At 68.3% G+C, this 53567-nt stretch carries 69 protein-coding genes and 2 pseudogenes (2 of these 71 running past the window's edge); 48 read left to right on the top strand and 23 right to left on the bottom strand.

Annotated elements, in window-relative coordinates:
* The 8 genes from QGN32_RS08905 to QGN32_RS08870 form a co-directional block, all read left to right on the top strand.
* Positions 1-71, top strand: partial view of an Rv0497 family membrane protein gene (locus QGN32_RS08905; RefSeq protein WP_326548209.1) — the 3' end only. It extends 1033 nt beyond the left edge of the window; 71 of the gene's 1104 nt are visible here — the last part of the coding sequence; its start codon lies beyond the left edge, outside the window; it ends in the stop codon at positions 69-71.
* 15 nt (positions 72-86) lie between these two features.
* Complete coding sequence (locus QGN32_RS08900; RefSeq protein WP_326548208.1) at positions 87-932, top strand: sugar phosphate isomerase/epimerase family protein; 846 nt, start codon at positions 87-89, stop codon at positions 930-932.
* Positions 933-956: 24 nt separating this feature from the next.
* The gene (locus QGN32_RS08895) at positions 957-1829 is read left to right on the top strand and encodes a thioesterase family protein (protein ID WP_326548207.1); all 873 of its coding nucleotides are present in this window, start codon (positions 957-959) and stop codon (positions 1827-1829) included.
* A 99-nt stretch (positions 1830-1928) separates the two neighbouring features.
* The gene (proC, locus tag QGN32_RS08890; protein ID WP_326548206.1) at positions 1929-2810 is read left to right on the top strand and encodes a pyrroline-5-carboxylate reductase; all 882 of its coding nucleotides are present in this window, start codon (positions 1929-1931) and stop codon (positions 2808-2810) included.
* Between the two features lie 127 nt (positions 2811-2937).
* Complete coding sequence (locus tag QGN32_RS08885) at positions 2938-3198, top strand: helix-turn-helix domain-containing protein (protein ID WP_326548205.1); 261 nt, start codon at positions 2938-2940, stop codon at positions 3196-3198.
* Positions 3199-3318: 120 nt separating this feature from the next.
* On the top strand, positions 3319-3420 hold the full coding sequence (locus QGN32_RS08880) for a 30S ribosomal protein bS22 (protein WP_003402602.1): 102 nt from the start codon (positions 3319-3321) through the stop codon (positions 3418-3420).
* 31 nt (positions 3421-3451) lie between these two features.
* The gene (locus QGN32_RS08875) at positions 3452-4552 is read left to right on the top strand and encodes an SDR family oxidoreductase (RefSeq protein ID WP_326548204.1); all 1101 of its coding nucleotides are present in this window, start codon (positions 3452-3454) and stop codon (positions 4550-4552) included.
* A 38-nt stretch (positions 4553-4590) separates the two neighbouring features.
* Positions 4591-5661 carry a lysophospholipid acyltransferase family protein gene (locus QGN32_RS08870; protein WP_326548203.1) on the top strand — a complete coding sequence of 357 codons (1071 nt, stop codon included), beginning with the start codon at positions 4591-4593 and terminating at the stop codon, positions 5659-5661.
* Between the two features lie 10 nt (positions 5662-5671).
* Here QGN32_RS08870 and QGN32_RS08865 read toward each other — a convergent pair whose 3' ends face one another.
* Positions 5672-6211: an FAS1-like dehydratase domain-containing protein gene (locus QGN32_RS08865; RefSeq protein WP_326548202.1), complete on the bottom strand. Its 540-nt coding sequence runs from the start codon at positions 6209-6211 to the stop codon at positions 5672-5674.
* Positions 6212-6319: 108 nt separating this feature from the next.
* Entirely contained in the window at positions 6320-7201 is an 882-nt protein-coding gene (locus QGN32_RS08860) for an HAD family hydrolase (RefSeq protein ID WP_326548201.1), read from the bottom strand.
* A gap of 39 nt (positions 7202-7240) precedes the next feature.
* Between QGN32_RS08860 and QGN32_RS08855 the strand changes: the two genes are divergently transcribed.
* The 16 genes and pseudogenes from QGN32_RS08855 (at position 7241) to QGN32_RS08780 (ending at position 18134) form a co-directional block, all read left to right on the top strand.
* Complete coding sequence (locus QGN32_RS08855; protein ID WP_326548200.1) at positions 7241-7495, top strand: glutaredoxin family protein; 255 nt, start codon at positions 7241-7243, stop codon at positions 7493-7495.
* Positions 7496-7632: 137 nt separating this feature from the next.
* Entirely contained in the window at positions 7633-8982 is a 1350-nt protein-coding gene (locus QGN32_RS08850) for a glutamyl-tRNA reductase (RefSeq protein ID WP_326548199.1), read from the top strand.
* A complete protein-coding gene (hemC, locus tag QGN32_RS08845) occupies positions 8979-9911 on the top strand; it encodes a hydroxymethylbilane synthase (RefSeq protein WP_326548198.1) in 933 nt (310 codons plus the stop codon). Before QGN32_RS08850 ends, hemC begins: the two co-directional genes overlap by 4 nt.
* 25 nt (positions 9912-9936) lie before the next feature.
* Positions 9937-11622 (top strand): bifunctional uroporphyrinogen-III C-methyltransferase/uroporphyrinogen-III synthase, encoded by a 1686-nt coding sequence (locus QGN32_RS08840; protein ID WP_326548998.1) that lies wholly within the window; start codon positions 9937-9939, stop codon positions 11620-11622.
* A gap of 24 nt (positions 11623-11646) precedes the next feature.
* Complete coding sequence (gene hemB, locus QGN32_RS08835) at positions 11647-12627, top strand: porphobilinogen synthase (RefSeq protein ID WP_326548197.1); 981 nt, start codon at positions 11647-11649, stop codon at positions 12625-12627.
* A complete protein-coding gene (locus QGN32_RS08830; protein WP_326548196.1) occupies positions 12624-13061 on the top strand; it encodes a hypothetical protein in 438 nt (145 codons plus the stop codon). The genes hemB and QGN32_RS08830 overlap by 4 nt, the downstream gene beginning before the upstream one ends.
* Before the next feature lie 20 nt (positions 13062-13081).
* Complete coding sequence (locus tag QGN32_RS08825; protein ID WP_326548195.1) at positions 13082-13456, top strand: hypothetical protein; 375 nt, start codon at positions 13082-13084, stop codon at positions 13454-13456.
* On the top strand, positions 13453-13935 hold the full coding sequence (gene mce1N / locus QGN32_RS08820) for a transport-regulating membrane protein Mce1N (RefSeq protein ID WP_326548194.1): 483 nt from the start codon (positions 13453-13455) through the stop codon (positions 13933-13935). Before QGN32_RS08825 ends, mce1N begins: the two co-directional genes overlap by 4 nt.
* Positions 13932-14171: a hypothetical protein gene (locus QGN32_RS08815; RefSeq protein WP_326548193.1), complete on the top strand. Its 240-nt coding sequence runs from the start codon at positions 13932-13934 to the stop codon at positions 14169-14171. Before mce1N ends, QGN32_RS08815 begins: the two co-directional genes overlap by 4 nt.
* A gap of 44 nt (positions 14172-14215) precedes the next feature.
* The gene (locus tag QGN32_RS08810; RefSeq protein ID WP_326548192.1) at positions 14216-14353 is read left to right on the top strand and encodes a hypothetical protein; all 138 of its coding nucleotides are present in this window, start codon (positions 14216-14218) and stop codon (positions 14351-14353) included.
* Positions 14350-14799 carry a hypothetical protein gene (locus tag QGN32_RS08805; RefSeq protein WP_326548191.1) on the top strand — a complete coding sequence of 150 codons (450 nt, stop codon included), beginning with the start codon at positions 14350-14352 and terminating at the stop codon, positions 14797-14799. The genes QGN32_RS08810 and QGN32_RS08805 overlap by 4 nt, the downstream gene beginning before the upstream one ends.
* A gap of 52 nt (positions 14800-14851) precedes the next feature.
* Positions 14852-15721, top strand: a complete 870-nt coding sequence (locus QGN32_RS08800) for an oxygenase MpaB family protein (protein WP_326548190.1) — start codon at positions 14852-14854, stop codon at positions 15719-15721.
* Positions 15708-16334: a TetR/AcrR family transcriptional regulator gene (locus QGN32_RS08795; RefSeq protein ID WP_326548189.1), complete on the top strand. Its 627-nt coding sequence runs from the start codon at positions 15708-15710 to the stop codon at positions 16332-16334. Before QGN32_RS08800 ends, QGN32_RS08795 begins: the two co-directional genes overlap by 14 nt.
* Positions 16335-16378: 44 nt before the next feature.
* Positions 16379-16699 (top strand): hypothetical protein, encoded by a 321-nt coding sequence (locus QGN32_RS08790; RefSeq protein WP_326548188.1) that lies wholly within the window; start codon positions 16379-16381, stop codon positions 16697-16699.
* Positions 16700-16802: 103 nt separating this feature from the next.
* On the top strand, positions 16803-17285 hold the full coding sequence (locus QGN32_RS08785) for a pyridoxamine 5'-phosphate oxidase family protein (RefSeq protein ID WP_326548187.1): 483 nt from the start codon (positions 16803-16805) through the stop codon (positions 17283-17285).
* 65 nt (positions 17286-17350) lie between these two features.
* A pseudogene (locus QGN32_RS08780) lies at positions 17351-18134 on the top strand (cytochrome P450).
* A 15-nt stretch (positions 18135-18149) separates the two neighbouring features.
* Here QGN32_RS08780 and QGN32_RS08775 read toward each other — a convergent pair.
* From QGN32_RS08775 to QGN32_RS08765, 3 genes are all read right to left on the bottom strand, one after another.
* Entirely contained in the window at positions 18150-18752 is a 603-nt protein-coding gene (locus QGN32_RS08775; RefSeq protein ID WP_326548186.1) for a hypothetical protein, read from the bottom strand.
* 52 nt (positions 18753-18804) lie between these two features.
* Positions 18805-19203 carry a hypothetical protein gene (locus tag QGN32_RS08770; protein WP_326548185.1) on the bottom strand — a complete coding sequence of 133 codons (399 nt, stop codon included), beginning with the start codon at positions 19201-19203 and terminating at the stop codon, positions 18805-18807.
* A gap of 540 nt (positions 19204-19743) precedes the next feature.
* Positions 19744-20124, bottom strand: a complete 381-nt coding sequence (locus QGN32_RS08765) for a nitroreductase family deazaflavin-dependent oxidoreductase (protein WP_326548184.1) — start codon at positions 20122-20124, stop codon at positions 19744-19746.
* A 78-nt stretch (positions 20125-20202) separates the two neighbouring features.
* Between QGN32_RS08765 and hemL the strand changes: the two genes are divergently transcribed.
* From hemL to QGN32_RS08730, 7 genes are all read left to right on the top strand, one after another.
* Positions 20203-21516 (top strand): glutamate-1-semialdehyde 2,1-aminomutase, encoded by a 1314-nt coding sequence (hemL, locus tag QGN32_RS08760; RefSeq protein ID WP_326548183.1) that lies wholly within the window; start codon positions 20203-20205, stop codon positions 21514-21516.
* Positions 21516-22124 carry a histidine phosphatase family protein gene (locus tag QGN32_RS08755; protein WP_326548182.1) on the top strand — a complete coding sequence of 203 codons (609 nt, stop codon included), beginning with the start codon at positions 21516-21518 and terminating at the stop codon, positions 22122-22124. Before hemL ends, QGN32_RS08755 begins: the two co-directional genes overlap by 1 nt.
* 32 nt (positions 22125-22156) lie before the next feature.
* The gene (locus QGN32_RS08750) at positions 22157-22741 is read left to right on the top strand and encodes a TlpA disulfide reductase family protein (protein ID WP_442791832.1); all 585 of its coding nucleotides are present in this window, start codon (positions 22157-22159) and stop codon (positions 22739-22741) included.
* Positions 22738-23589: a cytochrome c biogenesis CcdA family protein gene (locus QGN32_RS08745; RefSeq protein ID WP_326548180.1), complete on the top strand. Its 852-nt coding sequence runs from the start codon at positions 22738-22740 to the stop codon at positions 23587-23589. The genes QGN32_RS08750 and QGN32_RS08745 overlap by 4 nt, the downstream gene beginning before the upstream one ends.
* On the top strand, positions 23586-25157 hold the full coding sequence (gene resB, locus QGN32_RS08740; RefSeq protein ID WP_326548179.1) for a cytochrome c biogenesis protein ResB: 1572 nt from the start codon (positions 23586-23588) through the stop codon (positions 25155-25157). Before QGN32_RS08745 ends, resB begins: the two co-directional genes overlap by 4 nt.
* Positions 25154-26143 carry a c-type cytochrome biogenesis protein CcsB gene (ccsB, locus tag QGN32_RS08735; RefSeq protein ID WP_326548178.1) on the top strand — a complete coding sequence of 330 codons (990 nt, stop codon included), beginning with the start codon at positions 25154-25156 and terminating at the stop codon, positions 26141-26143. Before resB ends, ccsB begins: the two co-directional genes overlap by 4 nt.
* Before the next feature lie 65 nt (positions 26144-26208).
* Entirely contained in the window at positions 26209-27354 is a 1146-nt protein-coding gene (locus QGN32_RS08730) for a MinD/ParA family ATP-binding protein (RefSeq protein WP_442791799.1), read from the top strand.
* A gap of 9 nt (positions 27355-27363) precedes the next feature.
* Here QGN32_RS08730 and QGN32_RS08725 read toward each other — a convergent pair whose 3' ends face one another.
* Positions 27364-27525: a hypothetical protein gene (locus QGN32_RS08725; protein WP_326548177.1), complete on the bottom strand. Its 162-nt coding sequence runs from the start codon at positions 27523-27525 to the stop codon at positions 27364-27366.
* 52 nt (positions 27526-27577) lie between these two features.
* On the opposite strand from QGN32_RS08725, the gene QGN32_RS08720 reads away from it, so the two are divergent.
* The gene (locus QGN32_RS08720) at positions 27578-27889 is read left to right on the top strand and encodes a DUF4229 domain-containing protein (RefSeq protein WP_326548176.1); all 312 of its coding nucleotides are present in this window, start codon (positions 27578-27580) and stop codon (positions 27887-27889) included.
* A gap of 17 nt (positions 27890-27906) precedes the next feature.
* Positions 27907-28251: an ester cyclase gene (locus QGN32_RS08715; protein WP_326548175.1), complete on the top strand. Its 345-nt coding sequence runs from the start codon at positions 27907-27909 to the stop codon at positions 28249-28251.
* Here QGN32_RS08715 and QGN32_RS08710 read toward each other — a convergent pair.
* From QGN32_RS08710 to QGN32_RS08680, 7 genes are all read right to left on the bottom strand, one after another.
* Positions 28248-28964, bottom strand: a complete 717-nt coding sequence (locus QGN32_RS08710; protein ID WP_326548174.1) for a hypothetical protein — start codon at positions 28962-28964, stop codon at positions 28248-28250. The genes QGN32_RS08715 and QGN32_RS08710 overlap by 4 nt on opposite strands.
* Positions 28964-29896: a vWA domain-containing protein gene (locus tag QGN32_RS08705; RefSeq protein ID WP_326548173.1), complete on the bottom strand. Its 933-nt coding sequence runs from the start codon at positions 29894-29896 to the stop codon at positions 28964-28966. Before QGN32_RS08705 ends, QGN32_RS08710 begins: the two co-directional genes overlap by 1 nt.
* Positions 29893-30897 (bottom strand): hypothetical protein, encoded by a 1005-nt coding sequence (locus QGN32_RS08700; RefSeq protein ID WP_326548172.1) that lies wholly within the window; start codon positions 30895-30897, stop codon positions 29893-29895. Before QGN32_RS08700 ends, QGN32_RS08705 begins: the two co-directional genes overlap by 4 nt.
* Positions 30888-31361, bottom strand: coding sequence for a hypothetical protein (locus tag QGN32_RS08695; protein WP_326548171.1), 474 nt, complete (start codon positions 31359-31361; stop codon positions 30888-30890). Before QGN32_RS08695 ends, QGN32_RS08700 begins: the two co-directional genes overlap by 10 nt.
* Entirely contained in the window at positions 31351-32223 is an 873-nt protein-coding gene (locus QGN32_RS08690; RefSeq protein ID WP_326548170.1) for a DUF58 domain-containing protein, read from the bottom strand. The genes QGN32_RS08695 and QGN32_RS08690 overlap by 11 nt, the downstream gene beginning before the upstream one ends.
* A 7-nt stretch (positions 32224-32230) precedes the next feature.
* On the bottom strand, positions 32231-33232 hold the full coding sequence (locus tag QGN32_RS08685; protein WP_326548169.1) for an AAA family ATPase: 1002 nt from the start codon (positions 33230-33232) through the stop codon (positions 32231-32233).
* Between the two features lie 96 nt (positions 33233-33328).
* Positions 33329-34492, bottom strand: a complete 1164-nt coding sequence (locus tag QGN32_RS08680) for a sulfotransferase family protein (RefSeq protein WP_442791831.1) — start codon at positions 34490-34492, stop codon at positions 33329-33331.
* 112 nt (positions 34493-34604) lie between these two features.
* Between QGN32_RS08680 and QGN32_RS08675 the strand changes: the two genes are divergently transcribed.
* Entirely contained in the window at positions 34605-35180 is a 576-nt protein-coding gene (locus tag QGN32_RS08675; RefSeq protein ID WP_326548167.1) for a TetR/AcrR family transcriptional regulator, read from the top strand.
* A 185-nt stretch (positions 35181-35365) separates the two neighbouring features.
* On the top strand, positions 35366-36418 hold the full coding sequence (locus tag QGN32_RS08670; protein ID WP_326548166.1) for a DUF1214 domain-containing protein: 1053 nt from the start codon (positions 35366-35368) through the stop codon (positions 36416-36418).
* A 37-nt stretch (positions 36419-36455) separates the two neighbouring features.
* Here QGN32_RS08670 and QGN32_RS08665 read toward each other — a convergent pair whose 3' ends face one another.
* Positions 36456-37331 (bottom strand): 1,4-dihydroxy-2-naphthoate polyprenyltransferase, encoded by an 876-nt coding sequence (locus tag QGN32_RS08665; protein ID WP_326548165.1) that lies wholly within the window; start codon positions 37329-37331, stop codon positions 36456-36458.
* 44 nt (positions 37332-37375) lie between these two features.
* On the opposite strand from QGN32_RS08665, the gene QGN32_RS08660 reads away from it, so the two are divergent.
* The 5 genes from QGN32_RS08660 to QGN32_RS08640 are packed head-to-tail and all read left to right on the top strand — an operon-like array spanning position 37376 to position 41365.
* Positions 37376-37600 (top strand): hypothetical protein, encoded by a 225-nt coding sequence (locus QGN32_RS08660; protein WP_326548164.1) that lies wholly within the window; start codon positions 37376-37378, stop codon positions 37598-37600.
* Between the two features lie 3 nt (positions 37601-37603).
* Positions 37604-38380: an S-methyl-5'-thioadenosine phosphorylase gene (locus tag QGN32_RS08655; protein WP_326548163.1), complete on the top strand. Its 777-nt coding sequence runs from the start codon at positions 37604-37606 to the stop codon at positions 38378-38380.
* Positions 38377-39408: an NAD-dependent epimerase/dehydratase family protein gene (locus QGN32_RS08650; protein WP_326548162.1), complete on the top strand. Its 1032-nt coding sequence runs from the start codon at positions 38377-38379 to the stop codon at positions 39406-39408. The genes QGN32_RS08655 and QGN32_RS08650 overlap by 4 nt, the downstream gene beginning before the upstream one ends.
* Entirely contained in the window at positions 39408-40214 is an 807-nt protein-coding gene (locus QGN32_RS08645) for an alpha/beta hydrolase (protein ID WP_326548161.1), read from the top strand. The genes QGN32_RS08650 and QGN32_RS08645 overlap by 1 nt, the downstream gene beginning before the upstream one ends.
* Before the next feature lie 23 nt (positions 40215-40237).
* Positions 40238-41365, top strand: a complete 1128-nt coding sequence (locus QGN32_RS08640) for an NAD(P)H-dependent flavin oxidoreductase (RefSeq protein ID WP_326548160.1) — start codon at positions 40238-40240, stop codon at positions 41363-41365.
* Positions 41366-41416: 51 nt separating this feature from the next.
* Here QGN32_RS08640 and QGN32_RS08635 read toward each other — a convergent pair whose 3' ends face one another.
* Positions 41417-42448, bottom strand: coding sequence for a sensor histidine kinase (locus tag QGN32_RS08635; protein ID WP_326548159.1), 1032 nt, complete (start codon positions 42446-42448; stop codon positions 41417-41419).
* Positions 42448-43149, bottom strand: a complete 702-nt coding sequence (locus QGN32_RS08630) for a response regulator transcription factor (protein ID WP_326548158.1) — start codon at positions 43147-43149, stop codon at positions 42448-42450. Before QGN32_RS08630 ends, QGN32_RS08635 begins: the two co-directional genes overlap by 1 nt.
* Positions 43150-43240: 91 nt before the next feature.
* Here QGN32_RS08630 and QGN32_RS08625 point away from each other — a divergent pair, with 91 nt between their 5' ends.
* From QGN32_RS08625 to QGN32_RS08615, 3 genes are read left to right on the top strand one after another with little or no spacing between them, the layout of a single operon-like run.
* Complete coding sequence (locus QGN32_RS08625; protein ID WP_326548157.1) at positions 43241-43897, top strand: glycosyltransferase family 2 protein; 657 nt, start codon at positions 43241-43243, stop codon at positions 43895-43897.
* A complete protein-coding gene (locus QGN32_RS08620) occupies positions 43894-44547 on the top strand; it encodes a TIGR04282 family arsenosugar biosynthesis glycosyltransferase (protein WP_326548156.1) in 654 nt (217 codons plus the stop codon). The genes QGN32_RS08625 and QGN32_RS08620 overlap by 4 nt, the downstream gene beginning before the upstream one ends.
* On the top strand, positions 44547-45176 hold the full coding sequence (locus QGN32_RS08615) for a methyltransferase domain-containing protein (RefSeq protein ID WP_326548996.1): 630 nt from the start codon (positions 44547-44549) through the stop codon (positions 45174-45176). The genes QGN32_RS08620 and QGN32_RS08615 overlap by 1 nt, the downstream gene beginning before the upstream one ends.
* On the opposite strand, the gene QGN32_RS08610 is transcribed toward QGN32_RS08615, so the two are convergent.
* The 6 genes and pseudogenes from QGN32_RS08610 to QGN32_RS08585 all read right to left on the bottom strand — a co-directional run bounded on the left by QGN32_RS08610 (position 45173) and on the right by QGN32_RS08585 (position 50080).
* Positions 45173-45640: a hypothetical protein gene (locus tag QGN32_RS08610; protein ID WP_326548155.1), complete on the bottom strand. Its 468-nt coding sequence runs from the start codon at positions 45638-45640 to the stop codon at positions 45173-45175. The two genes, QGN32_RS08615 and QGN32_RS08610, sit on opposite strands and share 4 nt — an antisense overlap.
* A 1-nt stretch (position 45641) precedes the next feature.
* Positions 45642-46910 carry a molybdopterin-dependent oxidoreductase gene (locus QGN32_RS08605; protein WP_326548154.1) on the bottom strand — a complete coding sequence of 423 codons (1269 nt, stop codon included), beginning with the start codon at positions 46908-46910 and terminating at the stop codon, positions 45642-45644.
* 52 nt (positions 46911-46962) lie between these two features.
* Positions 46963-48318: a hypothetical protein gene (locus tag QGN32_RS08600; protein ID WP_326548153.1), complete on the bottom strand. Its 1356-nt coding sequence runs from the start codon at positions 48316-48318 to the stop codon at positions 46963-46965.
* A 93-nt stretch (positions 48319-48411) separates the two neighbouring features.
* Positions 48412-48576 (bottom strand): annotated as a pseudogene (locus QGN32_RS08595) (pyridoxamine 5'-phosphate oxidase family protein); the annotation flags it as partial.
* A 20-nt stretch (positions 48577-48596) separates the two neighbouring features.
* The gene (menE, locus tag QGN32_RS08590) at positions 48597-49781 is read right to left on the bottom strand and encodes an o-succinylbenzoate--CoA ligase (protein WP_442791830.1); all 1185 of its coding nucleotides are present in this window, start codon (positions 49779-49781) and stop codon (positions 48597-48599) included.
* A complete protein-coding gene (locus QGN32_RS08585; RefSeq protein WP_326548152.1) occupies positions 49778-50080 on the bottom strand; it encodes a DUF3349 domain-containing protein in 303 nt (100 codons plus the stop codon). The genes menE and QGN32_RS08585 overlap by 4 nt, the downstream gene beginning before the upstream one ends.
* 221 nt (positions 50081-50301) lie before the next feature.
* On the opposite strand from QGN32_RS08585, the gene QGN32_RS08580 reads away from it, so the two are divergent.
* A complete protein-coding gene (locus QGN32_RS08580; protein ID WP_326548151.1) occupies positions 50302-51543 on the top strand; it encodes an inorganic phosphate transporter in 1242 nt (413 codons plus the stop codon).
* A gap of 13 nt (positions 51544-51556) precedes the next feature.
* Positions 51557-51841 (top strand): hypothetical protein, encoded by a 285-nt coding sequence (locus tag QGN32_RS08575; RefSeq protein ID WP_326548150.1) that lies wholly within the window; start codon positions 51557-51559, stop codon positions 51839-51841.
* A gap of 53 nt (positions 51842-51894) precedes the next feature.
* Here QGN32_RS08575 and QGN32_RS08570 read toward each other — a convergent pair whose 3' ends face one another.
* Positions 51895-52485 carry a TetR/AcrR family transcriptional regulator gene (locus QGN32_RS08570; RefSeq protein ID WP_326548149.1) on the bottom strand — a complete coding sequence of 197 codons (591 nt, stop codon included), beginning with the start codon at positions 52483-52485 and terminating at the stop codon, positions 51895-51897.
* A gap of 100 nt (positions 52486-52585) precedes the next feature.
* On the opposite strand from QGN32_RS08570, the gene QGN32_RS08565 reads away from it, so the two are divergent.
* The 3 genes in view from QGN32_RS08565 to QGN32_RS08555 are tightly spaced (at most 56 nt apart) and all read left to right on the top strand, a layout consistent with a single transcriptional unit that may run on beyond the window.
* Positions 52586-53056: a DUF1772 domain-containing protein gene (locus QGN32_RS08565; protein WP_326548148.1), complete on the top strand. Its 471-nt coding sequence runs from the start codon at positions 52586-52588 to the stop codon at positions 53054-53056.
* A 56-nt stretch (positions 53057-53112) separates the two neighbouring features.
* A complete protein-coding gene (locus QGN32_RS08560; RefSeq protein WP_326548147.1) occupies positions 53113-53454 on the top strand; it encodes an NIPSNAP family protein in 342 nt (113 codons plus the stop codon).
* Positions 53451-53567, top strand: the 5' portion of a protein-coding gene (locus QGN32_RS08555) for a DUF4267 domain-containing protein (RefSeq protein WP_326548146.1). 264 nt of this gene lie beyond the right edge of the window; only the first 117 of its 381 coding nucleotides appear in the window; its start codon is at positions 53451-53453; its stop codon lies beyond the right edge, outside the window. Before QGN32_RS08560 ends, QGN32_RS08555 begins: the two co-directional genes overlap by 4 nt.

Here is a 53567-nt window from a genome sequence, read left to right as displayed (position 1 = left end):
GCACACTGATCGCCGTCGCGGTCGGGGCGATGGTCACGTTCGGACCGCTGGCACTGATGCAGGCGGGTTGAGGCGCCCAATAACCCGTGCGTCCAGCCATCAAGGTCGGTCTGTCGACGGCCTCCGTCTACCCGCTGAGAACTGAGGCGGCCTTCGAGTACGCGGCCAAGCTCGGCTATGACGGCGTCGAGCTCATGGTCTGGGCAGAGACCGTCAGCCAGGACGTCGACGCCGTCGCGCGGCTGTCCGAGAAGTACAAGATGCCGGTGCTGTCGGTCCACGCGCCGTGTTTGCTGATCACGCAGCGGGTGTGGGGCGCCAACCCGATCCCCAAACTGGCACGCAGCGTGCGCGCGGCCGAGCAGTTGGGCGCCCAGACCGTCGTCGTGCATCCGCCGTTTCGGTGGCAGCGCCGCTACGCCGAGGGTTTCTCCGAGCAGGTCGCCGAGCTTGAGGCGAGCAGCGAGGTGCTGGTCGCGGTCGAGAACATGTTCCCGTTTCGCGCCGACCGGTTCTTCGGGGCCGGGCAGACATCGATCGAGCGGATGCGCAAACGCGGCGGCAGGCCCGGGCCGGGTGTCTCGGCGTTCGCCCCGTCCTACGATCCGCTCGACGGCAATCATGCCCACTACACGCTCGACCTGTCGCACACCGCGACCGCGGGCACCGATGCGATCGAGATGGCGCGCCGGATGGGTGATGGGCTGGTGCACCTACATCTGTGCGACGGCAGCGGCGCCTCCACCGACGAACACCTGGTGCCGGGCCGCGGCACGCAACCGACGGCGGAGGTCTGCGAGACGCTGGCCGCAAGCAACTTCAACGGCCATGTGATCCTCGAGGTGAGCACGTCGGGCGCACGCACCGCCGCCGAACGCGAGGCGTTACTGGTCGAGTCGTTGCAGTTCGCTCGCGCGCACCTACTGCGCTGACCCCACCTCAGAAGGATTCTCCCCATGGCCGGCTCCACCCTGTTCACCGACGCGATGGCACTCACCCCCGCCGGTGATGGCGTGTATCACGGTGAGCTGAACGAACATTGGACCATCGGGCCGAAGGTGCACGGCGGCGCGATGCTGGCTCTGTGCGCGAACGCCGCCCGCATCGAGCATGCGGGCGACGTCCAGCCGATCGCGGTATCGGGGAGCTTCCTGTGGGCGCCCGATCCCGGCCCGCTGCAGGTGGTCACCACCGTGCGCAAGCGCGGGCGCCGCGTCAGCCTGATCGACGTCGAGTTGAGGCAAGGAGCCCGGACGCGCGATGTGGGGGCACCTCCCGCCCGAAGGGCAGGGGGACGCTCGCGCGAAGAGCAGAAGGTAGCCGTGCGGGCCGCGATCACACTCGGCGACCCGGAGCATCACGTGGCGCCGCTGCTGTCCGTCAACCCCGTGATCCCACTGATGCAACCGGATCCGCCGCCCGGCCTGGAGCCGATCGGCGAGGGCCATCCGATGGCCGGCATCGTCCACCTCGCCCGCGGCTGCGACATCCGGCCCTCGCTGACCACCATGGCGCCGCGCTCGGACGGCGGGCCGCCGGTGATCGAGTACTGGGTGCGACCGAAAGGCGTTGCGCCCGATGTGCTGTTCGCGCTGCTGTGCGGTGACGTGTCGGCGCCCGTGACGTTCGGCGTCAACCGGTTCGGCTGGGCGCCGACAGTCCAGCTGACCGCGTATCTGCGCACCCTGCCCGCGGACGGTTGGCTGCGGGTTCTGTGCACCACTGTGCAGATCGGCCAGGACTGGTTCGACGAGGACCACATCGTCGTCGACTGCGAGGGCCACATCGTCGTGCAGAGCCGCCAACTGGCGATGGTCCCGCAGGCTTAGCGGTAAGGCCGTCGCCCAACGCTCGGCGTGAAGGCCGGGGGAGAAACGGTCTAGCAGGTGGTCGAACGCGTCGCGGTCGACTCTGCAATGCTTTCCGGCATGGCCAGAATCGCGATCGTCGGCGGTGGAAGTATCGGTGAGGCGCTCCTGTCCGGGTTGCTGCGCGCTGGGCGACAGGTCAAGGACCTGGCGGTGGCGGAGAAGGACCCGGACCGGGCGAAATACCTTGCCGACACGTACTCGGTGCTGGTGACGACGGTGGCGAATGCGGTGGACCACGCGACCTACGTGATCGTGGCGGTCAAGCCCGCCGACGTGGCGGGGCTCGTCGACGAGATCGTCGATGCCGCCACCAAAGCCGAAAGCGACACGGCCGAACAGGTTTTCGTGACGGTCGCCGCTGGCGTCACCACCGCCTACTACGAGAACAAGCTGCCCGCCGGATCGCCGGTCATCCGCGTGATGCCCAACGCGCCCATGGTCGTCGGCGGGGGTGTCACCGCGCTGTCGCCCGGCCGGTTCGCCACCCAGGATCAGATGAAGGAGGTCTCCGCGATCTTCGACGCGGTCGGTGGGGTGCTGACCGTGCCGGAGTCCCAACTCGACGCCGTGACGGCGATTTCGGGCTCTGGCCCGGCATATTTCTTCCTGATGGTCGAGGCGCTCGTCGACGCGGGCGTCGACGCCGGGCTGTCGCGCTCGCAGGCTACCGATCTGGCCGCTCAGACGATGGCGGGCTCGGCCGCGATGTTGCTGGAAGGGCTCGACAAGGCCGCCTCGGCCGAGAGCGCGGCCGGGGCTACGTCGGGCATCCCGATGGGCACCACCCCCGCTCAACTGCGTGCAACCGTCACCTCGCCCGGGGGGACCACCGCGGCTGGGCTGCGCGAACTCGAGCGGGGTGGGGTGCGGGCAGCGGTTGCCAACGCTGTGGAGGCCGCGAAAAAGCGCTCTGAGCAGCTCGGAATTACGTTTGAGTAATTCGATTAATTACCCACACCCGTCGCAGTAACACCATCTGCCACGCTATTCTCCTGGTGTAAGCACGGGTCGGTGCCAGCGGTGGGGAAGCCGCTGGGACTGCCCGTGCCTGAATGATTGGGTTGCGATGACGTCTATGAACGGGCCATCCGCGCGGGATTCGGCCAGTGGGAAGTCGGCTCGGGACTCCGGAGCCGACGGTCAACAGCCACGAGCTCAATTTCTCACTGTCGCCGAGGTGGCGAGCTTGATGCGGGTCAGCAAGATGACGGTGTACCGGCTGGTGCACAACGGAGAACTGCCCGCCGTCCGCGTCGGCCGCTCGTTCCGCGTGCATGCCAAGGCTGTGCACGACATGTTGGAGAGTTCGTACTTCGACGCCGGCTGATCTGTTCGCCGAGCGCTCGGCCCTCGGGCGCGTTTCGCAGTTGCCTGCGCAGCCCGGTAAAGTGGCCGGGTCAGTCAACGATGCTCGGGCAGATCCGAGTAGCCACAGGTAGCGGAGTTCATGGGTTCAGTCATCAAGAAGCGGCGTAAGCGCATGTCGAAGAAGAAGCACCGCAAGCTGCTTCGTCGCACCCGGGTCCAACGCAGAAAACTCGGCAAGTAATCTCCGCACACGGTCGTTAGGCTGACCGGTCATGGATTCCGAGGGCCGCTCCGGTGGCCAGGTGAATGGGTCTGATGCGCGCGACGCCGTGCACTACCCGAAGATCGTGCTGGTCACCGGGGCGTGCCGGTTCCTCGGTGGGTATCTGACCGCCAGGCTGGCGCAGAACCCGTTGATCAACCACGTGATCGCCGTCGACGCGATCACGCCGAGCAAGGATCTACTACGACGGATGGGCCGCGCGGAGTTCGTCCGCGCCGATATCCGGAACCCGTTCATCGCGAAAGTCATTCGCAATGGCGACGTCGACACCGTGGTGCACGCGGCTGCGGCGTCCTACACGCCCCGCTCCGGTGGCCGAGCCACGCTCAAAGAACTCAACGTGATGGGCGCGATCCAACTGTTCGCAGCCTGTCAGAAGGCGCCGTCGGTGCAGCGCGTCGTGCTCAAGTCCACCTCGGAGGTGTACGGCTCCAGTGCACGCGACCCGGTGCTGTTCACCGAGGACAGCAGCGCGCGCCGGCCGCCGGGGGAAGGCTTCGCCCGCGACAGCATCGACATCGAGGGCTACGCCCGTGGGCTGGGGCGGCGCAGGCCGGACATCGCGGTCACCATATTGCGGCTGGCCAACATGATCGGCCCCGCGATGGACACGGCGCTGTCGCGCTACCTCGCAGGACCCGTGGTGCCGACGGTCATCGGACGCGACGCGCGCCTCCAGCTACTCCACGAGCAGGACGCGCTCGGGGCGCTCGAGCGCGCGACGATGGCGGGCAAGTCGGGCACCTACAACGTCGGGGCGTCCGGGATCCTCATGATGAGCCAGGCGATCCGGCGAGCCGGACGGATCGCCCTGCCCGTGCCGCGCTCCGCATTGTGGGCTGTGGATTCGCTGATGCGTGCGACTCGCTACACTGAACTCGATCGCGAGCAGCTGGACTACTTGAGTTACGGCAGGGTCATGGACACATCGCGGATGCGAAACGACCTCGGCTATAACCCGAAGTGGACCACCGTGGAAGCCTTCGACGATTACGTCCGAGGTCGCGGATTGACTCCGATCGTCGACCCGCGGTGGGTACGCTCGATGGAGAGTCGGGCCGTTGCTGCGGCGCAACGGTGGGGACGCTAGGCGCATCAACTATTCAGGTGGGGGAGAAGGTAACGACTGTGGCGGGTGAGTCCAAGGCGAAAGTGATTCCGCTGCACGCCAATTCGGGCCGTGCAGCGGCTCAGCGGCGCAACGCCGCACGCGCCCAGGGCACCCGCCGACATCCCTCGCAGCTCTCGGACCCGGTGGGGGGTGCCTCCGCCGAGGAGATCGCCGCCGTCATTCGCGAGATCGACGACCGCAGGGGCGGCGCCGGCGGCGGCGCTTCGGCCGCCGAGCAGCCGCCCACCGAACTCGCCAAGCGCATCGCGGCGGTCGCCGAATTCGTCCGCAAGCGGATGACGGGCGATTATCCGGTCGACGAGTTCGGCTTCGATGCCCACGTCAACAACGCAATCTTCTTGCCTTTGCTGCGCGTGCTCTTCAAATCGTGGTTCCGCGCCGAGGTCAGCGGTATCGAACACCTGCCGGAAACGGGTGCGGCACTCGTGGTCGCCAACCACGCCGGAGTGCTGCCGTTCGACGGGTTGATGACGTCGGTGGCGGTCCATGACCACCACCCGACCCACCGCGACCTGCGCCTGCTGGCGGCCGACATGGTCTTCGACATGCCGGTGCTCGGCCAGGCCGCTCGCAAGGCCGGCCACACGATGGCCTGCACCGCCGATGCGCATCGGTTGCTGGCCGCCGGCGAGCTGACCGCGGTGTTCCCGGAGGGCTACAAGGGCCTGGGCAAGAACTTCAAGGACCGCTACAAGCTGCAGCGTTTCGGCCGGGGCGGCTTCGTCTCGGCCGCGCTTCGGGTCAAGGCGCCCATCGTGCCGTGCTCGATCGTCGGGTCCGAGGAGATCTATCCGATGGTCGCCGACGTCAAGTTGCTGGCCCGGCTACTGGGGCTGCCGTACTTCCCGATCACGCCGTTCTTCCCGTTGGCGGGTCCGGTGGGCATGATCCCGCTGCCGTCGAAGTGGCACATTCAGTTCGGCGAGCCGATCGAGACGGTGGACTACGACGAGTCGGCCGCCGACGATCCGATGATCACCTTCGAGCTCACCGACCAGGTGCGCGAGACAATTCAGCAGACGCTGTACCAGCTGCTCACCCAGCGCCGGAACATGTTCCTCGGCTGAGGGAATCCCGCTAGCTCTCCGAACTAGTTTGCTTAGCAATCATTTTCGCGATCGCCTCGTCGCGTGCGGCGGCGATGCGCTGGCTCACCTCGTCGGCCTCTGTGTCGGACTGGGCCTCACCCATCACGGTGACGATGCTGGTCAGCACGGGGTTGCCGTCGGCGTCGGTCACCTCGCCGCGGACCTCGGTGACGATGGCGCCGTGCGACTCGGTCACCGAGTCGAGGTAGGAATCGAAGAACAGCTTGTCGCCCGCCACGATCGGGCGGTGGAAGGTGATCTTCTGGTCGCGGTGCAGTACCCGCTCCATGTTGATCGGCACATCGAACTGGTTGAAGATCTCCAACTGGACCCGGCGACCGGCGACCGCCAGGAACGTCAGCGGGGCGATCAACGCGTCGTAGCCGCATTCCCGGGCGGCGTCCTCGGTGAAATGCGCCGGGTGATCGTCCTTGACGGCCCGCGCGAACTCCCGGATCTTCTCGCGGTCGACCTCGAAGTGATCGGGGTAGCGGTAGTGCGTTCCGATGATGTTCTCAGCGATGGCCATGTTGGCGGGAGCCTATCAGCGCTGCACCGCCGGCCCCGACACCGCTAACCGGTGGATCGCACGCACCCAAGTGCGGGTGATCCACCTGCTAAGCACCTCGGCGCATTCTCAGCGACGTTCCTGGCGGTGGGAAACCACCGCCGCCAACGCCCCACCTGCCGCTCCGAGGGCCAGCGCCGACGGCACTCCGATGCGAGCGGCCTTTCGCGCGGTGCGGAAGTCGCGGATCTCCCACCCCCGCTCGCGGGCGAGGTCGCGCAGGTCGGCGTCGGGGTTGATCGCCACCGCGGTGCCGACCAGTGACAGCATCGGCACGTCGTTGAAGCTGTCCGAATAGGCCGTGCAGCGGCGCAGGTTGAGCCCCTCGCGGATGGCCAGCGACCGCACCGCATGCGCCTTGCCGGTGCCGTGCAGGATGTCGCCGACCAGGCGTCCGGTGAACACCCCGTCCACGGACTCGGCAACCGTGCCCAGTGCGCCGGTCAGGCCCAGCCGCTTGGCGATCGTCGCGGCGAGTTCGTAGGGCGTCGCGGTGACGAGCCACACCTGTTGGCCGGCGTCGAGGTGCATCTGCGCGAGCGTGCGGGTCCCGGGCCAGATCTTGTCGGCGATGATCTCGTCGTAGATCTCCTCGCCGACCGCCATCAGCTCGGCCGTCGAGCGGCCTTCGATGAACGCCAACGCCTTGCGCCGTCCGGCGGCCACGTCGTCGCTGTTCTCGCGGCCGGTCAGCTGGAACTTCGCCTGAGCGTAGAGGAACCGTGCGATGTCGCCGTAGGTGAAGTACTTGCGGGCGGCCAGGCCGCGGGCGAAGTGCAGCAGCGAGGAACCGTGCACCAGCGTGTTGTCGACGTCGAAGAACGCCGCCGCGGTCAGATCCGGTGGTGGCGCAGGGGGAGCCTCGGCCGCAAGATGGGTGACGGCCGCCTCCGCGCTTGCCTCACCCGCAAGTTGCTGTTCAGCAGCTTCCAGGTCGCCGGTCCGAGACACGAATCAACCCTAAGTCACGCGCGGGGCGATACTGGCGAGGTGGAGCACCGGGTGGAGTTGTTGACGCGTGACGGTTGCACCATCTGCACGGCGGCGGCGGCCCGGCTCGCTGCCCTGGCAGGCGAACTCGGCTTCACGCTGGCCGTCACCGACGTCGACGCCGCCGCGACCGCCGGCGACGCGGCGCTGCGGGCGGAGTTCGGCGACCGGTTGCCGGTGGTCCTGCTCGACGGCCACGAGCACAGCTACTGGGAGATCGACGAGCCGCGGCTGCGGGCCGACCTGGCGAGGTGACCGCGTCCGTCGCGTAACGGTTTTCCGGCCGGTCGTCACCCGCGATTTCGCTGCTGAGATACAGTTTCGGCGGAAATCGCCGGGAATTTGGTGGCCTAACTGTTCACCGACTACCTTGGATACGTGGTGATGAAGCCATGAGCGTGTTGCTTTTCGGGGTTTCGCACCGCAGCGCGCCGGTATCCGTGCTCGAGCAACTGAGCACCGACGAGTCCGATCAGGCCAAGATCGTCGACCGGGTGCTGCAGTCTTCACTCGTCACCGAGGCCATGGTGCTGTCCACCTGTAACCGCGTGGAGGTCTACGCCGTCGTCGAGGCGTTCCACGGCGGATTGTCCGTGATCGGCCAGGTGCTCTCCGAGCACTCCGGGATGAGCCTGGGCGACCTGACCAAGTACGCGTACGTGCGCTATGCCGAGGCGGCCGTCGAGCACCTGTTCGCGGTGGCGTCGGGCCTTGACTCCGCGGTCATCGGTGAACAACAGGTGCTCGGCCAGGTTCGCCGCGCGTACGCCGCCGCCGAGGCCAATCACACCGTCGGACGCACGCTGCACGAGCTGTCGCAGCGCGCGCTGGCGGTCGGCAAGCGCGTGCACTCCGAGACCGGCATCGACGCTGCGGGCGCCTCGGTGGTGTCGGTCGCGCTGAGCACGGCCGAAACCAAGCTCGGTTCGCTGGCGGGCCGCACCGCGGTGGTGATCGGTGCGGGCTCGATGGGCTCGTTGGCCACCGCGCACCTGGCACGCGCCGGAGTCGATCGCATCCACGTGGTGAACCGCGGTCAACCCCGGGCCAAGCGACTGGTGGCCAAGGTCCGTGAGCTGGGCATCGAGGCGCACGCCTTCCCGTTCGACCACCTACCGCCGCTGCTCACCGACGCCGACGTGGTCGTCAGCTGCACGGGCGCGGTACGTCCGGTCGTCTCACTGGCCGACGTGCACCGCGGTCTGGCGCACGGTCAAGAGCCCAAACAGCTGGTGATCTGCGACCTCGGGATGCCCCGGGACGTCGATCCGGCCGTCGCGGGGCTGCCCGGGGTTTACGTCGTCGACATGGAGCGCATCCAGCGTGAGCCCTCGGCCCGCGCCGCCGCATCCGACGCCGAAGCCGCGCGCGCGATCGTCGCCGCCGAGATCGCCAACTACCTGGCCGGCCAGCGGATGGCCGAGGTCACCCCGACCGTCACCGCTTTGCGGCAGCGCGCCGCCGACGTGGTCGAAGCGGAGTTGCTGAGGTTGGACAACCGGCTGCCGGGCCTGGACGTGGCCCACCGCGACGAGGTCGCCAAGACCGTACGGCGGGTGGTCGACAAGCTGCTGCACGCGCCGACGGTGCGTGTCAAGCAGCTGGCCAGCGCGCCGGGCGGCGACAGCTACGCCGAGGCACTGCGCGAGCTGTTCGAGCTCGACCAACAGGCCGTCGACGCCGTCGCCGGACCCGAATTGCCGTTGGTCACACCGGATCTCGACAAGCCGAGTAACGCTTGACTGCAATCCGGATAGGCACCCGCGCCAGCCTTCTGGCGACCACCCAGGCCGGTACGGTCAGAGACGCGCTCATCGCCAACGGGCACGCCGCTGAGCTCGTTCCCGTATCCACCGAGGGCGACCGCAACCAGGGCCCGATCGCCGACATCGGCGTCGGGGTGTTCACCGCCGCCCTGCGCGAGGCCATCCACGACGGCCGGGTCGGCGCCGCTGTGCACTCCTTCAAAGATTTGCCCACCGCGGTCGACCCGCGCTTCGTCATCGCCGCAAGTCCCCCGCGCGAAGACCCGCGGGACGCTCTGGTGGCCCGTGACGGCATGGTGCTGGGCGAGTTGCCCGCGGGCTCGGTCATCGGCACCTCGAGCCCGCGACGGGCCGCGCAGCTTAGAGCACTGGGTCTCGGTTTGGAAATCCGCCCCCTAAGAGGCAACCTGGATACCAGGTTGAACAGGGTTAGCAACGGTGATCTCGACGGCATCGTAGTCGCACGGGCGGGACTGGCCCGTATCGGGCGACTGGCCGATGTCACCGAGACTCTCGAGCCGGTGCAGATGTTGCCAGCGCCGGCTCAAGGTGCGCTCGCGGTCGAGTGCCGCGCAGACGACACCGGGCTTGCCGCGCTGCTGGCGGAGTTGGACGACGCCGACACGCGCGCCGCAGTCACCGCTGAACGTGCCCTGCTCGCCCGACTGGAGGCGGGTTGTTCCGCACCGGTGGGCGCGATCGCTGAGGTGGTCGAGTCCATCGATGAGGACGGCAACGTCTTCGAAGAGGTGTCGCTACGCGGGTGCGTGGCGGCGCTGAACGGATCCGACGTGATCCGCGCGTCCGGTGTCGGCACTCCCGACCGGGCCCGGGAGCTGGGGCTCTCGGTGGCCGAGGAGTTGTTCGACCTCGGGGCGCGCGAGCTCATGGCGGACGCCAACTGAAGCTGCAGAGAGATGAGTGACTGAGATGACAGGCCAGACCAGCGGGCGGGGGCGCAAGCCGAAGCCGGGCCGCATCACGTTCGTCGGTTCGGGTCCTGGCGACCCCGGACTGCTGACGACGCGCGCCCACACTGTGCTCGCCAATGCCGCCCTGGTGTTCACCGATCCCGACGTGCCCGAGACGGTGCTGGCCCTGGTGGGTTGCCAGCTGCCGCCTGCGTCGGGGCCCGAGCCTGCCGAGACCGCTGGCGCCGCGGACGGCGAGACCGCAGGAAAGGACGCACCGGCCATCCCAGGCGGACCGGATATCCGGTCGGCCGTCGGCGATCCGGGCGAGGTCGCCAAGACGCTGATCACCGAGGCCCGCACCGGCGTCGACGTGGTGCGGCTGGTGGCGGGTGACCCGCTGTCGGTCGACGCCGTGATCACCGAGGTGTCGGCGCTGGCGAAGTCGCACCTGAACTTCGAGATCGTGCCTGGGTTGCCGGACACCACCGCGGTGCCCACCTACGCGGGCCTGCCGCTGGGGTCGTCGCACACCGTGGCCGATGTTCGCGACCCCGATGTCGACTGGGCGGCGCTGGCCGCCGCGCCGGGGCCGCTGATCCTGCACGCCACGGCGACCCATCTCCCCGATGCGGCGCGCACGCTGATCGAATACGGGCTGACCGACACCACGCCGCTGGTGGTGACCGCCAACGGCACGACGTGCCAACAACGTTCGATCGAGACGACGCTGGCCGGGCTGCTCGACAAGGCCACCCTGGCGGGCACCGAGCCGGCCGGCCCGTCCCCTACTGGCGTGTGGGCCCAGGCCGGTCCGCTCGTCGTGACCATCGGCAAGACCGTGGCCAACCGCGCCAAGCTGAACTGGTGGGAGAGCCGCGCTCTGTACGGCTGGACCGTTCTGGTGCCGCGCACCAAGGACCAGGCAGGCGAGATGAGCGAGAAGCTGGTGGGACACGGCGCGTTGCCGATCGAGGTGCCCACCATCGCGGTCGAGCCGCCGCGCAGCCCCGCGCAGATGGAACGCGCGGTCAAGGGTCTGGTCGACGGCCGGTTCCAGTGGGTGGTGTTCACCTCCACCAACGCGGTGCGCGCGGTGTGGGAGAAGTTCAACGAGTTCGGTCTCGACGCTCGGGCCTTCTCCGGCGTGAAGATCGCCTGCGTCGGCCAGGCCACCGCCGACCGGGTGCGGGCGTTCGGCATCAACCCCGAGCTGGTGCCCGCCGGTGAGCAGTCCTCGCTCGGCCTGCTCGACGACTTCCCGCCGTACGACGACGTTTTCGACCCGGTGAACCGGGTGCTGCTGCCGCGCGCCGACATCGCCACCGAGACGCTGGCCGAAGGGCTGCGTGAGCGCGGCTGGGAGATCGAGGACGTCACCGCGTATCGCACGGTGCGGGCCGCACCGCCGCCGGCGCACACCCGCGAGATGATCAAGACGGGTGGTTTCGACGCGGTCTGCTTCACCTCGAGTTCCACGGTGCGCAACCTGGTCGGTATCGCGGGTAAGCCACACGCGCGGACCATCGTCGCGTGCATCGGGCCCAAGACCGCCGAGACGGCAGCGGAATTCGGTCTGCGCGTGGATGTGCAGCCGGAAGTCGCCGCCGTGGGACCGCTGGTGGAGGCGCTCGCCGAGCACGCCGCCCGGTTGCGCGCCGAGGGTGCACTTCCCCCGCCGCGTAAGAAGAGCCGCCGCCGCTGATCGCGAAACCGGAGGTGGGTTCGCATGGGCTTTCCTAGGCATCGCCCTCGCAGGCTGCGCGCGACACCGGCGATGCGCCGTCTCGTGGCCGAAACCACCTTGGAGCCAAGGCAATTGGTGCTGCCGATGTTCGTCGCCGACGGATTGACGCAACCGCGCCCGATCTCCTCGATGCCCGGCGTCGTACAACACACCCGTGACTCGCTGCGTCGCGCCGCCGCCGAAGCCGTGGCAGCGGGCGTCGGCGGCCTGATGCTGTTCGGCGTGCCGCGCGAGCAGGACAAGGACCCCACCGGAGCTATCGGCGTGGCCGAGGACGGCATCCTCAACGTCGCTCTGCGCGACCTGGCCGGCGACCTCGGCGACGATACCGTACTGATGGCCGACACCTGCCTCGACGAGTTCACCGATCACGGCCACTGCGGGGTGCTGGACTCCGCTGGTCGGGTCGACAACGACCTGACCAATAAGCGGTACGTGGAACTCGCTGTGGCACAGGCAGAGTCAGGGGCTCACGTGGTGGGGCCGAGCGGCATGATGGACGGTCAGGTCGCGGCGATCCGCGACGGACTGGACGCCGCGGGGTATACCGACACCGTGATACTCGCCTACGCCGCGAAGTTCGCCTCGGGCTTCTACGGCCCGTTCCGGGAGGCGGTGGGGTCAAGCCTGCGCGGCGATCGCCGTACGTATCAACAGAATCCGGGAAACGCCCGGGAGGCGCTGCACGAGGTGGAACTCGACATCGACGAGGGCGCCGACATCGTGATGGTCAAGCCCGCGATGGGATACCTCGACATCGTGCGTGCGGCCGCCGACCTCTCACCCGTCCCGGTGGCCGCCTACCAGGTATCCGGTGAGTACTCGATGATCACTGCCGCAGCGGCCAACGGTTGGATCGATCTACCGACGGTCGCGCTGGAGACGCTGACCGGTATCCGGCGGGCGGGGGCCGACATCGTGCTGACGTACTGGGCGGCCGACGTCGCCGGCTGGCTGGCGTGACTGAGCACCCCGACACAGAATCCGACGCCCGACCCGATGGCCGGCCCGAGGACGTCGACACCGGATTCTGGCTCTGGGTGGTCGCGCTTGCCCTGATGGTGGTGGGACACCTCGTCGACCTGCTGGTCAGCGACCGGGCTCGAGACCTGCCCGCTCCGGTGGTGGCGATCTCGGCGTTGTTCATCGTGATCCTCGCCGCGGTCGTCCTCACTTTCCAGATCCTGATGCGGCACGGCTACCGGTGGACCCGAACGGTCCTGACCGGCGCCGGTGCCGCGGCCGTGGTCTACGTGGTGACCAGCCTGTTCGATGTCGATCGACCGCCCGCCGCCGCGGTCTCCTACGCGGTCACCGCGATCCTCGGGTCGGTGCTCATCCTCGGGGGCGGGTATCTGCTGCACCGCAAAGACGCCAACGATTACTTCACGCGCTGACACGTTAGGCTGACCCGACCATGACCGCTCCTGCGCCGCGAACCCGCGTCGTCACCGCCGCCTTCTGGTGCTGGATCGTCGCTTCGGTGATGTTGTTGGCCGGTGGGCTCATCGCCGCCTCGTGGGAGGGCGCTCCCGCCGTTTTCCGCGGGGCAGGTGTCATCTCCGCCATCGCCGGTGCAGGTGTTGCCTTGCTCGCCGGCCGCAGCCGTGGCGGCGACCCCCGGTATCGCCGGGCGCTGATCGCGCTCTCGTTGACGATCGTCGGGCTGATCTCGATCTCCGCCGTTGTCGGCATCGGTAACGTGATCACGCTGCTGGCGGTGTTCCCCCTGCTCGCGGGGGCGGTCCTGGTTACCCGCCGTGGTGCCGTAACGCGAGGGGAAGCGACGTGACCGACGACGGTGTCCCACCGCAGGTGCTGTTCTACGAACAGGGAGCCAGTTGGTGGTGGCTGGCGGCTGGGCCCGCGGCGGCGATCGCCATGGGGTTGATCCAGGCGTCCGCAGGCTATGGCTTTCAGTGGCTGGTGCCCGGCGTGTTCCTGGTGCTCGTCAGCGGCTTCCTCGCGATCCAAGTCAAGGCTGCCCGCATCCACACCTCGGTCGAGCTGACGCCCGAGACCCTGCGGCAGGGCACCGAACGCATCTGCACCGATGAGATCGTCCGCATCTACCCCGAAGCGAGTGGCTCCGAGGCGCCGAAATGGCAGTCCGCGCGGGCGCTCGGCGAGCTCACGGGCGTACCGCGCGGCCGGACGGGCATCGGGCTGAAGATGACCAATGACCGCACCGCGCAAGCCTGGGCGCGAAAGCACCGCCAGCTTCGGGAGACGCTGACCCAGCTGGTCGAAGAGCGCATTCCGCCGGCATGACCATCCGGGCAACGCTTGAACTGGTGCTCGCCGCCGCCGCAGCGGTCGGCAGCGTCTTGAGTTGGCTGGCGGCCGGGACGACGGTCGTGGCGCCGCCGGTGCTCGAAGGCGAACCCCACACGACGTCGGTGGAATACAGCGCGCCGCTGCTGGGACTGGCGCTGCTCTTGGCGACGGTGGCAGGTGTTCTGGCCGTGCTGGCCGTCGCGCATCTGCGCCGCAGACCATCTCGATAGGCTCTGCGGGGTCTCGGAGTCGGCGAAGGGTGGGAGCCAGCCTGGTGAACAACCATTTTCGCGGCCGAGCCTGTGTGGTCAGCCGGCTCTTGTCGACCTCGATCATGGGCGAGATCCCGGACACCAAGCCGCCCGAAGACGCGATCGCCGCCGACGACGCGGCGCCACCAGACCCACAGTGACCGCACGACATTACGTGTGGGTGCAGGCGACGGTGGCCGGCGTCGTCAACTTCGTCATCAACCCGGCCATCGACTGGCTGACGTGGCGGCGCAAGGCGCCACAGCCGGTCTGGGGATTCGACGGGCTGGTGGTCAACTTCGTTGTCACGTCGCTGATCCTGTCGACGCTGGTGGGATTGTTCGTCTGGCTGGGGGCGCGCAGCGTCGACGACGACGGCACGGTGAGCCCCCGGCCCTGGCTCCACCGCCTTCCCCGGCGCGGCTGGCTGGCCGGCCTGGCGCTGGGCGCCGGTGCCGCGCTGGTCGCGATCGCCGCATCCGGGATAGCGCACGTCGCCGGGGTGACGACGCTATCGCTGCCGTCGCTGCTGGCAGTCAAGGCGGTCTACTGCGGCCTGTTGGGCTTCCTGGTCGCACGATGGGTGATCTTCCGAACGGTGGCGTGAGGCCACTCACAGGCGGTTGGTACAAAGTGCGAAATCTGTAACACTGTGCCATATGACCGAGTTGGTGGAGACGAACAAGACTCTGGACGACGCGCTGCCGCTGGGCCCTCGGTCGCTGGTTTGGCGCTATTTCGGGGACAACCGGATGTATCTGATCGGCCCGCGGCCCGCGGTGCTGCAGAACATGCTCGCCGAACTCGGCCAGGGCGTGCTCGACCACTCAGTCTTCTTCGACGACACCGCCGCGCGGGTCAAGCGCTCGCTGCCGCCGATCTTCAACACCGTCTACGGTCTAGACGACGACCACCCCGGCACCCGGGTGCGCGACTTCCACACCGAGATCAAGGGCGAGATGCCCAGCGACTATGGGGAGGGGAGGCGCTACCACGCGTTGGACCCCGACACCTACTTCTGGGCGCACGCCACGTTCGTCGAACAGGTGCTGTACTTCGCCGACACGTTCGTCAAACGGCTGACCCGCGAGGAGAAGGAACAGATCTACCTCGAGTCGAAGACGTGGTACCGCCGCTACGGCGTCAGCGACCGGCCGATGCCCGCCACCTACGACGAATTCGAACGTTACTGGGACCACATGCTCGACGAGATCGTCGTCGCCCATCAGACGGCCAAGTACGGCGTCGGTTATGTGACAAAGGGTTTCCCGCGCCCCAAGGGAGTTCCCGCGTGGGCGTGGAAGCTGATCGCGCCGGTGTTCAACCCGCTCGCCGCATTCCTCACCACCGGCGGCCTACCGCCCCGCGCCCGCGATCTGCTGCAGCTGCCATGGAGTGACCGTCAGGAGCGGCGCTACCAGCGTTTCGCCGGCTTCTGGCGGTCGCGCCCAGTCAACTGGGTATGGAATCGTCTGCCGATGCGAGTGCGCTACAACGGCTACGCCCAAAAGGGTTATGCCCGAGTCTGATTCGTCGCCCGCGACAGGGCCTGATTCGTCGCCCGCGACGGAAGCCATCCTCGACGCCGCCGTCATCGAGTTCGAGCGGCACGGTTTCCGGCGGGTCGCGCTCGACGACGTGGCCCGTCGCGCCGGCGTCAGCCGGACCACCATCTACCGGCGGTTCGCCAACCGCGACGAACTCGTGGCCGCGGTGATCGAGCGTGAGAACTTCGCACTGTTCGCCGACATCGCCGAAGAAGTCAAACAGGCTGGGCCCCAATCGAATTACTACGTCGAGGCATTCACCCTGTCGATCCTGAAGTTCAGACGCCATCGCGTGCTGTACCGGATGCTGACCGACGAGCCGGCGCTGGTACTCGAACTCGCCCGCAGGCACTACGACGCAGCGATCGCCCGGATGGCCGCGGCGCTGCGGATCATCTTTCCCGTCGGGTTCGCCGAGCGGATCGGGGAGCAGGCCGTCCAGGAGCTGGCCGACACCACTCTGCGGTACGCGGTCATGGTCTTGCTGTTGCCGAGTGCGCAGCCGCTCGAATCCCCAGATGACATCCGCGCCTTCGCCCGCCAGCACTTCCTTCCCAGCCTGCCCGCCGCTTTGCGGGCGTTGCCGACTTCTTAGTCCGCCTCTGTTTCATAGATCACGGCTTCGGGCAGATATATCCCATGAGCACCGACGACACGCAGCGGGAAGACGATCGGCTCACCGAGGAGCAGCGGAAAGTCGAACCCGAAACGGACGAACACCATCAGGTCACCAGCGAGCCGGAAAAACCCGAGCCGACCGACAAGCCCGAGGTCACCGACGAACATCGGGAAAAAGCCAAAGAGATGCACAAGGCCTACGAGGAAGACCGGCCGACGACCAAAATGCCGGGCACCGGTGGCGCGGTCGCGGGCACAGCGGTCAACGACTGGCTCGACGACGACGGCAACCCGAGATTCAGCAAGGAATCCGCGAGCAGCGAAGGCTCGGGGGGCAGCTGACGAGCGTCGCCGCACGGTGACGTCCATATGGTGACGTTGGGCAGCCCGCGGCCACCAACGCGACGTACTACCCGGGTAGCGGCAATGCCTACGCTAGGCAACCGTGACCCCATTGGATCAGATCGCGCCCGCCTTCGTCGAGATGGCCCATTCGATCGTGTGGGCCTCGGTGGCCACCGTCGACGCCAACGGGCGCCCGCGCACCCGCATCCTGCATCCCATCTGGGAGTGGGACGGCACCGACCTGCTCGGGTGGATCGCCACGGTGCCGACGCCGATCAAGAGAAACCACCTCGCCGTGCATCCCGAGGTCTCGGTGAGTTACTGGACTACCAATCACGACACCTGCTCGACCGAGTGCCTCGTCGAGTGGTACATCGACGACGAGACCAGGGGCGCCGTGTGGGACAAGTTCGCCACCGCACCCGAACCGGTGGGCTACGACCCCCGCATCATCCCGATGTGGCAGGACGGGCCCACCTCCGATCAGTTCGCGGTGTTGCGGCTCAGTCCCTACCGCCTTCGGGTCATGCCTGGCGCGGTGACGATGAAAGGCCAAGGCGCGCCGCTGACCTGGTCTGCGTGACGGTGTCTGAGCGAAGCGCCCGAAGTGATGACCGGGGCACGACCGCCACGCTTGATGTCCGGGCGTTGCCGCTGGCGCCCAAGAACCCGCTGCCGGTCCGGCAGCTGTTGAAACTGGTGCGCAGGCTCGACACCGGACAGGAAGTGATCCGCGACGCCGGCGGTCCCGTCACGCGCATCCAGTTCGCGCCGAAGCGCTCGGCGGCGACGTCGATCTCGACGTCGAATGCCGCCGCGTGGCAATGCAGTCGCTGGGCCGTTCGGTGCTGGGCATCGACCTCAACGAGCGCGCCGACACGATCGCCCGGTGCATGCACGTCGCGTCGTCGTACACCGCCGACCGCGCGCTGCGGCCGGTGCGCGCTCCACGGTGGCTGCCGACGCCTGCCCGCCGGCGCGCGCGCAGGGCCGTAGCCGAAATGAAGAACATCACCGACGAGATGGTGCGCACCTGTCGCGCCGACCCGACGCGGGACGCCCCGCTCGTGCAGGCGTTGATGGCGGCCAGGGACCCGGAGACCGGCATGCCCATCTCCGACGACGACATCTCGAACGAGCTGTTGATCTTCATGCTCGCCGGGCACGACACCACCTCGACCGCGCTCACCTACGCGCTGTGGGTGCTCGGACGTCATCCCCACATCCAGGACCGCGTCGCCGCCGAGGCCGCCGCGCGGGCGGGCGGCCGTGTATCGGCGAGCACTTCGCGCGGCTGGAGACGACGCTGGCGTTGGCCACGATCGTCCGCGCCATGGATATCGCATCGCTCGACAGCACATTCCAGTGCGACGTACCGTTCACCACCGTCGCCAAGGGCCCGGTCCGGGTCCGTCTGCGACCGCGAACGTAACGTGCGACTTCGTCATCATGCGAGCCGCTCCGCGAGACCTGCCGCAGCGGTTCCCAAGCCAGCTGCGCCCGGCAACATCTCACCACGGTGCCAATCGGCGACGGCGTGGGCTATCGGCTGCAGGTGCTGGTCGGTGTCGACCACCGTATAAGACGTCGCGAGCCCAGTCAGCCCGTTGATCGAGCCTTCGTAGCCGATCCGGTGCGCCAGGTCTCGGATCCAGCGCTCGGCGCGCAGTCCCTGACCGAAGGACAGCCAGCGCACATCACAGATGACCAGGACGCGGCGTGCGCCCATGGCGAGGGCCGCCGTGATCGCCGATTCGCAGACGGCGTTCCCGCACTCGCGCAGTCGCCGGCGAGACATGCGCGCATGGCGCCCGCCGAACAGCGGATCGACAATGTCTGCATCGACGATCAGGATTGCCGACTCCAGCGAGGTGGCGTCGTGTGAGGGAGTCGGCACCTCCGCCGCATCGAGCAAGTGCCTACCGAACGGCGCACGGCGGTGAATGACCGCGATACCTCGGTTCTGACACGCCACAGCGATCGACTCGGACAGGGCCGACGGCCCTCCGACAAGCATCACCGGCGAATCGCCGGATTCTCGAATTGCCACCCCAACCTCACTACTTGTTCGCAAACCCCGCAGGGATTTCCGGCATGGGCGATCAGCGGTCCAATCTCGAAATCAATTCCAACGCAACGGCAGTGGCGTCACGGTAACCGGCGGTGCGGTCATCGCCACCAAGCGTGAAATCGGGCGACAGCCGTGCGGCAATCCTCCGGAGCGCCGCACGGGTCCGTGCCTGCTCACGATTGGGACGGTGTCCGCCGGCCAGTGCTGCTCTGACGAAACTGCCGGACTTGGCGGCGATTTCGTCGAGAACACAGATGCGCGCAAACCGGATGCCCATGCTGTAGCCCATCCGGTATGCGTCGCTCCGGTCCGCCGGAGGTGAGGCGTCGGCCAGGTCCTCGAGCAACCCCACCAACACCCGCTCCACGGTTGCGGTACTCGCGCCGGAGGCCGACAGTTGCCCGTCCTCCCTCACGCTCGCATCACTCATCGCTCCTGCACGCACGCCGAGATCCCACCGTCCTCACACACGACACTGCCTTCCATTGAATGCGCGAAGAATTCGGCGCATCGCTTCTAAAATCGGGCTTTACGCCATTGGCACTGCGGAAATTAAATGTGACCGCAGGCTCCCGACCGTGTGCACGAATGCTCGTCCGTTGGAGCCCGCTAATTGATTGTCCGGTTCGGACCTTGCGTCGGATCGCGGGCGACCGAAGCGTTAGCGAACAGGCTGTTTGCGCCGCGGAACGAGATCCTCGGCGGCCTTGTCGCGCTTGGCTGCACGTCGCTCTTTTAGCGTCATCGTTGGTTTCTTGAGTTCGCGACTTTGCGACTTACTAGCCACTTTCTCCCTTTCGCTAGCATCCGCTACCAATGCGCGACCATACCCGAGAAAAAATTAAAATCCAGTCTGCTGCCGCCGGTCATGGTTTCTCGCCCTACGCGTGTCGGACCACCAATGGGCTCGCCCCGAACCAGCGCGGGCACGAGCGCCCTCGCCGGCGTAGGTCCCGTGTCCCCGGCCGGGCTAGACGCGTGTCAGCAGGACCGCCTGTTCGAACGGCAACCGTGCGAAGATCGGCCCCCACAAGCCCTTGACGGCCGGCGCCGCTTCGGCCTTGGACAGCACCTGCGGGTCGCTCAGCCGAAACGTCTTCCCGTACCTCTTCATCCGGCCGCCACCCGCGGCCGTGATGTTCTTCAACCAGTCGCGGTCCGGGCCGTAGGTGAGCAGGATGGCCACCCCGTCATGGGTGGGGAACACCGTCAGCGGGGTCCGGTACGGCTTACCCGACTTTCTGCCGACATGCTCGAGGATGCCCATCGTCGGCGCCCACCCTGCCCACAGTCGCTGGATCGGGTTGGTGACGTGGCGGTTGAACCGGGCGAGCCATTGCGGTAGTTGCATAGCCTCCATCATCGATGACCGGCGCCACTATTACACCCTGTAGTTGACGGTCGCGGCCCGGCTGGGACACTGGTGGCCATGCGTGCTGACCACATCACCACCGAGGTGTCGGCGCGGCTCTTCGCCGAGGCCGCGGCCGTCATCCCGGGCGGGGTGAACTCGCCGGTGCGCGCGTTCACCTCGGTCGGCGGCACCCCCCGGTTCATCACCTCGGCCAACGGCTACTGGCTGACCGACGCGGACGGCAACCGCTACGTCGACCTTGTCTGCTCCTGGGGCCCGATGATCCTGGGCCACGCACACCCGGACGTGGTCGCCGCGGTGCAGCGCGTGGTGGCCGACGGCCTGTCGTTCGGCGCGCCCACCCCCTCGGAGTCCGAACTGGCCGCCGAGATCATCGGCCGCGTCGCACCGGTCGAGCGGCTGCGCCTGGTGAACTCGGGCACCGAGTCCACGATGAGCGCTATTCGGCTGGCCCGCGGCTACACGGGCCGGGCCAAGATCGTGAAGTTCTCCGGCTGCTACCACGGCCACAGCGACGCGCTGCTGGCCGACGCGGGTTCCGGGGTCGCCACGCTTGGGCTGCCGTCCTCGCCCGGTGTGACCGGCGCGGCCGCCGCCGACACCATCGTGCTGCCCTACAACCACGTCGCGGCGGTCGAGGAGGTCTTCGCCCGGTTCGGCGACGAGATCGCGTGCGTGATCACCGAAGCCAGCCCCGGCAACATGGGCACCGTCCCGCCTATGCCCGGGTTCAACGCGGCGCTGCGACGGATCACTGCCGGCCACGGCGCGCTGCTGGTCGTCGACGAGGTCATGACCGGGTTCCGCGTCAGCCGGTCCGGCTGGTATGGCGTCGACCCGGTGGATGCCGACCTGTTCACCTTCGGCAAAGTGATGAGCGGTGGGCTGCCCGCAGCTGCATTCGGCGGCCGGGCCGAGGTGATGAACCGGCTGGCCCCGCTAGGGCCGGTGTACCAGGCGGGCACGCTGTCGGGCAACCCCGTAGCGATGGCGGCGGGCCTGGCGACGCTGCGGGCCGCCGACGCCACCGTCTACGCCCGTCTCGACGCCAACGCCGACCGCCTGACCGCGCTGTTGGCCCAAGCACTGACCGAAGCCGGTGTGGCGCATCGGATCTCACGCGCGGGCAATATGTTCAGCGTGTTCTTCACCGACGAGCCGGTAACCGATTTCGCCTCGGCGCGGGCCTCCGAGACGTGGCGATTCCCCGCGTTCTTCCACGCGTTGCTCGACGCCGGCGTGTACCCGCCGCCGAGTGCCTTCGAAACCTGGTTCGTCTCAGCGGCTTTGGACGACGAGGCGTTCGATCGCATCGACGCCGCGCTGCCCGCCGCGGCCAGAGCCGCGGCGCAGGCGGTCAGACCCTGATGGGTGACCGGACGATCGTGCACGTCATGCGGCACGGCGAAGTGCACAACCCGGGCGGGATCCTGTACGGCCGGCTGCCCGACTACCACCTGTCCGAGCGCGGTCAGGCGCAGGCGCAGGCAGTCGCCGACTGGCTTGCCGCTCGCGACGTCGTGTACGTGGTCGCCTCGCCGCTGGAGCGCGCGCAGGAGACGGCCGCCCCGATCGCGATGCGGCACGGTCTGGTGGTCGACACCGACGACGAGCTCATCGAATCGCACAACGTCTTTCAGGGAGAACGGGTTTCGCCGGGTGACGGGGCGCTGCGCAACCCACTCAACTGGTGGCATCTGCGCAACCCGCGCTCACCGTCGTGGGGTGAGCCCTATCGCGAGATCGCCGCGCGGATGAGGGCGGCGATGCACCGGGCCAGGGTCAAGGCGTCCGGGCACGAGGCGGTCTGCGTCAGCCACCAGTTGCCCGTCGAGACGCTGCGCCGCGCGATGACCGGGCATCCGCTGCATCACTTCCCGACCAAGCGCATGTGCAACCTGGCATCTCTGACATCGTTCTACTTCGACGGCGACGATTTCGTCGGCTGGGGTTACGCGGAGCTCGCCGGACGGTGAGGCTGCTGGTGGTGCTGTGGGCTTGCGTGGTCATGGTCGCGCTGGCCGGTTGCTCCACCGGCGATGACGCCGTCGCGCAGGGCGGCACCTTCGAATTCGTCGCCCCTGGCGGCCAGACCGACATCTTCTACGACCCGCCGCAGGACCGGGGCCGTCCGGGGCCGGTCAGCGGTCCCGATCTGATGGATCCGGCCAAGACCATCTCGCTTGACGATTTCGCCGGCGAGGTGGTGGTGCTCAACGTGTGGGGGCAGTGGTGCGGCCCCTGCCGCACCGAGATCACCCAACTCCAACAGGTTTACGACGCCACCAAGAACCAGGGCGTGGCGTTCCTCGGCATCGACGTACGCGACAACAACCGCGACGCCGCGCGGGATTTCATCGTCGACCGGAAAATCACGTTCCCCTCGATCTACGACCCGCCGATGCGGACCATGATCGCATTCGGCGGCCGGTACCCGACGACGGTGATCCCCTCCACGGTGGTGCTGGACCGCGAGCACCGGGTCGCCGCGGTGTTCCTGCGTGAACTGCTGGCCGAAGACCTTGCGCCGGTGGTGGATCGCCTTGCGCGCGAAGACGACGGGGCACCGGAGCACGAGAAGGCCGGCGCATGAGCCTCGACCAGGCGGACCAGTTGATGGCCGGCGGTCCGGTGCTGTTGGCGCTGCTGGTCAGCGCGCTCGCCGGGCTGGTGTCGTTCGCCTCGCCGTGTGTGGTGCCACTGGTGCCGGGATACCTGTCGTATTTGGCCGCCGTCGTCGGCGTGGACGGCGACGCAAGCGCCGGCGTCGGGTCGGTCCACCGAGACCGACGTTCTGGCGGAAATTCGCCGGAAGAATCCGCCAAAACGTCGGTCTCGGCGAGCACCAGGACCACGAGGTTGCGGGTGGCGGGCGCCGCGGCGTTGTTCGTCGCCGGTTTCACGGTGGTGTTCGTGCTCGGCACCGTGGCGGTACTCGGTATGACGACGTCGCTGATCACCAATCAACTTCTGCTGCAACGCATCGGCGGCGTGATCACGATCGTGATGGGGCTGGCGTTCGTCGGGTTCATCCCCGCGCTGCAGCGCGAGGCCCGATTCACTCCGCGGCAGATCTCCACGCTGGGCGGGGCTCCGTTGCTCGGCGCGGTCTTCGCGCTGGGGTGGACACCGTGCCTCGGGCCCACCCTCACCGGCGTGATCGCGGTGGCCTCGGCGACCGACGGCGCCAACGTGGCCCGCGGTGTCGCGCTGGTGATCGCTTACTGCCTGGGCCTGGGAATCCCGTTCGTGTTGTTGGCGTTCGGGTCCGCACGCGCCGTGCAGGGTCTGGCATGGCTGCGCAGGCACACCCGCACGATTCAGATCTTCGGGGGCGTGCTGCTGATCTTGGTCGGTGTGGCGCTGGTGACGGGAATATGGAACGACTTCGTTTCGTGGGTGCGCGACGCGTTCGTCAGTGACGTGACGTTACCGATATGAGCCTTCGCGCGCTGGTACGTAACACCTGGCGGACGCTGACGTCGATGGGCACCGCGCTGGTGCTGCTGTTCCTGCTGGCGCTCGGCGCCATCCCCGGCGCGCTGCTGCCTCAACGCAGCCTCAACGAGTCCAAGGTCGACCAGTACATCGCCGAGCACCCGACGATCGGGCCGTGGCTGGACCGGGTTCAGGCCTTCGACGTGTTCTCCAGCTTCTGGTTCACCGCGGTCTATGTGCTGCTGTTCATTTCGCTGGTCGGCTGCCTCACCCCGCGGCTGATCGAGCACTTCCGCAGCATGCGGGCCACTCCCGTGCCCGCCCCACGCAACCTGAGCCGGCTGCCGAAATACCACAGTGTCGAAATGACGGCCGAGCCGCAAAGCGTGGCGGCCACGGTTTCCGAGCGGTTGCGCGGATGGCGCAAGATCACCCGCGAAGAAGGCGAAATCACGGAAATCTCCGCGGAGAAGGGCTATCTGCGCGAGTTCGGCAACATCCTCTTCCACTTCTCGCTGCTGGGACTGCTGGTGGCGGTGGCGGCGGGCAAGCTGTTCGGATACGAAGGCAACGTCATCGTGATCGCCGACGGCGGCCCGGGATTCTGTTCGGCGTCGCCCGCCGCGTTCGACTCGTTCAGGGCCGGCAACACCGTCGACGGCACCTCGCTGCATCCGATCTGCCTGCGGGTCAACGACTTTCAAGCCGACTATTTGCCGACGGGGCAGGCCACGTCGTTCGCCGCCGACATCGAGTACCAGGCCGGCGCCGACCTGGATTCGGGCACCTGGCGGCCGTACCACCTGAAGGTCAACCATCCGCTCAGGGTGGGCGGCGACCGGGTGTACCTGCAGGGCCACGGCTATGCACCGACATTCACCGTCACCTTCCCCGACGGGCAGAGGCGCACGCAGACATTGCAGTGGCGGCCCGATGACCAGGTCACGTTCCTGTCCTCGGGCGCCATGCGATTCGACCCGCCCGCCGGCACCTACCCGGACGCCGACGAACGCCGCGAGAATCAGCTCGCCATCCAGGGTCTGTTCGCGCCGACCGAACAGCTGCACGGCACGTTGCTGTCGTCGAGTTTCCCGGCGCTCAACGATCCCGCCGTGGCCGTCGACATCTACCGCGGCGACACCGGCCTGGACACCGGGCGGCCGCAGTCGCTGTTCACGCTCGACCCGCGCCTGATCGAGCAGGGTCGGCTGACCAAGAAAGCGCGGGTCAATCTCGGCGCGGGGGAGTCGACGCGCCTCGACGACGGCACCGTGGTGCGCTTCGACGGCGCGGTGCCGTTCGTCAACGTGCAGGTGTCGCACGACCCGGCGCAGGTGTGGGTGCTGGTGTTCGCGATGACCATGATGGCCGGCCTGCTGGTGTCGCTGGTGGTGCGCCGCCGCCGAGTCTGGATTCGGATCAGACCCGCTGGTCCGGGTACCGTATCCGTCGAGCTGGGCGGGTTGGCGCGCACCGACAACTCCGGGTGGGGCGACGAGTTCGAGCGGCTGACGCAGCGCCTCCTTCCCGATGCGACGGCGGCGCACCCTGCAGGAGAGAAGGTCAGATGATTACCGAGCAGATCGACATCGGCTTGGCGCGCTACTCGGACTGGGCGTTCACCTCATCGGTCTTGGTCCTGGTGGGCGCGCTGGTGCTGCTCGCGATCGAGTTGGCCTACAACCGCAGCCGCAAGGTCGAATCCCGTGAGCTGGTCGGCGCCGCGACCGCGCCAGGCGGGGTGCACGCCGACAGCGCCGCCCCTGGCGTCGTCTCCGACGTCCCCAAGCGGCCGGTCGAGGAACGGATCGGCGGTGCCGGGCTCGCGCTGACCTACCTCGGCATCGGCCTGCTGCTGGTGTGCATCGTGCTGCGCGGCCTGGCCACCTCACGCGTGCCGTGGGGCAACATGTACGAGTTCATCAACCTGACCAGCTTCTGCGGGCTGATCGCGGCGGCGGTGGTACTGCGCCGCCGCCAGTACCGGGCGCTGTGGGTGTTCGTGCTGGTTCCCGTGCTGATCCTGCTGACGATCTCCGGACGCTGGCTGTACACGAACGCCGCCCCGGTGATGCCCGCCCTGCAGTCCTACTGGCTGCCCATCCACGTCTCGGTGGTCAGCCTCGGTTCCGGAGTGTTCCTCGTGGCCGGCGTCGCCAGCATCCTGTTCCTGCTCAAGATGTCGCGGTTCGGCGCCTTGGGCTCCGACGGTGCGCTCGCCCGCGTCGTCGACAGGCTGCCCGATGCGCAGACCCTGGACCGGATCGCCTACCGTACGACGATCTTCGCGTTCCCGGTGTTCGGGTTCGGCGTCATCTTCGGCGCGATCTGGGCCGAAGAGGCGTGGGGTCGATACTGGGGCTGGGATCCCAAGGAGACCGTGTCGTTCATCGCGTGGGTCGTCTACGCCGCCTATCTGCACGCCCGCTCGACCGCGGGCTGGCGCGACAAGAAGGCCGCCTGGATCAACGTCGTCGGTTTTGTCGCGATGGTGTTCAACCTGTTCTTCATCAACCTGGTCACCGTGGGGCTGCACTCCTACGCCGGAGTCGGCTGAGCGGCAGCGGCCCGCTTCGCTAGGATCGGCCACGAAAGCCTGCGAAGCCATGGGGGACCGTCGACGTGTCTGAACATCCGGCGCACCGCGCCCAGGGCAGCCCCGGCGAAGAAGCGGTTTTCGCGGCGGTGGTTCCCGAAAACGCCTATGCGCCAGGCGGATTCCGTGCACAGAGCCGGTTCAGCGACCCCGCGGCCGAGCCCCCGGCGGAATGGACGGCGCCGACACCGCCCGACGGGTTCCCCGTCGTTTCCCCGCCGCAGGAGATCGCCGAAACGGACCCGCCGCCGTATCTCGACCTGTCGACCGTCGCACTGCTCGGCCAGCCCAAGCGCGCCCCTTCCGAGGGATGGCGCAAATGGCTGTATTACGCGTCGTTCAGGTTGATCAACCTCGGCGACGGGCCGAAGGCCGTGCGCCGCCAGACGCTGACCGCCCAGGTCCAGCGGCCCGTGCGCGGGTGTTACCGCATCGCGGTGTTGTCACTCAAGGGCGGGGTCGGCAAGACCACGATCACCGCGACGCTGGGCGCGACGTTCGCCTCGATCCGGGGCGACCGCGTGATAGCCGTCGACGCGAACCCCGATCGCGGCACGTTGAGCCAGAAGGTGCCGCTCGAGACGCCGGCCACGGTGCGCCACCTACTGCGCGACGCCGAAGGCATCCAGGCCTACAGCGACGTCCGCAGATACACCTCGCAGGGGCCGAGCCGGCTGGAGGTGCTCGCCTCCGAGAGCGACCCCGCGGTGTCGGAGGCGTTCAGCTCCGAGGACTACACCCGCACCCTCGAGGTTCTCGAGCGGTTCTACAGCCTGATCCTCACCGACTGCGGTACCGGCCTGATGCACTCGGCGATGGCGGCCGTGCTGGCCAAGGCCGACACCCTCGTCGTGATCAGTTCCGGTTCGGTCGACGGGGCGCGCAGTGCCTCGGCAACGCTGGACTGGCTGGACGCCCACGGACACCAGGACATGGTGCGCAACTCCATTGCGGTGATCAACGCGGTGCGCCCGCGGTCCGGGAAAGTAGACATGAAAAAGGTCGTCGATCACTTCAACCGACGTTGCCGGGCAGTGTGCGAGGTGCCGTTCGACCCGCACCTGGAGGAAGGCGCCGAGATCAGCCTCGACCGGCTCAGGCCGGAGACCAAGGGGGCGTTGCTCGAACTCGCGGCCGCGGTCGCGGCCGGGTTTCCGGGCACACGCCGCTAGAACGCGCGGTCACGGCCGCGGATTGTCCTCTTGACCGAGCCGACGCAGGAACTCTGGATCGTCGTCGGGCCCGATCACCCGAGTCCGGGGACGGCTCGAAGAGACTCGCATCAGCCGCCAGCCGATGTACGCCAGCGTGAACAGCACGAGAATCAGGAGCAGATACGCCACGAAAAACAAACCTCCTTTATTCGAATATACGCGCCGTCGGTAGGCTCGGTTCGTGTCTGACGGACGTCCCGGAACTCGGCTCGTACTGGACGTGCTCGCCTATGTGCTGGCACGGCTGCTGCTCGTCGCGGCGCTGACCGGAGTGATCATCGGCGCCGGACATCTGCTCGGATTGCGCGAATTTCCGCTCGTCGTGGCTCTGCTCTTCGCGTTGGTGATTGCGCTGCCGCTGGGGATCTGGGTGTTCGCCCCGCTGCGTCGCCGCGCCGAGGCGAGCATGGCGGCCTTCGACGAGCGTCGGCGTCGCGACCGCGAACAACTGCAGTCCAGGCTGCGCGGCGAGAACCCCCCGCCCGCATCATGACGGGCATCCACACGAGCATGGTTTCGCCTCAAGAGCTATACGCCCGTTGGATAGCCGAATTGTGGGCGGGCGCTCCGGTCGCAGCCGAGTTGGTGACCGACGACTTCGTCGGGCACTGGCCGGGACGGGCGGTACGAGGCCCGCAGGAGCTGCAGGCGGTCGTCGACGAGACCCACCGGATGCTCACCGACCTGAAGTTCGTCATCGAAGTAGCGCCGTTCGTCGAGGGAGACATGCTGGCGGCCAGGTGGATCGGCACGGGCGCGGCCGAGGACGGTCCCAAGCGATTCACCGGCAACGACATCCTGCGCGTCGCGGACGGACGGTTCGCCGAGTACTGGACGGGCACCAGCACGGGTTAACCGGCGGCGTCCCGCAGCACCTGCTGAAGCTTGTCGAGCGGGTCGCCGGCGGCGGGGTCCAGCCGCAACGCGTCCCGGAGTGAGTCGGGGTCGGGCAGCACCGGCGCGGGTGCGGATGCCTCCGGCGGCGGGGACGGGGCCGGCGGCTGCGCAGGCGGCGGAGGGGGCGGAGCGGTCAGGCCGGCCAACTTGGCCTCCAGGCGGGGTGCCGAGTCGTGGCGGACGGCGCGCCGCTCGAGATCCGGATCGGAGTTGCCTTCGAAACAGCCGTCGGGTGCGCTGCGGACGAAGTCCAGCGCGTTGCGGTAGCGGTCACGTGCCGCGTCGGGCCGGTTCTCCCAGGCGTCCACGTCGCCTTGCCGCTCCCGGACCAGTTCCAGGTTGACCAGCACGGGGCACGACTGCTCGCGGGCGGTCAGGCGCAGCGCCTCCGAGAAGTGCGCGTCCGCGTCGGCGAGACGGTCGTCGAGCACCGCGAGGGTCCCCGCCGCGAACGGCGCCTTCGCCGGTTCGACGACGTTGAACAGGCTCATCACCGAGACATCACCGTGCAGCGCGTCGACGTCGCGTTGCGCGAAGTTCGACACAGCCGAATCACCAGCCGCCACAACGGAGACGAGCTTCACCGCGACCGCCAGCGCCACGACGGCCACGGGAGCCGAGAACAACAGCAGCCGGCGCCGCAGCCGCAGCCGGGAGGGGCGGGGACGCATCAGACGACCTCATCCCGCCGGGCCACCCGGCTGGTCCGGAACTCGCGCAGCGTGAGGTAGCACTCGAACAGCAGCAGTACGGCCGCGACCATGGTGAAGACCCAATACAGGTCGGTGCGATCGGGTGCGTCGACGGTGGACTGCACCGACGAGACGCCGTCCGCGTCGGGCGCGACGTCGGCGACCGGCTGCGCGGCATCGCGGGGCATGAAGGGCACGCCGAGCTGATCGGCGACGCGCTGCAGACCCGGGTCGTTGCGCGTTGCGCCGTAACCGAACACCGCCCCACCGTCCACTGAGCCCGGCGGCGGGTCGAACTCGCCCTGCGGCGCCCGCGACGAGGGTGCGCCGGACCCGAAGTAGAACACCAGGTTCTGTGCGCCCGGGCTGCGTTGGGCCGCCGCGATCAACTGGTAACGCAGGATGTTCGCCGCGGCCGCCGCGTTCACCTCGCCCACGGCGTCATCGGGGTATGGGTTCACGGCCGCGACGACGGGCCTTAGACTCCAATCGTCTTCGGAGAGAGGCCATTCCAACGACGAACGCGACGCGAACGTGATCAGCGCGAACCGCGCCCGAGGGTATCGGTCGACGAGCGCGGCGACGTCGTCGCGGATGCCGGCGATCCGCGGCCGCCCGGCACCGTAATCGGTGACGGCCGAGTCGGCGGAGCGGTCGACGATCAGGAACACGTTGGCCGTCGCGTCGTTCGGGCTTGACGCTTCCGATCCGTGCGAACCGCCGATGGCGGGTCTGGCGGCCGCGATCAACATCAGCACGACCGCGAGCGTCAGCGCCGACCATCGCCAGACCGTTGTCCATCGCTGGCTCGCGCTGCGGGCCAAGTGGCGCATGGTGTAGAGCCGGAGCACGACCACGGCCGCGGCGATCGTGATCAGGACCACCGGGGGTACGACGGGTGAGAACGTCATCGCCGCAGCACCGCCAGCGACAGGCACAGCAGCAGGGAAACCGCGACGGCCACCGTCAACGGGACCGTCGGCGTGTCCCCGCGGAACCCGGCGAGGGTCGCGGACCGGTCGCCGTCCGGCGGGTGGGCGCGGATCCCCTCCAACTGGGCCGTCAGGTCGGACCCGACGGGTGCGTATCGCCCGCTGGTGGCCGACACGACGGATCGCAGGGGGCCCGGCGAGGACACCAGCGCATTGACCTGAATTCCGCGCTCCCGCGCCATCTCGGCGACCTGCTGCTCGGAGAACAGGGCGGGGCGGGCTTCCCCGGGAGCGCGCAGTTCACCGGGTCCCAGATAGATGATCGATCGTCGACCCTCGTCCGGTGGTTCATCGGCTGGGAATCCCGCCGCACACAGCGCGATAAGGTCGGTGATGCTCGCAGCGTAATCCACGTACGTCACGGGCGGGGCGAACGACGCGACGCCGTTGCGCTTCGCCGTCAGCTGGGCGGGCGAGAGGGTGGTGTCATCCGGAAGTCCTGCGAGACTGGCTGCGTCGCCGAGCTTTTCGACCGCGAACTGGTAGTCGCGGGTCAGCGGGATCACCCGGCGGTTCGCGGAGGTCAACCCGATCCGTTGGGTACCGTACGTCCGGGCCTGCTGGGCGAAATACGACAGGAACGCGCCAGTCCTCGGATCGGTGACCGGTTCGCCGACGCACAGCATGATGTCCTCGGGCACCTCGGCGGTCTTCAGCGACCACCACAAGCCGCTGGGGCGCGCGCTGGCCACCACCGCTGCTGCGAACAACAGCGCGAGCAACACGACCGTGACGATCAACGACACCGCCCGGGCCCGCGCGACTCGGACGTACTCGGGCAGCCTGGTCAAGCGCGCGGTGTTGGCCAACGGCCGCAACTGTCGCTGCGCCTGCTTCGTCGGCACGAACAGTGCCAGCGCGACCGCGCCCGCCAGACAAGCGAATCCGATGACTGCGACCGGCCACCAGGTCAGGGCCACGAGCGGATCAGCTCCTCGGCCGCGGTGCCGACCTCGTCGACACGTACCGGTGAGGCGGTGTTGAACTGCGCGTCGTCGAGCGCCGCCAGTGTCGGCGCGGCGGGTGCCAATTCGCCGGAGGCGATGTCGTCGAGGTGCATGTACTGCGCCCGCGTGCCCGTCGCCTGGTTGAGGAAGCTGCGCAGCGTGCGGCTCATTGCGGCGCCGGCCTCGGCGGCGGTGAGCTCACCCTCGCGGTGACGCGCGCCGATGCGCGCAACGGCGCGCGCGAACCGGCGTCGCAGCAGCCTGCCGTGCAGGGAGCGCACCGCGGGAAGGCGACGTAGCCGCTGCGACGGCAGCGTCCACACGAAAACGCCTACGTACCAAGAGATCACCACGGCCGTTAGCAGCAACCCGAGCCACAGCCACGTCGTCGAGTACGGCATCGGCCCGCCGACGAACCGCGACAAGTCATCCGGCACGGGCGAACACCTCGGTCAACTCGACGAGCCGGGAGCGGATCTCGCCGCTCGCGCCGATCCTGGTGTGCGGAACAGCGCGGGTGGTCATGAACTCGTCGACGCGGTGCGCCCGCACCTGCTCGGCTCGGTGGTAGGCGGTGACAACCCGTGGGCCCAGCGTGGCCGTGTCGAGGACGAAACGTCGCGTCGAGACGTCGTACCCGGCGCGGTTGTCGTCGGTGGCGCCCACTGCGGGCATGTCGGAGACCGTCGCCCACAGCACGTCGTGGCGAGCGGTCAACCGGGTGACGGCATCGGCCAGCCGCTCGCCGATCTCCGGCTCGTCGGACACCACCACGATCAGCATCGGGTGACGGTAATGCGTTGCCACGTAATTCAACTGGCAGACGATGTCGCTGCGCCCAGCGGCGTTTGCGGTGTGACTGTAGTACCTGTGCAGCAGGCTCTCGATGTGGGTCTCGCCGCGGCGCTGGCGGATGTTGACGCACCCACGGGTGTCGCCGAAGACCATTCCGATCTGGTCGGAGCGCCCGAGCGTGATCAGCCCGAACGCGCCCAGGACATTCACGGCCACATCGCGTTTGAGTTCGCCGCCCGGTGCCAGGGCGGTCATGTCGCGGCCGGCATCGGCGACGAGCAGCAGCTTGTGGTGCTTCTCGGAGACGAACCGTTTGATCAGCACGTGGCCCGACCGTGCCGAGGCCTTCCAGTCGATGTCGCGGACGTCGTCGCCGGGCACGTAGGGGCGCAGATCGTCGAATTCCAGGCTGCGGGTGTGAAGTAGGGCGTAGCGGCCGCCTTCGAGCATGCCGCGGGTGTCGGTGCCGAAGTGCGTCCTCGCCGTGGTGAGGTGTCTGCCCATGTCGGCCTCAGGGGACTCGAACCGCTTGCAGGACAGCGTCGATGATCACCTCTGGGGTGACGTTGGCGCTGGCCGCCTCGAAGCCCAGGATCAGCCGGTGCCGCAGCACCCGGTGGGCGAGTTTGGCGATATCGCCCGGGATGACATGGCCGCGTCCGGAGAGCAGGGCCAGCGCCCGGGCGGCGTTGCAGAACGCGATGGTGGCGCGGGGGCTGGCCCCGTACTCGATCAGGCGGGCGAGCTGACGCGGCAGGTGTTGGTCGGGATTGCGGGTGACGCCGACCAGTTGGCTGGCGTAATGCATCAGCGCGCGGTCCATGTGGACGAGGCGCACGATGTCCTGCAGCCGCCGGATATCGTCGAGCCCGACGACCGGCCGGCTGCGGTGGTTCTTGTCGTACAGTCCGGCGTCCATCCGGAACATCACCTCCACCTCCTCCTCGGCGGAGGGGTAGTGCAGGACGTCCTTGAGCATGAACCGGTCGGTCTGCGCCTCCGACAGCGGATAGGTGCCCTCCTGGTCGACGGGGTTCTGCGTCGCGATGACCAGGAACGGCTCGGGGATCGGATACCGCGTGCCGGCGATGGTGGTCTGGCGCTCCTCCATCGCCTCGAGCATCGCGCTCTGTGTCTTGGCGCTGGACCGGTTGATCTCGTCGAGCAACACGATGTTGGTGTGCACCGGCCCGAGTTGGGTGACGAACGAGTTGGTGGCCGACTCGTAGACCTGGGTGCCGATGATGTCGCTTGGCAGCAGGTCGGGCGTGCACTGGATGCGCCGGAAGCCACCGTCGATGGCGTCGGCGATGACGCGGGCGGCGGTCGTCTTGGCCAGCCCCGGCACGCTCTCGATCAGGATGTGCCCGCCCGTGATCAGGCCGATCAGCAACGATTCGCGCAGGTTCTCCTGGCCGACCACCTTCGCCGAGAACGCGCCGGAGACCGCGGCGACAACGCGCTGCGCCTGCGCGAGATCACGCTGGTCGAGTTGTGTACGGGCTGCGGTCATGGGTGCCTCTCGTCTCCGGCTGCCGGTTGCGGATACCCGGGCCAGGGTATGCGCACACCGCCGATCGGGCGAACGGCCGACGAGACCGCGGGAGCGTCAGGTCAGGAACCGGGCGACGTACGGCGCGAAGCGGGTCTGCAGGTCGCGCTCGTCGAGACCGAACATCTCCGGCGACGTCACCACCCGTCCGAGCCTGCCACGCTGGTGGCCCGCGAGGTACTCGGCCATCGCGGCCCGCGCGTCGTCGGTCATCGGTTCGCCGGCCAGCGCGAAAACCGCTGCGGCGGTGCCGATCTCGTCGGCCATGAAATCGTCGAACCTGACGTCGATCGAGCGCTCCGGCGGGATGGCGCCGCGATCGCGGATCAGCGCGTTGAGCATCAGCTCGAGCCGCTCGACCCAGCACGCGGCGATATCGCGGACCGGCACGGGGCAGCAGTGCATGCGCGCGGAGTAGGTGAGCATCGCGAGCATCGACAGCACCACGGGCACGGGGTCGCGGTGCGTCGCGATCACCACCACGCCCGGAAAGACCCGCTCGAGCACCGGCAGTTGCTCGAGGTGCTGCGGCGACTTGAGCAGCCACCGTCTGCCGCCGCGCAGGAACTGCAGCGCCTTGAGCTGGAGGGCCAGGTGCTCGTAGTGGGGCGTCTGGTCGTGCGACAGGTAGTAGTCGCGCCACCGCGGCACGTGGGCCAGCGTCTCGAACAGCATCGATGAGAAGTCGTTGGCCAGCAACTGGATTTCCTCGTGCACGTGGTCGGTCGTCATCTCGTGCATCAGCGCGAAGTGCGGCATCACCGCGTTCAGGAACTCCAAAGCGGCGTCCATCCGGGCACGCCGGGGGTCGGGATCGACACCGTCCTCCGCCGGCAGCGGGAACGGCTCGTTGCTCTCCCAGTACGGCAGGGTGCGGAACGTCGGACCCGCGGCGAGCAGGTTGTGCAGGTGTGTGGTGCCCGTACGCGGCAGCCCGGCGATCACGACGGGCGCGGCCAACTCGATGTCGTGGATCTCGGGATGCCTGGCCAGTAGGTCGGTGAGCAGCAGGCGGTTCTTCAGCCACTGCACCAGCTGCGCGTGGAAGTTCACCACGCCTGCGTCGCTCAACCCCGGAATCTCTTGTAGGGCAGCAAGAAACACGTCCAGGCGCTCGCGGTAGTCGGCGGCGCCGAAGTCGTCGAGCCCGGTTTCCGCGCTGGCCTTGGCGTGCAGCGCCGCGGCGTCGAGCGGGCAGTCCGGCGCCATTGCCGCCATCATGTCGCGGAGCGGTTCGACCGCGGCCGGGAAGCGGGGCTGCGCGAGGTCATCGAGAACGACGGGTGCTGGTGTGGTGTCGGTCACAGCCAGTTATGTTACTGTGAGTTTCGTAATGACGACGGAAATCGGGCGACCTCGTGACAAACGCATCGATGCCGCGGTGCTGCGCGCCACGGTCGGCCTGCTCGGCGAGAGCGGTTATACGGATCTGACGGTGGACGCGATTGCCCGCCGCGCGGGCACGAGCAAACCCGCCATCTACCGTCGCTGGCCGGGCAAGGCGCACGTCGTCCACGAGGCGGTCTTTCCGGTCGGTGCCGAGACCGAACTCCCCGACACCGGGTCGCTGGCCAGCGACGTGCGCGAGATGGTGCGCCGAACCGTGGCGGTGCTGACCACACCTGCCGCCCGAGCCGCGTTGCCCGGGCTGGTCGCGGAGATGGCCGCCGACCGCGCACTGCATGCGGCGCTGCTCGAGCGCTTCTCCGATGTGCTCTCGCGCGGGCTGACCGACCGACTGGCGGCGGCGGTGGCCCGCGGCGAGGCGCATCCAGGGGTGTCGGCCGCCGTCGTCGTCGAGGCGATGGCCGGCATGACGTTTCTGGCCTTGATCACCCGCGGGGACGGTCTGGACGACGCGTGGGTAAACCGAACCGCCGACTTCATCACGAAAGGGATCAGCGCATGACGCACGAGTGCGCCGCCGCGGCGAGCCGCGAATCAACAAGAGCGGCGAGCCGCGAATCAACAAGAGCGGCGAGCCGCGAATCAACAAGAGCGGCGAGCCGCGAATCAACAAGAGCGGCGAGCCGCGAATCAACTAGCGCGGCGAGCCGCGAATCAACAAGAGCATGGGCCGAACTGCTCGACACGTTGGGCGGCCTGGACCGGGCGTTCCTCGAAGGGGATCGCGCGGTCTCCGACGACCGGCACGTCGCCGACGGCTACCGCATGCTCGCCACCACGCTCGGCGTGGCGTTCGACACCTACCTGTTCGCCGAGCCGAGCCGGCCGGTGTGGGTCGAGCTCAACACGCCGTTTCGCCGGGACCGACGCTGGGGCGGCGACAACACCGACGCCTACTACCTCATGTGCCCAGTCGATCCCGAGCGCCGCTATCGCATCAGCGGGAACAAGGGCGACAGTGTCTACTTCTCGGTGACCGCCTACAACGAGCCGTCGCCGGGCGCATGGTCGGATCGGATCGTGGCGCTCGTGCGCGACGACGACCTCGACATTGACGGAGACGGCAACTTCTCCTTCGACTATGGGCCCACCGACGGCGGCGTGGTGCTGGTGACGCGCGACTATCAGGCCGACCCGCTGACCGGTCGGCCCGTGTCCTGGAACATCGAGGCACTCGACGAGCCCGAGCCCATTCGGCACGGCGACGCCGAGACCGCTGCTGCGCTGCGGGCCAGCGCTGCCTGGCTGCGCACGATGTTCGCGATCGTGCCGCTCGCGGTCGGTGTGCGAGTCGACGACGCCCATACCCTGGGTCACGAGATATCCCAGGTGGCAAACGAATTCGCCGATCCCTACCAGGTGCCGGATGCGAACTTCGGCTGGTCGGCGCGCGACGCCTGCTACGCCTACGGCAGTTTCGTGCTCTCCGACGACGAGGCGCTGGTCGTCACGCATCGGCCGCCCGCATGCCGGTTCTGGAACCTCGTCGTGTGGAACCAATTCATGGCGGGCGTCACCGACGAGAAGACGTCGATCAACAGCTACAGCGCCGTGCCCAACTCCGACGGGTCCGTCACCGCCGTCATCTCCCGCGGTATGACCGCACATCCCAATTCCATTAGCACCGTGGACTATCCACGTGGCAACCTGGCGTTCCGGTGGTTTCTCGCCGACGCGGTGCCCGCCAAGCCGGAGGTGCAGTTGGTCAAGGTCGCCGACGCCCCGACGGAAGTCGCCTAGCAGCGATTTCGGTGCGCTACCGATCGCTGATCGATAGTTAGCGCACCGAAATCGCAAGGGCGAGCGCCACAGCGACCGCCCACACCAGCATCGTCAACCCCGTGTCGCGCAGCACCGGGATCAAGTCCTTGCCGCCGAGGCGTTTACGCACCGGCGCGGCAGCGCGCACCGCGAGCGGTAGCGCCACCAGGCCGACCGCCGCCCACGGCGTCGCGAGCATCAGCACCAGCGTCAACGCGAACGCCACCACCAGCAGCGCCTGGTACAGCAGCCGGGTGCGCGCGTCGCCGAGTCGCACGGCCAGCGTGATCTTCCCCGACTCCTTGTCGGTTCCGATGTCGCGCAGATTGTTGGCCACCAGCACCGCCGACGACATGCAGCCCATCACCACCGCGACCGCGACGCCGACCCAGTCGACCCGCAACGCCTGGGTGAACTGAGTGCCGAGCACCGCGACGAGGCCGAAGAACACGAACACCGCGACCTCGCCCAACCCGAGGTAGCCGTAGGGCTTGTTGCCCCCCGTGTAGAGCCACGCCCCGGCAATGCACACCACGCCGACGGCGATCAGCCATGGCGCGCTCACCGCCGCCAGCACCAGACCCGCCATCGCCGCGACTGCGAGGCTCACCACCGCGGCGGTCAGCACCGCCCTCGGCCCGGCGACCTTCGACCCGACCAGCCGCAGCGGACCCGACCGTACGTCGTCGGTGCCGCGGATGCCGTCGGAGTAGTCGTTGGCGTAGTTGACCCCGACGATCATCGCCACCGCGACCAGCAGCGCCAGCAGCGCCTTCCACCAGCAGGCGGCATGCAGCCACGCCGCGGCGCCCGTGCCCGCGATCACCGGCGCGACCGCGTTGGGCAGCGTGCGCGGCCGCGCGCCCTCGACCCATTGCGCGAATGTCGCCACGAACGCCAGTCTCGCACGGTGCCGGACCGTGGCAGACTGAGCGCATGGAGGACCGACTCAGCAAGGCGGAAATTCGCAAGGATGCCGCGCAGGAGATCTTCGGCTCCGGCGTATCGACTGTTGGTGAGGTGGCCTCGATCATCACCACCGCGATCAAGGACGTCGCCAACGCCATCGGCGGCTTCGCGACCGATGCGTTCGAGATCCGCGACACCGTGCGGCGCGCGTCGCAACGACTCGACGAAACCGACGACCAGCCGCCCGCCTAGACCGTGCTCGGAGTCATCGGCGGGAGCGGTTTCTACGGCTTCTTCGGCACCGACGCGCGCAGCGTCAACCTCGACACCCCGTACGGGGCGCCGAGCGCGCCGATCACCGTGGGCGTCGTCGGTGCGCACGAGGTGGCGTTTCTGCCGCGTCACGGCGCCAAGCACGAGTTCTCGCCGCATACCGTGCCGTACCGGGCCAACATGTGGGCGTTGCGCGCGCTCGGGGTGCGACGCATCTTCGCGCCGTGCGCGGTCGGCAGCCTGACCCACGACCTCGGGCCCGGGGCCATGGTGGTGCCCGATCAACTCGTCGACCGCACCGTCGGCCGCGCCGACACCTACTTCGACTCCGGGGGCATTCACGTCGCGTTCGCCGACCCGTACTGCCCGACCCTGCGTGGGGCGGTCACCGATCTGCCCGGCGTCGTCGACGGCGGCACCATGGTGGTGGTGCAGGGGCCGCGGTTCTCCACCCGCGCCGAGAGCCGGTGGTTCGCCGACCAGGGCTTCACGTTGGTCAACATGACCGGCTATCCCGAGGCGGTGTTGGCGCGCGAACTCGAGATGTGTTATGCCGCAATAGCGTTGGTGACCGATCTCGACGCCGGTATCGACAGCGGATCCGCCGTCCGCACCGTCGACGTGTTCGCCGAGTTCGAACGTAACCTGACGCCCTTCAAGAAGCTCGTGCACGAGGCGATCGGCCAGGTGGCGCTCGAACGGACCTGTGAGCACTGCCTGGCGCACGACGGCGTCCGACTGCCGTTCGAACTACCGTGAAAGTTCTGTTGACCGGCGCGGCGGGCTTCATCGGAGCCCGGGTCGCCGAGGCGCTGCGCGACGCCGGCCACGACGTCATCACCGTCGACGCGATGCTGCCCTCCGCCCACGGGCCCGGCGCCGAGGCGCCCACGGACTGCCAGGTGCTCGACATCCGCGACGCGTCCGCGTTGGCGCCCCTGATGAAGGGCGTCGATGTGGTGTGCCACCAGGCCGCCGTGGTCGGAGCGGGCGTCAACGCCGCCGATGCGCCGTCGTACGGCACGCACAACGACTACGGAACCGCGGTGCTGCTGGCCGAGATGTTCGCGGCGGGCTGTCAGCGGTTGGTGCTGGCGTCGTCGATGGTGGTCTACGGCCAGGGCCGCTACGACTGCCCGGAGCACGGGCCGGTCGATCCGCGCCCGCGCACCCGCGCCGACCTCGACGCCGGCCTGTTCGAGCACCGCTGCCCGCTGTGCGCGGCGACGGTGGGATGGCGACTGGTGTCCGAAGACGCGCCATTGCGCCCGCGCAGCCTTTATGCGGCCAGCAAGACCGCGCAGGAGAACTATGCGCTGGCATGGTCGGAGGCGGTCGGAGGCGCGGTGACTGCGCTGCGCTACCACAACGTCTACGGACCTCACATGCCTCGCGACACCCCGTACTCGGGGGTGGCGGCGATCTTCCGGTCAGAACTCGAATCGGGAGATGTGCCAAGGGTTTTCGAAGACGGAGCGCAAATGCGTGATTTCGTCCACGTCGACGACGTGTCGGCCGCGAACGTGGCGGCGGTGCAATCCGCTCAGGAGGGGTTCGACGCCTTCAACGTCTGTTCGGGCCGGCCGATCTCGATCCTGGAGGTGGCCACCGCGCTGTGTGAGATCCGCGGTGACGCGCCGCCGGTGATCACCGGGCAGTACCGCGGCGGCGACGTCCGCCATATCGTCGCGGACCCCGCCAAAGCGTCTCGGATACTGGGATTTCAGGCCGCGGTGGATCCGCTCGACGGGTTGCGCGAGTTCGCGTTCGCACCGTTGCGGACCTGATGCGCCGGACGGTTGGCATCCTCGTTATCGTCACGCTCGTGGCGACAGGTCTGATCGGACTGCTGTTCTCCCAGCAGCGGCGGTTGATCTACTTCCCGTCGCCCGGGCCACTGCCGAGCGCGGCGACGGCGTTGCCCAACGGGCAGGACGTGCAGATCGAGACCGACGACGCAATCCGGTTGGGCGGTTGGTATTTCCCGGTCGACGGAAATAACCCCGCCGTGCTGGTGTTCGCGGGCAACGCCGGCGACCGGTCGGGGCGCGTGCCGCTGGCATCGGCGCTGAATCGGATGGGCTGCTCGGTGTTGTTGTTCGACTACCGCGGTTACGGCGGCAATTCGGGCCGCCCCTCGGAGGACGGGCTCGCTGCCGATGCGCGGGCCGCGCAGGCATGGCTAGCCGCGCAGCCCGGTATCGAGGAGATCGTCTATTTCGGCGAATCCCTCGGCGCCGCAGTCGCTATCGGGCTGGCGGTCGAACGGCCGCCGCGCGCGCTGGTGTTGCGCTCACCGTTCACCTCGCTGCCCGACGTCGGCGCGGTGCACTATCCGTGGCTGCCGGTGCGTCGGCTGCTGCTGGACCGTTACCCCTCGCTCGAGCGCATCGGGTCGCTGCGGGTGCCGCTGCTGGTGATCGCGGGGACTCGCGACGACGTCGTGCCCGAGCCGATGAGCCGTCGCCTCTACGACGCGGCCAACGAGCCGAAGCGTTACGTGCTGGTGCCCGGCGCCGGGCACGACGATCTCGAATTGCTCGCCGGCAAGCAGATGCTCGACGCGATCCGGCAGCACCTCACGCAGGCCTGAATCCGCCTCGCCATACTGGCCTGGTGAAACCAGCGATTTGTGAGCAGTTCGGAATCGACTTTCCGTTGTTCGCGTTCAGCCACTGCCGTGACGTGGTGGCGGCGGTGTCCAGCGCGGGCGGCTTCGGCGTGCTGGGCGGGACGGCGTACACGCCCGAGCAGCTCGACCAGGAGCTGTCGTGGATCGACGACCACGTCGGCGGCAGGCCCTATGGTGTCGACCTCATCGTCCCCGCCCGTTACGAAGGCAAGGGCGAGGATCTGACGATGAGCGACCTCGCCGGCCGCATCCCCGACGAGTACCGCGGTTTCGTCGCCGAGCTGCTCGCCGCGCACGACATCGAATTGGGGGAGGCGCCGCGGTTCGGCAACGCCGCGCTGTCGGGCAACACCGGCAAGGAGCTGCTGGACGTGGCGATGAACCACCCCATCCGGTTGATCGCCAACGCGCTCGGCGTCCCGCCGGACTACATGATCGAGGCCGGCAAGGAGCACGGCGTCCCGGTGGCCGCGCTGGTCGGCGCCAAGGAGCACGCGGTCAAACAGGCGCAGGCGGGCGTCGACCTGATCGTCGCGCAGGGCACCGAGGCCGGTGGTCACTGCGGCGAGGTGACCACGCTGGTGCTGGTGCCCGAGGTCCTGGAGGCGCTGGCGGCGATCGGCAGCGACATCCCGGTGCTCGCCGCCGGCGGGATCGTCACGGGCAGGCAGATGGCGGCCACGGTGGCGATGGGCGCGGCCGGCGCCTGGACCGGGTCGGTCTGGCTGACCACCGAGGAGGCCGAGACCGCACCGTATACCAAGCAGAAATTCCTGGCCGCGTCGTCGCGGGACACGGTCCGTTCGGCGGGCAGGACGGGAAAGCCTGCGCGCCAACTTGTTTCGGACTGGACGCAGGCGTGGTTGCCCAACGACGGCGGTCAGAAGCCGTTGCCGCTTCCGTTGCAGTCGATGCTCGCCGAACCCGTCGTGCGACGGATCGACGTCCTGGCGGCCCAAGGGCATCCCGGCGCCCAGGCGCTGGCGACGTACTTCGTCGGCCAGGGCGTGGGGCTGATGAACAAGGTCAAGCCCGCGCGTGAGGTGGTCCGCGAGTTCATCGAGGACTACGTCGCGGCGACTGAACGCCTGAGCAACTCCCTGCCGGATTAATGGCGGTTTCGGCGCGTTACCAGTCGCTGAGCGATCGGTAACGCACCGAAGTCACCCGTCAGGTGAGGCCGCCAGCGGCAGCCGCACCTCGAACCGCGCGCCGGTGTCCAAGTTGCGCGCCGACAACGTCCCGCGGTGCGCCTGCACCAGACCCGCGGCGATTGCCAGCCCCAGCCCCGATCCGCTGGGCAGCGACGAATCCGCGCGCGGCACGCGATCGTTGGAGCCGCGGTAGGCGACGTCGAACACCCGCGGGAGGTCGGCCTGGTCGATGCCCACGCCGGTGTCGTCGACGCGCGCCCACGCGCCGTTCTCGTCGGACCCCAGCGCCAGCCCGACCCGCCCGCCCGGAGGGGTGTGTGCGATCGCGTTGGCCACGAGATTGGACAACACCCGCACCAGCGCGCGGTCACTGCCCAACACCCGCACCGGTGTGGCCGGCAGTTCGGCCGTCAGCGCTACGCCCGCACGTTCGGCGGCGATCCGGTGCGCGGTCAGCACGTCGTCGACGACCTCGTCGAGCGCCACCGTGTCGAACACGGGTTGGACGGCACCCGCATTGATCTTCGACATCTCGAACAGGTCATCGACCATCTCGGAGAGCCGAACCGACTCCTGCTCAATAGTTTTCGCATGCACCCGGACCTCTGCGTCGGGTACGACGCCGTCGGCGATCGCCTCGGACACCGCCCGTATCCCGGCCAGCGGGGTTCGCAAATCATGGCTGACGAACGCCACCAGCCTGCGCCGCGACTGCTCGGCGGCACGTTCCGACTCGCGGATCTCCTGCTCCCATACGGTGCGGCGGGCCTGGTAGCGCGCCAACATCACCGCGGCGGGGATCGTCACCACCGACACGATCACCAGGACGATCGCGGTCTGCTCGAAGGTTTCGGTGATCATGAAGCCGCTGGCGCCCAGGACGCCGGTGAACGTCGCCAGCACCGGGATGAGCACCAGCGCAACCATGCTCACCGCCAGCGACCAGGACCGGGCGAGGCGGATGACGAGTGCGCCTGCGAGCACCACCGGTACCGAGCATGCCAGCGCCAACCCGGTGATCTCCCACAGGTCGGTCGTCACTAGGCGCTCTGTCCTTCCGGTGAGCGCGCTTCGCTGCTCCACAGATAGCCGCGGCCCCACACCGTCTGTACCCGGTGGTGCTCACCGAGCTTGGACCGCAACCGCTTGACGTGCACCGTGACGGTCGACAGATCACCGAAATCCCAGTGCCACACCTGTTTCAAAAGCTCCTCGCGGCTGAACACGACATCGGTGTGGGTGAGGAAGAACAGCAGCAGGTCGAATTCGCGGTTGGTCAGCGACAGCGGCGAACCCTCGACTGTGACAGTGCGCGCGGCGGTCGACACAGTCAAATCACCGACGGTGATGTCGAGCGACCGTCGCCCCGTCGGCGCGGGTGCGCGCCGCAGCACCGATCGGACCCGCAACGCGAGTTCGCGCGGGCTGAACGGTTTGGTCAGGTAGTCGTCGGCGCCGGCCTCCAGGCCCGCGATCCGGTCGTCCTCCTCGCCGAGCGCGGTCAACAGGATCACCGGGATCGAGTAGCCGCCGCGCTGGCGTAGGTTGCGGCACAGCGTCAGCCCGTCCGCGCCGGGCATCATCACGTCGAGCACCGCGACGTCGATGTGCTGCGAGCCGAGTAGCCGCAGCGCCTCGGCTCCGTCGTGGGCGATCGCCACGTCGAGGCCGTCGCGCTCGAGATAGCGGCGCACGACATCGCGCACGACGGTGTCGTCGTCGGCGATCAGTACGCGCCTCACCTTCCCGAGACTAGCCGTAAGCGGCTACTACCTGCGCCGATGTCACGGATTCGTCATCAAAGCACTGGTCGGGGTGGTTAGCCTCGAACCCATGCCCGACTGTCCGGTCACCGTGGTGCTGCCTTGTCTCAACGAGGCGGAAGCACTGCCCGGTGTGCTCGCGGCCATCCCGGCCGGCTACCGGGCGTTGGTGGTCGACAACAACAGCACCGACGCGACGGCGGAGGTGGCGCGGCGGCTGGGCGCCCAGGTGGTCACCGAGAAGCGCCCCGGGTACGGGGCTGCCGTGCACGCCGGGGTGACGGCGGCGACGACGGCGGTCGTGGCGGTACTGGACGCCGACGGCTCGCTGGATCCCGGTGATCTTCCGGCGCTCGTAGCCGAACTCGACCGCGGCGCGGACATGGCGATCGGGCGGCGCCGACCCGTCGAGGGGCTGAAGTGGCCGTGGCACGCCCGGCTCGGAACCGCGGCGGTGTGCCGGCGGCTACGTCACCGCCACGGCTTGGCCGTACACGACATCGCGCCGATGCGCGTCGCGCGCCGGGACGCGCTGCTCGAACTCGGGGTCCGCGACCGCCGTTCCGGCTATCCGCTCGAGCTGTTGGTCCGGGCGGCGGCCGCGGGCTGGCGTGTCGTCGAACGCGACGTCGACTACGGCGCGCGGACCGGAGGCAAGTCCAAGGTGAGCGGATCTGTGCGCGGCAGCGCGGTGGCCGCGTTGGACTTCTGGCGGGTGATCTCGTGACCGCGCTGGCCGTGACCATGCTGGTGGTGGCCAAGGCGCCGGTGCCGGGGTTGGCCAAGACTCGGCTTGCCGCGTCGATCGGCGACATCGCCGCCGCCGACATCGCCGCGGCCGCGCTACTCGACACGCTCGACGCGGTAGCCTCCGCGCCCGTCGAACGCAGGGTGGTCGCGCTGACCGGCGACCTGTCCCGGGCTCGCCGTGGCGACGAAATATCCTGTCATTTCAAAGGTTTCACGGTCATACCGCAACGCGGCGCGAACTTCGCCGACCGGTTGGCGAACGCGCACGCCGACGCGTCCACCGGTCCCCCCGTGCTGCAGATCGGCATGGACACCCCGCAAGTGACCGCCGACCTGCTCACTGCGTGCGGCCATGAGCTGACCCGAGCCGAGGCGGTGCTCGGCTTCGCCGAGGACGGCGGCTGGTGGGTGCTCGGCGTTTCGCGGCCCTCGATGGCCGACTGCCTGCGAACGGTGCCGATGTCGCGGCCCGACACCGGTGCGTTGACCTTGGCGGCGTTGCGCGGCAACGGAATCAGCGTCGTCGTGGTCGACGAGCTTGCCGACTTCGACACCGTCCACGACATCGAAACGGTGCGTCGGAAATGCCTACCCGGCAGCCGGTTCGCCAAAGCGGTCGGTGCGTGATGCTGGGCAACCTCTACGACCGCGCCCTCGGCGGTGAACGCTGTTGGATCCGGCGCGACGACGGTGAGGTGCGAGCCCTCCCGGTGCACCGCTGGCTCGGCGGGGTCCATGCCGACGGCCGGTTCGATCGGGCGGTCGTGGAAATGTGTGAAGGTCCGACGATCGACTTGGGCTGCGGCCCTGGGCGATTGGTGATCGAGCTGATTCGCCGCGGGGTTCCCGCGCTTGGTGTCGACCAGTCCGCGACCGCGGTCGGCCTGGCCCGCCGCAACGGTGCGCCGGTGTTGTGCCGGGACCTGTTCGGGCAGTTGCCCGCGACTGGCCGGTGGCACACGGTGCTGTTGGCCGACGGCAACGTGGGCCTCGGCGGCGACCCGTGGCGGGTGCTGCACAGGGCGGCGGAGCTGTTGCGCCATGGCGGTCGTTGCGTCGCCGAATTCGAAACGCTGACCCGCGGTATCCGCAGCCGCTGGGTCCGGCTCGAGTCCTCGCGCACTGTCGGTCCGTGGTTCCCGTGGGCGTCGGTGGGCATCGACTGCGCCGCCGAGGTCGCCGAGCACGCCGGGCTGGCACTGACCCGGATCCATCCGGTCGGCGACCGCGTCGTCGCGAGCCTGACGCGGGCTTAACTTCTCGTCGTGGCTAGCCGGACGGCGTAGACGACGGAGCTGACCGCGAACATCGCAGCCGTCAGCAGCAGCCACCTGCCTAGAAAAGGCTCCTGGGTCTGGCCGGTGGCGGCCAGCATGGTCGGCGCTCCTTGCTTGACGATGCCGGGCAGGAACAACAGCAGCGTCAGCGCCGAGCCGAGCGCTGGAATTCGCAGGTAGTTCAGCAACGGCACCGGGAGCCGAGGAATCCGCCTGCCCTGCATCAGTATTCGGTCAGCCAGCGCATAAAGCGGAAACAAAACGAGATCATGCGCGATGATCGCCGCGGCGAACCACACCGCGATCGACTGCCACCACGTGCGGGTGTTCCACAGCGCGGCGGGTGTCAGCGTGGCCAGCACGTAACCGAACAGCGCGAAGCCGGCCACCAGCGTCAACAGGTGCAGCGGATGCGATCCGTAGACGGCGCGGAACCGGCGCATGTCAGCCCGTTGCCCGGAAGTCGATGGTGCCCACCCACTTCGTGTTGTGCACACCCGGCAGCGCCGGGACGATGATCCGCGCGGGGAACCCATGGTCGGGTGACAGGTCGGCGCCGTTGACCGTCAACGCCAGCAGGGCGTCCGGATGCAGAACCTGATTGCGCTGCAGGGTCGCGCGATTGAAGGCGCCCCGCCGCTCGAGGGACCGGACGAACGCCGAGTTCGGCGACGGCACCCCGGCCAGCCGGGCGAGATCCCGCAGCGGTACGCCGGTCCACGTCTCGGTGGTCGACCAGCCCTCGACACAGGCGACCGGCAGGCGGGCGGTGTGCTGAGGCATCGTGGTCAGGGCGGTGCGGTCGAGCATAACCGGTGCGGGTCCTCCGGTCAGCGTGAGCCGCCAGCGGTCGCCGGTGAGGTCCGGCGTGATGCGCGCGGCGGCGGCGGTCCGGTTGACCTGGAAGTCGTTTGGCCCGTCGCCGCGAGTCTGCCCGCGAGGCAGAAGCAGCGCCGCGTGCCTGGCCCATCCGCCGATGGTCTGGCCGGCGGTGAGCGCGGCCACCAAGGCCGCTCCACCGCCTACCAGTGCGAGCGCGCCGCGACGGCTCAGTGTCGCGGGATCTGGGTCGGTGGGCGCCAAGCCGTCGGGCTCGTACGGATCCGCGACGGTGTCCGCACGGGAGGTCCGCAGCACCGCGCGCATCGACCGCGACTGTAAGCCGGCCCGCATCAGCGGGAGCTTGATCGTGACGTGCACGAGGAAACCTGCGATGAACACCCACGCACCGAAATAGTGCGCGGTGTAGAAGCTGAACCCGAAGATGTAGTCGTACTGGATGTTCAGCACGCCGGTGACGATCTCGAACAGCACCCCGCCAACCAGCATCAGCAGTGAAACCCGTTCGGCCAGTTGGGCGACCGAGCGCACCGGCGGCCAGGCGAAGAGCCGGGGGATCACCGACCACAGTTTCGCGAGCACCACCGGAACGAGCACCAGGCCCAGTCCGACGTGCAGCCCCTGAGTGAGCCGGTACAGCCAGGACGGGTCGGCGGGCCAATCGAAGGTCGGTAGTTTGAGCCAGCCCACGTCGGTGGGGATGGCCTGTCCGAACTGCGGACCGTAGGCGATGTAGGACAGCAGGCCGGTGCTGATCACCACCGGCATCCCGATCAGCAGCACCGCGCCGAACATCGACGTCAGCCACGGTCCGCGCAGTGGGCTGCGCCAGCGGATCGGCCGCTGCACCCCGGGCCGGTCACCGGGTTCCATGCCTCCAGGGTCCCGGTAGTCACCTCGAAGCGTGCGGTTCAACCCGCGTCCGTTACCAATTCGTCAGAATGAAGTGGTTGAGTAGCAGGGCCCCAACTACATTGGCCCCCAGCCACCAGCGGTGTGTGCGCGGCGGTAGCAGTGCCCCGCCGACGGTCAGCCAGACGGTGAACGGTAGCCAGATGCGTTCGGTCTCGGCCTTGCTCAACATCGACAGGTCGGCCAACAGGACCGCCAGCACCGCACCCAGGAGAATCATGTGCAGGCCGGAACGCTGCCGGATCGCCGCGATGTCGAACGCCCTCCCGATGCCGGCCACGCTGCCGAGGCCGACCGCACACACCGCCGACGCCAGGTTCGCCCAGCCCCAGTACTGGAACGGCCGGTCGTTGGCGATGCCCTGCCAATAGCGTTCCTGCACCAGGTGATAGCCGTCGAGCCACCAGAAGCCGAGGACCGCGAAGAGCCCCACCACCGCCAGGACGACGACGATCGCCGGGACCGCCGCGCGGATCGCGGCCCGCCAGTCCGGTGCGCACATCAGGACCGCCAGCGCGGGCAACACCATCAGGGCCAGGCCGTAGTTGAGGAAAAGTCCCCAACCCAACAGCAGGCCGGCGCCTGCCGCGGCGAGCGCGGGCCGTCGCGCAGTGCGCCCGACCGCCATCGCCAACAGCGCGATGCCCCACGCCGCGACGCCCGCGAAGTAGCCGTCGGCCGACACTGCTACCCAGATCGCCGTCGGCGCCACCGCGACGAACGGTGCCGCCAACCGGGCGGTCGCTTCGTCGCTGAGCGCACGCACCGCGACCAGGATCGCCGCGGCCGCGCTGGAGCCGGCCAGCAGGCACAGCAGACCGGCCCATGCGCCCCCTCCGAGGCCGATGCGGTCGAGCCAGACGAACGTCAGCAGCGCGCCCGGCGGGTGCCCGGAGACGTGGGTGATCCACGAATCCGATTGATAGTCAAGGATTCTGTCGGAGAACGTCCGCAGCGCGTGCGGGATGTCGCTGACCGTGGGGACCTGACGCAGGTACTCGTGGCGGGTGGTGAGCCTACCCGCGAAACCGCGCTGCCAACCGTCGACCATCGCGAGCGAGAACGCCCACGCGCACGCCGTCACCCAGGTCACCCACGGCACCGCGCGCCACGGCAGCTGCTGCGCGAGCCTGGGGCCCCACGCCACCGTCGCGGCGCCGATCACGATCGCCGGGATCGTGCCCCACCCGACGTGCGCGTCCCACCACCCGAAGATCGGCGCGGTGTCGGCGAACTCGCGCAGGCGTTTCGAGGTCGTGTTGATCAGCGGCGTGACGATGCCTAGGTTCAGATGCGGTACGACGAACGCCGCGACGACCAACACCACACCGACGGCGACCGCCATGGCCTCTTTGCGACCCGTCCGCATGCCGCCACCCTATAGCGGTCGGCCGAACGTGAACCTGTGTCTGAGAATCGGTCGTAATGTCGCGCACAAGTTCACGTTCGACACCGATTAATACAGCCGACCGCACGCATCCGTCGTCGCAACGAAACCCAACGGCGAGTGGGCGAGCCAGTCACGCTGGACCGGCGACAGCCGGTCCTTGACCTTGTTGGCGACGTAGTGGTCCGGGTGCCCGACGATGGCTCGCAACTCGTCGACAATGCTGACTTCGCGGCGCACGACTCCATCATGCTCGAAGGTCACCTCGGGTCCTTTCTGGAATACCTCGCCGCTAGCGTTCGCCTGTCGATTTTTCCGATACTGCGACGCGGCAGTTCGTCGACGATATGAACCTCGCGTGGCGCCGCGGTGTCATCCAGGCTTGCGGCGACGTGCTCGCGTAGTTCGGCCGGGGTGGGAGCATCGTGGCCGGCTGCGAGGACGATGGCCGCGCCCACCCGCTGGCCCAGCCGCTCGTCGGGCACCCCGAACACCGCGCACGCGGCGACCGCGTCGTGGGTCGCCAACGCGGCCTCCACGATCTGCGGCATGACGGTCAGCCCGCCGGTGCTGATCGCGTCGTCCACTCGGCCGAGCACCGTCAGCCGTCCCGAAGGACCGACGGTGCCGACATCGTCGGTGCGGAACCAGCCCGCATCGGCGAACGGGTCCGGGACCAGCGGATTGCGATAACCCTTCGCGATCGTCGCACCGCCCAACATGATCCGGCCTCCACCCGATGTCGCCGACTGCCCGGCTCCGCCGTCCACGACACGTACCCGCACCCCGTCCAACGGCACACCGTCGTAGACGCACCCGCCCGCGGTCTCGCTCATCCCGTACGTCCGCACCACCGGGATCCCGGCCGCGGCCGCCCGTTCGCCGAGCCCGGTCGGCATCGGCCCGCCACCGATCAGTACGGCGTCCAGCGTCGCCAGCGCGGTGGCCGCTGCCGGGTCGCACAACGCTTTCTCCAACTGCACGGCCACCAGCGACGCGTACCGACGCCCGCCGTGCATTACGTCGATGGCCGAAACGAGTTCGGCAGCCGAGAAGGTTGGCGCGATCGCCTCAGGCGTGGTGCCCGCGACGACGCTGCGCACCAGCACCTGCAGCCCCGCGACGTGATGCGCCGACAGCGCCAGCAGCCACTGTCCCGGCCCGCCGAGCCGGTGGTGCGTCGCCTCGGCGCTCGCGGTCAACGCGGTCGCGGTCAGCATCGCCCCCTTGGGCGTCCCGGTCGTCCCGGACGTCGACACCACCACGGCCACGTCGTCTTCGATCTCGGAACCGGCACGCAAAGACGTTGCAAGCAGCGATGATTCACGCTTGTCGTCGGCGGGAACGAAAAGCGCGCTCAGCCGTCCGGCCAGCGCTTCCTCGACGGCGGCCAGGGCGGACACCGCCGTGCCCGAATCGACCGGGACCGGCCTCAGCTCGGCTATGTGTTCTCCTCGAGGTCACGCGGGTCGTCGAGCGGCCAACCCTTGGCGGCCAGCCGGCCCCGCACCCGCTCGACGTCCTCCGGCGTCGGGAGCGCGTCGGTGACCTGGGTGATCAGTACACCGATGTCGGCATCCTCGATCTTGCCGGCGTACTTGAGCTCCCGCGCGACGGCCTTCACCTCGTCGTTGGTGAGGCGACGCTTGAGCAAGGCGAACAGCGGCACGCGGTCGGGGCCCGGCACCCCTTCGGGATAACCGGCGGTGATCCAGGTGACGATCTTCGCCAGAAACTTCGTCACTGTGCCCTCCCGCGTGTCGCATCGGGTCTACCCGTTTGCGCTTGGATGATGCAAGTGTGCCCGTACGAGGCCAGTTTGGCGCCGCTGGCAAACGCGAGACCGCCGGCGGGTGAACAATGGATGAACACATGCCCGAGTGTCGCGAAAGCCCTGCTCGACACGCTGCGCGAAAGTGGTCCCAGATTAGGTGAATCGCCTGCTAAAGCCGCAGAATGAGCGCCGTGAGCGCTGAGCTGATCATCCTCGTGCTGTTGGTCGCAACGGCACTCGCGTTCGATTTCACCAACGGGTTTCACGACACCGGAAACGCGATGGCGACGTCGATTGCCACCGGCGCGTTGAAGCCCAAGACCGCGGTGCTGCTGGCCGGCATCCTCAACCTGGTCGGTGCGTTTCTCTCGGTCGAGGTCGCCGTCACGGTGACCACCTCGGTGCTCAAGATTCAAGACAGCGACACCGGTGCGCTCATCCCGTCGATCGATGCGTCGACCGGCTTGACGATCATCTTCGCCGGGCTGATCGGCGGCATTCTGTGGAACCTGCTGACATGGCTGTTCGGCATCCCGTCGAGTTCGTCGCACGCCCTGTTCGGCGGTCTGATCGGCGCGGGCCTGGCCGCGATGGGCACCGCCGGTGTGAACTGGAGCGGCATCAGCCAGAAGGTGCTCATCCCCGCGGTCGCCGCGCCGGTGATCGCGGGACTGGTGGCCGGGTGCGGCACCTGGCTGGCCTACCGGATCACCCGCAACGTGGTGGAGAGCCGCCGCCGTGACGGCTTCCGCTGGGGTCAGGTGGCGACCGCCTCCCTGGTCGCGTTGTCGCACGGCACCAACGACGCGCAGAAGACGATGGGCGTCATTGCACTCGCGCTGATCACCACCGGTCACATGAGCGGCGACGTCAAGGAGAACGGCCTGCCGTTCTGGATCATCTTCAGCTGCGCGGTCGCCATCGGGCTCGGCACCTACCTCGGCGGCTGGCGCGTCATCCGCACGCTTGGCAAAGGCCTGGTCGAAATTCAGGCCCCGCAGGGGTTCGCCGCCGAAGCATCCTCGGCCGCCATAATTCTCAGCTCGAGCGCCGCGGGCATGGCGCTGTCGACCACACACGTCGCCACCGGCTCGATCCTCGGCAGCGGCGTCGGCAAACCTGCTGCCGAAGTCCGGTGGGCGGTGGCGGGACGGATGGCCGCGGCGTGGCTCGTTACGCTACCCGCCGCGGGAGTCGTTGGCGCGCTGTCGTTTTGGCTGTCACAAGGCATCGAGGCGTTGACCCGATCCGACCTCGCGGGTGACGGGTTCATCTTCCTCGTGCTCGTCGGCCTGTCGTTCTTCATGTGGTGGCGCGCCCAGCAGCAGAAGGTCGACCACAACAACGTCAACGCCGACTGGGACGACGCCACCAACTCCGTCGTTCCTGCCGAACTGCGGATGCCGGAGCCCAAGGTCGCGGCGGCGGTGTAGCGAGGGGACGTCGATGACTTATCTGGAAAGTATCTTCAAGGTGCTGGTGATCGGGCTGGTGCTAGGTGCCGGCCTGCCGGCGCTGTTCGCCGCCGGGCTGACGGCGTTCTCCAGGGGGGCGGGCGGCGAGTCCGCCGACGGCACCGTGACGGCACCCAGCCCGGTGCTCAGACACGTTGGCGTGGCGCTGTTCGTGTTCGTCGGCTGGGCGATCGTCACCGCGGTGCTCTGGATCACCAGGGCGACGATCATCCACCACACCGGTATCGACCTGTTCTCCTTCATGCCCGAGAAGTGAGAACAGCCGGCAGCCCCGGCGCCAGTTTGTCCCACGAGTTCGGTGCGTTCGGCCTAACGCACTTCCTGTTGTCTGCTGGTGAATTGTTCGACGAGCAGTTGGACACGGTCGGAGTCGTAGCCAGGCCGCAATCGGTACGAACGACCGAGGGTGACCAGTCCGTGCAGTGCAGCCCACAACACCTCGGTGAGCGCGTCAAGGTCCTGGTCGGCAGTGACCAGGCCGACCGCTTGGCGTAACTCGGCGAAGGCTGCCGACAGCGGAGCCGGTGTATCCGCGGCCGCGAAACCCAAGGTGGTTGCGCGGGTGAACATCGCGTCGTAAACGGCCGGATGCTCGCGGGCGAAGTCCAGATAAGCGTGTGCAGTTCGCGTGAGAGCATCGCCGGCCGCATCGGTGTCGGCGCGAGCGGCCCGGATCGCATCGGCGAGCTCGCCGAACCCCTCGAGCGCGATGGCTTCGGCGATTTGTTCCATGCCGGCGAAGTGCTTGTACAACACGGGTTGGCTGTATTCGATCTCGGTGGACAACCGACGGGTGGTAACGGCATCCCAGCCTTCGGCCTCGGCCAACTTGCGGGCGGTCGCGATGATCAGCTGTCGGCGGGCGAAGCGCTCCCGTTCCCGACGTTCCTCAGCAGCCATGCGGACACTATAGCATTGCTAGAAAACCTAGCGACGCTATTGACAGCGCGCCCGATCAGGGTTAGCGTTGCTAGCGCAAACCGTCGAGTGGAGTTTTGAGATGGACCTTTTGATCGGATTGGCCGCGCTGATCGCGGTACTGGGCACGGCCGTGGTCTACGGCACCGACATGTTCTGCGCGATCGTGCTGCGACCGGCCTTGTCGATGGTCGACGATCGTGCCCTGGTCTCGGTGATGGGAACTGTGCACCGCTACGGCGACCGGCGAATGCCCGTCCCCGGAGCGCTCGGCGGTGTCGCTACCGCGACAAGCGTGGTGCTTGCCGCGGTCAGCGCACATTGGGCACGGGCGATCGCGGCCGGTGTGGCCCTGGTCCTGCTGTTGGTGTGGATTGTGCTCTACACACGCGTGAGCGCACCCATCAACCGGCAGCTGACAGCAGCTGCCGACGGCGCGGAGATACCACCCGACGGACGTGTGCTGCAAGCGAAGTGGGACCGCATCATTGGCGTCCGTGCGCTGCTGCAGGGTCTGGCAGTGGCCGCCCTGTGCGCAGTGCTGATGCTCTGACACGCTCCCGAGTCCATTCCATGTCAGCCCAAGTCCACTGCAGGAGAACAGCATCGATGTTTCAACTCAGGATCTACACGCTGCAATCACGCGAGGCGCTGCAGCGGTATGCAGCCGTCCACTGGGCCCGCCACGCGACAACCTTCGAGACATTCGGCATCACCACCCACAGTGTGTGGACCGAGCTGAGCGGCGGCGCGCATCGACTCGTCGCTCTGATCCGATATCCACCGGATGCCGATCCCGAAGAAATCTCACGGCGCATCATGGGCACCCCAGAATTCGCCGCCGACATGGCCGGCTTCGACTCCAGCGAGATCATCGACGTCGAGTCGATATTGCTTGAGTCGACGCCGATTACCGATTTCCCGACGAAGTTCCAGGAGCGCTGGGCATGACCACCACCACCATCGCCTACATCGTCGCCGGCTTCATTGCCGCGGCCATCATCCTCATCGGCGCACGATTCATCCTCGCGCCGCGCGTCGCCGCTGCGGGCTACGGCGTGCCC

This window comes from Mycolicibacterium sp. ND9-15 (assembly GCF_035918395.1).
GTDB lineage: Bacteria > Actinomycetota > Actinomycetes > Mycobacteriales > Mycobacteriaceae > Mycobacterium.
Note: the sequence above shows the minus strand (reverse complement) of the source record. Positions and strands in the feature narration are given on the sequence as shown.

Excerpts from the sequence above, each read along its gene's own strand:
- QGN32_RS08895 (WP_326548207.1), top strand. The coding sequence starts at position 957 with ATGGCCGGCTCCACCCTGTTCACCGACGCGATGGCACTCACCCCCGCC.
- proC (WP_326548206.1), top strand. The coding sequence starts at position 1,929 with ATGGCCAGAATCGCGATCGTCGGCGGTGGAAGTATCGGTGAGGCGCTC.
- QGN32_RS08885 (WP_326548205.1), top strand. The coding sequence starts at position 2,938 with ATGACGTCTATGAACGGGCCATCCGCGCGGGATTCGGCCAGTGGGAAG.
- QGN32_RS08880 (WP_003402602.1), top strand. The coding sequence starts at position 3,319 with ATGGGTTCAGTCATCAAGAAGCGGCGTAAGCGCATGTCGAAGAAGAAG.
- QGN32_RS08875 (WP_326548204.1), top strand. The coding sequence starts at position 3,452 with ATGGATTCCGAGGGCCGCTCCGGTGGCCAGGTGAATGGGTCTGATGCG.
- QGN32_RS08865 (WP_326548202.1), bottom strand. The coding sequence starts at position 6,211 with ATGGCCATCGCTGAGAACATCATCGGAACGCACTACCGCTACCCCGAT.
- QGN32_RS08850 (WP_326548199.1), top strand. The coding sequence starts at position 7,633 with ATGAGCGTGTTGCTTTTCGGGGTTTCGCACCGCAGCGCGCCGGTATCC.
- QGN32_RS08840 (WP_326548998.1), top strand. The coding sequence starts at position 9,937 with ATGACAGGCCAGACCAGCGGGCGGGGGCGCAAGCCGAAGCCGGGCCGC.
- hemB (WP_326548197.1), top strand. The coding sequence starts at position 11,647 with ATGGGCTTTCCTAGGCATCGCCCTCGCAGGCTGCGCGCGACACCGGCG.
- QGN32_RS08825 (WP_326548195.1), top strand. The coding sequence starts at position 13,082 with ATGACCGCTCCTGCGCCGCGAACCCGCGTCGTCACCGCCGCCTTCTGG.
- QGN32_RS08815 (WP_326548193.1), top strand. The coding sequence starts at position 13,932 with ATGACCATCCGGGCAACGCTTGAACTGGTGCTCGCCGCCGCCGCAGCG.
- QGN32_RS08800 (WP_326548190.1), top strand. The coding sequence starts at position 14,852 with ATGACCGAGTTGGTGGAGACGAACAAGACTCTGGACGACGCGCTGCCG.
- QGN32_RS08795 (WP_326548189.1), top strand. The coding sequence starts at position 15,708 with ATGCCCGAGTCTGATTCGTCGCCCGCGACAGGGCCTGATTCGTCGCCC.
- QGN32_RS08790 (WP_326548188.1), top strand. The coding sequence starts at position 16,379 with ATGAGCACCGACGACACGCAGCGGGAAGACGATCGGCTCACCGAGGAG.
- QGN32_RS08770 (WP_326548185.1), bottom strand. The coding sequence starts at position 19,203 with ATGAGTGATGCGAGCGTGAGGGAGGACGGGCAACTGTCGGCCTCCGGC.
- QGN32_RS08765 (WP_326548184.1), bottom strand. The coding sequence starts at position 20,124 with ATGCAACTACCGCAATGGCTCGCCCGGTTCAACCGCCACGTCACCAAC.
- hemL (WP_326548183.1), top strand. The coding sequence starts at position 20,203 with ATGCGTGCTGACCACATCACCACCGAGGTGTCGGCGCGGCTCTTCGCC.
- QGN32_RS08755 (WP_326548182.1), top strand. The coding sequence starts at position 21,516 with ATGGGTGACCGGACGATCGTGCACGTCATGCGGCACGGCGAAGTGCAC.
- QGN32_RS08750 (WP_442791832.1), top strand. The coding sequence starts at position 22,157 with ATGGTCGCGCTGGCCGGTTGCTCCACCGGCGATGACGCCGTCGCGCAG.
- QGN32_RS08745 (WP_326548180.1), top strand. The coding sequence starts at position 22,738 with ATGAGCCTCGACCAGGCGGACCAGTTGATGGCCGGCGGTCCGGTGCTG.
- resB (WP_326548179.1), top strand. The coding sequence starts at position 23,586 with ATGAGCCTTCGCGCGCTGGTACGTAACACCTGGCGGACGCTGACGTCG.
- ccsB (WP_326548178.1), top strand. The coding sequence starts at position 25,154 with ATGATTACCGAGCAGATCGACATCGGCTTGGCGCGCTACTCGGACTGG.
- QGN32_RS08715 (WP_326548175.1), top strand. The coding sequence starts at position 27,907 with ATGGTTTCGCCTCAAGAGCTATACGCCCGTTGGATAGCCGAATTGTGG.
- QGN32_RS08710 (WP_326548174.1), bottom strand. The coding sequence starts at position 28,964 with ATGCGTCCCCGCCCCTCCCGGCTGCGGCTGCGGCGCCGGCTGCTGTTG.
- QGN32_RS08705 (WP_326548173.1), bottom strand. The coding sequence starts at position 29,896 with ATGACGTTCTCACCCGTCGTACCCCCGGTGGTCCTGATCACGATCGCC.
- QGN32_RS08690 (WP_326548170.1), bottom strand. The coding sequence starts at position 32,223 with ATGGGCAGACACCTCACCACGGCGAGGACGCACTTCGGCACCGACACC.
- QGN32_RS08685 (WP_326548169.1), bottom strand. The coding sequence starts at position 33,232 with ATGACCGCAGCCCGTACACAACTCGACCAGCGTGATCTCGCGCAGGCG.
- QGN32_RS08680 (WP_442791831.1), bottom strand. The coding sequence starts at position 34,492 with ATGATGGCGGCAATGGCGCCGGACTGCCCGCTCGACGCCGCGGCGCTG.
- QGN32_RS08675 (WP_326548167.1), top strand. The coding sequence starts at position 34,605 with ATGACGACGGAAATCGGGCGACCTCGTGACAAACGCATCGATGCCGCG.
- QGN32_RS08660 (WP_326548164.1), top strand. The coding sequence starts at position 37,376 with ATGGAGGACCGACTCAGCAAGGCGGAAATTCGCAAGGATGCCGCGCAG.
- QGN32_RS08645 (WP_326548161.1), top strand. The coding sequence starts at position 39,408 with ATGCGCCGGACGGTTGGCATCCTCGTTATCGTCACGCTCGTGGCGACA.
- QGN32_RS08625 (WP_326548157.1), top strand. The coding sequence starts at position 43,241 with ATGCCCGACTGTCCGGTCACCGTGGTGCTGCCTTGTCTCAACGAGGCG.
- QGN32_RS08615 (WP_326548996.1), top strand. The coding sequence starts at position 44,547 with ATGCTGGGCAACCTCTACGACCGCGCCCTCGGCGGTGAACGCTGTTGG.
- QGN32_RS08610 (WP_326548155.1), bottom strand. The coding sequence starts at position 45,640 with ATGCGCCGGTTCCGCGCCGTCTACGGATCGCATCCGCTGCACCTGTTG.
- QGN32_RS08605 (WP_326548154.1), bottom strand. The coding sequence starts at position 46,910 with ATGGAACCCGGTGACCGGCCCGGGGTGCAGCGGCCGATCCGCTGGCGC.
- QGN32_RS08600 (WP_326548153.1), bottom strand. The coding sequence starts at position 48,318 with ATGCGGACGGGTCGCAAAGAGGCCATGGCGGTCGCCGTCGGTGTGGTG.
- QGN32_RS08575 (WP_326548150.1), top strand. The coding sequence starts at position 51,557 with ATGACTTATCTGGAAAGTATCTTCAAGGTGCTGGTGATCGGGCTGGTG.
- QGN32_RS08570 (WP_326548149.1), bottom strand. The coding sequence starts at position 52,485 with ATGGCTGCTGAGGAACGTCGGGAACGGGAGCGCTTCGCCCGCCGACAG.
- QGN32_RS08565 (WP_326548148.1), top strand. The coding sequence starts at position 52,586 with ATGGACCTTTTGATCGGATTGGCCGCGCTGATCGCGGTACTGGGCACG.
- QGN32_RS08560 (WP_326548147.1), top strand. The coding sequence starts at position 53,113 with ATGTTTCAACTCAGGATCTACACGCTGCAATCACGCGAGGCGCTGCAG.